General features: G+C 66.0%; 47 protein-coding genes (2 of these 47 only partly in view). 13 read left to right on the top strand and 34 right to left on the bottom strand.

The window, feature by feature from the left end:
• From carA to ABB30_RS02790, 6 genes are all read left to right on the top strand, one after another.
• On the top strand, positions 1 to 1,020 hold the 3' portion of the coding sequence (gene carA, locus ABB30_RS02815) for a glutamine-hydrolyzing carbamoyl-phosphate synthase small subunit (protein ID WP_057636783.1). 108 nt of this gene lie to the left of the window's left edge; 1,020 of the gene's 1,128 nt are visible here — the last part of the coding sequence; its start codon lies beyond the left edge, outside the window; it ends in the stop codon at positions 1,018 to 1,020.
• 112 nt (positions 1,021 to 1,132) lie between these two features.
• Positions 1,133 to 4,375, top strand: coding sequence for a carbamoyl-phosphate synthase large subunit (carB, locus tag ABB30_RS02810; protein WP_057636782.1), 3,243 nt, complete (start codon positions 1,133 to 1,135; stop codon positions 4,373 to 4,375).
• Between the two features lie 8 nt (positions 4,376 to 4,383).
• Positions 4,384 to 4,848, top strand: a complete 465-nt coding sequence (greA, locus tag ABB30_RS02805; RefSeq protein WP_211263439.1) for a transcription elongation factor GreA — start codon at positions 4,384 to 4,386, stop codon at positions 4,846 to 4,848.
• A 5-nt stretch (positions 4,849 to 4,853) separates the two neighbouring features.
• Positions 4,854 to 5,771 (top strand): hypothetical protein, encoded by a 918-nt coding sequence (locus ABB30_RS02800; protein WP_057636780.1) that lies wholly within the window; start codon positions 4,854 to 4,856, stop codon positions 5,769 to 5,771.
• The gene (recJ, locus tag ABB30_RS02795; protein WP_083489642.1) at positions 5,771 to 7,489 is read left to right on the top strand and encodes a single-stranded-DNA-specific exonuclease RecJ; all 1,719 of its coding nucleotides are present in this window, start codon (positions 5,771 to 5,773) and stop codon (positions 7,487 to 7,489) included. The genes ABB30_RS02800 and recJ overlap by 1 nt, the downstream gene beginning before the upstream one ends.
• A 135-nt stretch (positions 7,490 to 7,624) precedes the next feature.
• Positions 7,625 to 8,950 (top strand): hypothetical protein, encoded by a 1,326-nt coding sequence (locus tag ABB30_RS02790; protein ID WP_057636779.1) that lies wholly within the window; start codon positions 7,625 to 7,627, stop codon positions 8,948 to 8,950.
• A 73-nt stretch (positions 8,951 to 9,023) separates the two neighbouring features.
• On the opposite strand, the gene ABB30_RS02785 is transcribed toward ABB30_RS02790, so the two are convergent.
• A complete protein-coding gene (locus tag ABB30_RS02785; protein ID WP_152980516.1) occupies positions 9,024 to 10,163 on the bottom strand; it encodes an ABC transporter substrate-binding protein in 1,140 nt (379 codons plus the stop codon).
• A 167-nt stretch (positions 10,164 to 10,330) separates the two neighbouring features.
• Between ABB30_RS02785 and prfB the strand changes: the two genes are divergently transcribed.
• The 3 genes from prfB to ABB30_RS02770 all read left to right on the top strand — a co-directional run bounded on the left by prfB (position 10,331) and on the right by ABB30_RS02770 (position 14,335).
• Positions 10,331 to 11,456, top strand: a protein-coding gene (gene prfB / locus ABB30_RS02780) for a peptide chain release factor 2 (RefSeq protein ID WP_152980515.1) whose coding sequence is annotated in 2 segments (ribosomal slippage) — positions 10,331 to 10,405 and positions 10,407 to 11,456 — 1,125 coding nt in all. Because the reading frame shifts where the segments join, the coding sequence is not laid out codon by codon here.
• Between the two features lie 108 nt (positions 11,457 to 11,564).
• Positions 11,565 to 13,082 (top strand): lysine--tRNA ligase, encoded by a 1,518-nt coding sequence (lysS, locus tag ABB30_RS02775; RefSeq protein WP_057636778.1) that lies wholly within the window; start codon positions 11,565 to 11,567, stop codon positions 13,080 to 13,082.
• A 132-nt stretch (positions 13,083 to 13,214) separates the two neighbouring features.
• Positions 13,215 to 14,335, top strand: a protein-coding gene (locus ABB30_RS02770; RefSeq protein WP_425477367.1) for an IS3 family transposase whose coding sequence is annotated in 2 segments (ribosomal slippage) — positions 13,215 to 13,467 and positions 13,467 to 14,335 — 1,122 coding nt in all. Because the reading frame shifts where the segments join, the coding sequence is not laid out codon by codon here.
• Positions 14,336 to 14,426: 91 nt separating this feature from the next.
• On the opposite strand, the gene ABB30_RS16645 is transcribed toward ABB30_RS02770, so the two are convergent.
• From ABB30_RS16645 to ABB30_RS02750, 6 genes are all read right to left on the bottom strand, one after another.
• Complete coding sequence (locus ABB30_RS16645) at positions 14,427 to 16,619, bottom strand: XVIPCD domain-containing protein (RefSeq protein WP_211263436.1); 2,193 nt, start codon at positions 16,617 to 16,619, stop codon at positions 14,427 to 14,429.
• Between the two features lie 25 nt (positions 16,620 to 16,644).
• Positions 16,645 to 17,169, bottom strand: coding sequence for a hypothetical protein (locus ABB30_RS02760; RefSeq protein WP_057636775.1), 525 nt, complete (start codon positions 17,167 to 17,169; stop codon positions 16,645 to 16,647).
• A gap of 389 nt (positions 17,170 to 17,558) precedes the next feature.
• Positions 17,559 to 17,681, bottom strand: a complete 123-nt coding sequence (locus ABB30_RS16910; RefSeq protein WP_161808817.1) for an IS3 family transposase — start codon at positions 17,679 to 17,681, stop codon at positions 17,559 to 17,561.
• Positions 17,647 to 18,123 (bottom strand): DDE-type integrase/transposase/recombinase, encoded by a 477-nt coding sequence (locus ABB30_RS16060; RefSeq protein WP_152980513.1) that lies wholly within the window; start codon positions 18,121 to 18,123, stop codon positions 17,647 to 17,649. Before ABB30_RS16060 ends, ABB30_RS16910 begins: the two co-directional genes overlap by 35 nt.
• Positions 18,124 to 18,162: 39 nt before the next feature.
• Positions 18,163 to 18,348: a hypothetical protein gene (locus ABB30_RS16055; RefSeq protein ID WP_152980512.1), complete on the bottom strand. Its 186-nt coding sequence runs from the start codon at positions 18,346 to 18,348 to the stop codon at positions 18,163 to 18,165.
• Positions 18,349 to 18,501: 153 nt separating this feature from the next.
• Entirely contained in the window at positions 18,502 to 20,178 is a 1,677-nt protein-coding gene (locus tag ABB30_RS02750; RefSeq protein ID WP_057636774.1) for an AMP-binding protein, read from the bottom strand.
• A 155-nt stretch (positions 20,179 to 20,333) separates the two neighbouring features.
• Between ABB30_RS02750 and ABB30_RS02745 the strand changes: the two genes are divergently transcribed.
• Entirely contained in the window at positions 20,334 to 20,723 is a 390-nt protein-coding gene (locus ABB30_RS02745) for a Cif family virulence factor (RefSeq protein ID WP_161808816.1), read from the top strand.
• 361 nt (positions 20,724 to 21,084) lie between these two features.
• Here ABB30_RS02745 and acnA read toward each other — a convergent pair whose 3' ends face one another.
• Positions 21,085 to 23,847, bottom strand: coding sequence for an aconitate hydratase AcnA (acnA, locus tag ABB30_RS02740; RefSeq protein WP_057636772.1), 2,763 nt, complete (start codon positions 23,845 to 23,847; stop codon positions 21,085 to 21,087).
• Positions 23,848 to 24,053: 206 nt separating this feature from the next.
• On the opposite strand from acnA, the gene ABB30_RS02735 reads away from it, so the two are divergent.
• Genes ABB30_RS02735 through acnB form a run of 3 tightly spaced genes read left to right on the top strand, consistent with a single transcriptional unit; the run spans position 24,054 to position 27,306 of the window.
• The gene (locus ABB30_RS02735) at positions 24,054 to 24,278 is read left to right on the top strand and encodes an AbrB/MazE/SpoVT family DNA-binding domain-containing protein (protein ID WP_057636771.1); all 225 of its coding nucleotides are present in this window, start codon (positions 24,054 to 24,056) and stop codon (positions 24,276 to 24,278) included.
• Positions 24,279 to 24,280: 2 nt separating this feature from the next.
• Positions 24,281 to 24,679, top strand: coding sequence for a type II toxin-antitoxin system VapC family toxin (locus ABB30_RS02730; protein WP_057636770.1), 399 nt, complete (start codon positions 24,281 to 24,283; stop codon positions 24,677 to 24,679).
• Positions 24,680 to 24,720: 41 nt separating this feature from the next.
• A complete protein-coding gene (gene acnB / locus ABB30_RS02725) occupies positions 24,721 to 27,306 on the top strand; it encodes a bifunctional aconitate hydratase 2/2-methylisocitrate dehydratase (protein ID WP_057636769.1) in 2,586 nt (861 codons plus the stop codon).
• Positions 27,307 to 27,422: 116 nt separating this feature from the next.
• On the opposite strand, the gene ABB30_RS02720 is transcribed toward acnB, so the two are convergent.
• From ABB30_RS02720 to ABB30_RS02595, 26 genes are all read right to left on the bottom strand, one after another.
• On the bottom strand, positions 27,423 to 29,102 hold the full coding sequence (locus tag ABB30_RS02720; protein WP_057636768.1) for an AMP-binding protein: 1,680 nt from the start codon (positions 29,100 to 29,102) through the stop codon (positions 27,423 to 27,425).
• 92 nt (positions 29,103 to 29,194) lie between these two features.
• A complete protein-coding gene (locus ABB30_RS02715; protein WP_057636767.1) occupies positions 29,195 to 30,289 on the bottom strand; it encodes a protein-glutamate methylesterase/protein-glutamine glutaminase in 1,095 nt (364 codons plus the stop codon).
• Positions 30,289 to 30,885: a chemoreceptor glutamine deamidase CheD gene (gene cheD, locus ABB30_RS02710; RefSeq protein WP_057636766.1), complete on the bottom strand. Its 597-nt coding sequence runs from the start codon at positions 30,883 to 30,885 to the stop codon at positions 30,289 to 30,291. The genes ABB30_RS02715 and cheD overlap by 1 nt, the downstream gene beginning before the upstream one ends.
• Positions 30,882 to 31,739, bottom strand: a complete 858-nt coding sequence (locus ABB30_RS02705; RefSeq protein WP_057636765.1) for a CheR family methyltransferase — start codon at positions 31,737 to 31,739, stop codon at positions 30,882 to 30,884. Before ABB30_RS02705 ends, cheD begins: the two co-directional genes overlap by 4 nt.
• Positions 31,740 to 31,835: 96 nt before the next feature.
• Positions 31,836 to 34,100, bottom strand: a complete 2,265-nt coding sequence (locus tag ABB30_RS02700) for a methyl-accepting chemotaxis protein (RefSeq protein WP_057636764.1) — start codon at positions 34,098 to 34,100, stop codon at positions 31,836 to 31,838.
• A gap of 271 nt (positions 34,101 to 34,371) precedes the next feature.
• Positions 34,372 to 36,492: a methyl-accepting chemotaxis protein gene (locus ABB30_RS02695; protein WP_057636763.1), complete on the bottom strand. Its 2,121-nt coding sequence runs from the start codon at positions 36,490 to 36,492 to the stop codon at positions 34,372 to 34,374.
• A 109-nt stretch (positions 36,493 to 36,601) separates the two neighbouring features.
• Positions 36,602 to 39,028, bottom strand: a complete 2,427-nt coding sequence (locus ABB30_RS16860) for a methyl-accepting chemotaxis protein (RefSeq protein WP_057636762.1) — start codon at positions 39,026 to 39,028, stop codon at positions 36,602 to 36,604.
• Between the two features lie 63 nt (positions 39,029 to 39,091).
• Positions 39,092 to 39,466: a hypothetical protein gene (locus ABB30_RS02685; RefSeq protein WP_057636808.1), complete on the bottom strand. Its 375-nt coding sequence runs from the start codon at positions 39,464 to 39,466 to the stop codon at positions 39,092 to 39,094.
• A gap of 102 nt (positions 39,467 to 39,568) precedes the next feature.
• On the bottom strand, positions 39,569 to 40,051 hold the full coding sequence (locus ABB30_RS02680) for a chemotaxis protein CheW (RefSeq protein ID WP_057636761.1): 483 nt from the start codon (positions 40,049 to 40,051) through the stop codon (positions 39,569 to 39,571).
• A gap of 54 nt (positions 40,052 to 40,105) precedes the next feature.
• The gene (locus ABB30_RS02675) at positions 40,106 to 40,846 is read right to left on the bottom strand and encodes a flagellar brake protein (protein WP_161808815.1); all 741 of its coding nucleotides are present in this window, start codon (positions 40,844 to 40,846) and stop codon (positions 40,106 to 40,108) included.
• A 37-nt stretch (positions 40,847 to 40,883) separates the two neighbouring features.
• A complete protein-coding gene (locus ABB30_RS02670; protein ID WP_057636759.1) occupies positions 40,884 to 42,887 on the bottom strand; it encodes a chemotaxis protein CheA in 2,004 nt (667 codons plus the stop codon).
• A gap of 35 nt (positions 42,888 to 42,922) precedes the next feature.
• Positions 42,923 to 43,288: a response regulator gene (locus ABB30_RS02665; protein WP_057636758.1), complete on the bottom strand. Its 366-nt coding sequence runs from the start codon at positions 43,286 to 43,288 to the stop codon at positions 42,923 to 42,925.
• Positions 43,289 to 43,301: 13 nt separating this feature from the next.
• Positions 43,302 to 43,586 (bottom strand): STAS domain-containing protein, encoded by a 285-nt coding sequence (locus tag ABB30_RS02660; protein ID WP_057636757.1) that lies wholly within the window; start codon positions 43,584 to 43,586, stop codon positions 43,302 to 43,304.
• Positions 43,587 to 43,645: 59 nt separating this feature from the next.
• On the bottom strand, positions 43,646 to 44,896 hold the full coding sequence (locus ABB30_RS16725) for a chemotaxis protein CheW (RefSeq protein ID WP_057636756.1): 1,251 nt from the start codon (positions 44,894 to 44,896) through the stop codon (positions 43,646 to 43,648).
• Positions 44,893 to 45,675 carry a ParA family protein gene (locus ABB30_RS02650; protein ID WP_057636755.1) on the bottom strand — a complete coding sequence of 261 codons (783 nt, stop codon included), beginning with the start codon at positions 45,673 to 45,675 and terminating at the stop codon, positions 44,893 to 44,895. The genes ABB30_RS16725 and ABB30_RS02650 overlap by 4 nt, the downstream gene beginning before the upstream one ends.
• On the bottom strand, positions 45,675 to 46,682 hold the full coding sequence (gene motD / locus ABB30_RS02645) for a flagellar motor protein MotD (protein WP_211263438.1): 1,008 nt from the start codon (positions 46,680 to 46,682) through the stop codon (positions 45,675 to 45,677). The genes ABB30_RS02650 and motD overlap by 1 nt, the downstream gene beginning before the upstream one ends.
• A gap of 3 nt (positions 46,683 to 46,685) precedes the next feature.
• Entirely contained in the window at positions 46,686 to 47,426 is a 741-nt protein-coding gene (locus ABB30_RS02640) for a flagellar motor protein (protein ID WP_057636754.1), read from the bottom strand.
• Positions 47,427 to 47,466: 40 nt separating this feature from the next.
• Entirely contained in the window at positions 47,467 to 49,152 is a 1,686-nt protein-coding gene (locus ABB30_RS02635) for a chemotaxis protein CheA (protein ID WP_057636753.1), read from the bottom strand.
• A complete protein-coding gene (locus tag ABB30_RS02630; protein WP_057636752.1) occupies positions 49,149 to 49,748 on the bottom strand; it encodes a protein phosphatase CheZ in 600 nt (199 codons plus the stop codon). The genes ABB30_RS02635 and ABB30_RS02630 overlap by 4 nt, the downstream gene beginning before the upstream one ends.
• Positions 49,749 to 49,758: 10 nt before the next feature.
• Positions 49,759 to 50,151: a chemotaxis response regulator CheY gene (cheY, locus tag ABB30_RS02625; protein WP_057636751.1), complete on the bottom strand. Its 393-nt coding sequence runs from the start codon at positions 50,149 to 50,151 to the stop codon at positions 49,759 to 49,761.
• A 23-nt stretch (positions 50,152 to 50,174) separates the two neighbouring features.
• On the bottom strand, positions 50,175 to 50,918 hold the full coding sequence (locus ABB30_RS02620) for an RNA polymerase sigma factor FliA (RefSeq protein ID WP_057636750.1): 744 nt from the start codon (positions 50,916 to 50,918) through the stop codon (positions 50,175 to 50,177).
• Positions 50,915 to 51,748, bottom strand: coding sequence for a MinD/ParA family protein (locus ABB30_RS02615; RefSeq protein WP_057636749.1), 834 nt, complete (start codon positions 51,746 to 51,748; stop codon positions 50,915 to 50,917). The genes ABB30_RS02620 and ABB30_RS02615 overlap by 4 nt, the downstream gene beginning before the upstream one ends.
• Positions 51,749 to 51,788: 40 nt before the next feature.
• A complete protein-coding gene (gene flhF, locus ABB30_RS02610) occupies positions 51,789 to 53,420 on the bottom strand; it encodes a flagellar biosynthesis GTPase FlhF (protein WP_057636748.1) in 1,632 nt (543 codons plus the stop codon).
• Positions 53,421 to 53,488: 68 nt separating this feature from the next.
• Entirely contained in the window at positions 53,489 to 55,600 is a 2,112-nt protein-coding gene (flhA, locus tag ABB30_RS02605; protein WP_057636807.1) for a flagellar biosynthesis protein FlhA, read from the bottom strand.
• Between the two features lie 5 nt (positions 55,601 to 55,605).
• On the bottom strand, positions 55,606 to 56,736 hold the full coding sequence (gene flhB / locus ABB30_RS02600) for a flagellar biosynthesis protein FlhB (RefSeq protein ID WP_057636747.1): 1,131 nt from the start codon (positions 56,734 to 56,736) through the stop codon (positions 55,606 to 55,608).
• A 100-nt stretch (positions 56,737 to 56,836) separates the two neighbouring features.
• Positions 56,837 to 57,671 carry the final stretch of a putative bifunctional diguanylate cyclase/phosphodiesterase gene (locus ABB30_RS02595; RefSeq protein WP_245626400.1) on the bottom strand. Its footprint extends 1,304 nt past the window's final position, so only the last 835 of its 2,139 coding nucleotides appear in the window; its start codon lies off the right edge, out of view; the stop codon is at positions 56,837 to 56,839.

Here is a 57,671-nt window from a genome sequence, read left to right as displayed (position 1 = left end):
ACCGGCTATCAGGAAGTGCTGACCGATCCGTCCTACGCCCGTCAGATGGTCACGCTGACCTACCCGCATATCGGCAACACCGGTATGACCGACAAGGATGATGAAGCGGCCAAGGTGTGGTCGGCCGGGCTGATCGTGCGCGATGTGCCGCGCCGCCCGAGCAACTGGCGCAGCCAGGTGTCGCTGCAGGATTGGCTCAATGCGCGTGGCGTGGTTGCCATCGCCGGCATCGATACCCGTAAGCTGACCCGCATCCTGCGTGAGCGCGGCGCCCAGAATGGCGCGCTGATGGCTGGCGAGATCGACGTGGAAAAGGCGCTGGAAGCCGCCCGCAAGTTCCCGGGCCTGAAGAACATGGACCTGGCCCAGGTGGTCACCACCGAAGCGGCCTATGCCTGGAATGAAGGGTCGCTGGACCTGAACGCCGATGCCTTCGTCACCCCGGCCAAGACCTGGAAGGTCACCGCCTACGACTTCGGTGTGAAGACCAACATCCTGCGCATGCTGGCCGATCGCGGCGTCGAGCTGACCGTGGTGCCGGCCAAGACCCCGATTGCCCAGGTGCTGGCGACCAACCCGGATGGCGTGTTCCTGTCCAACGGCCCGGGCGACCCGGCACCGTGTGATTACGCCATCGAGGCGATCAAGGTGCTGATCGAGAAGAAGGTGCCGACCTTCGGCATCTGCCTGGGCCACCAGCTGCTCGGCCTGGCTGCCGGTGCGCAGACCCTGAAGATGGCCCACGGCCACCATGGCGCCAACCACCCGGTGCAGGACGTGGACAGCAAGCAGGTCATGATCACCTCGCAGAACCATGGCTTTGCCGTTGACGAGGCCAGCCTGCCGGCCAACGTGCGCGTCACCCACCGCTCGTTGTTTGACCAGACCATCCAGGGCATCGCACTGACCGACGCGCCGGCGTTCTCCTTCCAGGGGCACCCGGAAGCCTCGCCCGGTCCGCATGACGTGGCGCCGCTGTTCGACCGTTTCATCGAACTGATGGCCGCCGCCCGCGCCTGATGCCTGCCAGGCCCGCCGGAGTGATCCGGTGGGCCTTCGGTTGCTGGCGCCCTGCGCGCCGCACCGGACACCGCCTACCTGCGGATCGCCGCACACACATTCGAGTACGAAGATGCCAAAGCGCACTGACCTCAAAACCATCCTCATCATCGGCGCCGGCCCGATCGTCATCGGCCAGGCCTGCGAGTTCGACTACTCCGGCGCCCAGGCCTGCAAGGCCCTGCGAGACGAGGGTTACCGCGTGGTGCTGGTCAACTCCAACCCGGCCACCATCATGACCGACCCGGAGATGGCCGACGCCGTCTACATCGAGCCGATCAACTGGCAGACGGTCGAGAAGATCATCGCCAAGGAAAAGCCGGACGCGCTGCTGCCGACCATGGGTGGCCAGACCGCGCTGAACTGCGCCCTGGATCTGGCCGACAACGGTGTGCTGGAGAAGTACAACGTCGAGCTGATCGGTGCCAAGCGCGAAGCCATCCGCATGGCCGAAGACCGCGAGCTGTTCCGCGTGGCGATGAGCGAGATCGGCCTGGAGTGCCCGCGCGCTGCCGTGGCCCACACCCTGGAAGAAGCGCTGGAGATCCAGACCCGCGTTGGCTACCCGACCATCATCCGTCCGTCCTTCACCCTGGGTGGCAGCGGCGGCGGTATTGCCTACAACCGCGAAGAGCTGATCGAGATCGTCGGCCGCGGCCTGGAACTGTCGCCGACCACCGAAGTGCTGGTGGAAGAGTCGGTGCTGGGCTGGAAGGAATTCGAGATGGAGGTGGTGCGTGACACCGCCGACAACTGCATCATCGTCTGCTCGATCGAAAACCTCGATCCGATGGGCGTGCACACCGGTGACTCGATCACCGTGGCTCCGGCCCAGACCCTGACCGACAAGGAATACCAGCGTCTGCGCAATGCCTCGCTGGCCGTGCTGCGCAAGATCGGCGTGGACACCGGCGGTTCCAACGTGCAGTTCGGCATCAACCCGCGCGATGGCCGCGTGGTGGTGATCGAAATGAACCCGCGCGTGTCGCGTTCCTCGGCCCTGGCCTCCAAGGCCACCGGCTTCCCGATCGCCAAGGTCGCCGCCAAGCTGGCCGTGGGTTACACCCTGGACGAACTGAAGAACGAAATCACCGGCGGCCTGACCCCGGCTTCGTTCGAGCCGTCGATCGACTACGTGGTGACCAAGATCCCGCGTTTTGCCTTCGAGAAGTTCCCGGCCGCCGATGCGCGCCTGACCACCCAGATGAAGTCGGTCGGTGAAGTGATGGCCATGGGCCGTACCTTCAGCGAATCGATGCAGAAGGCCCTGCGTGGCCTGGAAACCGGCAAGGTCGGCTTTGACCCGACCGGTCTGGACCTGTCCAGCGCCGATGACATCGCCACCCTGAAGCGCGAGCTGCAGGCCCCGGGCCCGGAGCGTCTGTTCTACGTTGGCGACGCCTTCCGCGCCGGCCTGAGCGTGGAAGACATCTTCGCCCTGTCGCACATCGACCCGTGGTTCCTGGACCAGATCGAAGAGATCATCGCCCTGGAAGCCAAGGTGGCCAGCGTTGGTCTGGATGGCCTGGACAAGGATTTCCTGCGCACCCTCAAGCGCGCCGGTTTCTCCGATGCCCGCCTGGCCCAGCTGGCCAACACCACCGAATCGGCCGTACGCGCCCTGCGCCGCGCCCTGAAGGTGCGTCCGGTGTACAAGCGCGTGGACTCCTGCGCCGCCGAGTTCGCCACCTCCACCGCCTACCTGTACTCGACCTACGAGGACGAGTGCGAAGCGGCGCCGACCGATCGCAACAAGATCATGATCCTGGGTGGTGGCCCGAACCGCATCGGCCAGGGCATCGAGTTCGACTACTGCTGCGTGCACGCAGCGCTTGCCCTGCGCGAGGATGGTTTTGAAACCATCATGGTCAACTGCAACCCGGAGACCGTGTCCACCGACTACGACACCTCCGACCGTCTGTATTTCGAGCCGCTGACCCTGGAAGACGTGCTGGAAATCGTCGAGCTGGAACAGCCCAAGGGCGTGATCGTGCAGTACGGCGGGCAGACCCCGCTGAAGCTGGCCCGTGCCCTGGAAGCCAATGGCGTGCCGGTGATCGGCACCTCGCCGGACTCCATCGACCTGGCCGAAGACCGCGAGCGCTTCCAGAAGCTGGTCAATGACCTGGGTCTGCGTCAGCCGCCCAACCGCATTGCCCGCACTGAAGCCGAGGCCATGAGTCAGGCGCGCGAAATCGGCTTCCCGCTGGTGGTGCGCCCGTCCTACGTGCTGGGCGGCCGTGCGATGGAAATCGTCTACGGCGAGGCCGACCTGGCCCGTTACATGCGCGAAGCGGTGAAGGTCTCCAATGACTCGCCGGTGCTGCTGGACCACTTCCTGGATGCGGCCGTTGAAGCGGACGTGGACATCATCTGCGACAAGGACGGCAACGTCCTGATCGGCGGCGTGATGGAACACATCGAAGAAGCCGGCGTGCACTCCGGTGACTCCTCCTGCTCGCTGCCGCCGTACTCGCTGTCGCCGGCCACCCAGGCCGAACTGCGTCGCCAGGTCACCGAGCTGGCCAAGGCACTGAAGGTCGTCGGCCTGATGAACACCCAGTTCGCCATCCAGACCGATGCCGATGGCAACGATGTGGTCTTCCTGCTGGAAGTGAACCCGCGTGCCTCGCGTACCGTGCCGTTCGTGTCCAAGGCCATCGGCAAGCCGCTGGCCAAGATTGCCGCCCGTTGCATGGCCGGCAAGACCCTGGCCGAGCAGGACGCCACCACCGAAATCATCCCGTCCTACTACTCGGTCAAGGAAGCGATCTTCCCGTTCGCCAAGTTCCAGGGCGTGGACCCGATCCTCGGGCCGGAAATGCGCTCCACCGGTGAGGTGATGGGCGTGGGCCGCAGCTTCAGCGCTGCCTTCGCGCGTGCCCAGGAAGCGGCTTCGATCAAGCAGCCGCCGGTGGGCAAGGTGTTCATCTCGGTGCGTGATGGCGACAAGCCGCGCGTGCTGCCGGCCGTGCAGGGCCTGGTCGCCGCCGGTTACAGCATCGTGGCCACCCGTGGCACCGCTGCCTGGCTGGCCGAGCGTGGCATTGCCAGCGATGTGGTCAACAAGGTCGTGGAAGGCCGTCCGCACATCGTGGACATGATCAAGAACGGTGAGATCAGCTACATCGTCAACACCACCGAAGGCCGTGCGGCGATCACCGACTCGTTCTCGATCCGTCGCGAAGCGCTGCAGAACCGCATCACCTATTCCACCACCGTGGCCGGCGCCAAGGCCCTGGTACAGTCGCTGGAACATCGTGGCACCGGTCCGGTATGGTCGCTGCAGGAACTGCACAAGGAGCTGGAAGCATGAGGGCACCGATCACCCTGAAGGGCGCCCAGCGCCTGCGCGAGGAGCTGGAGCACCTGAAGTCGGTCAAGCGTCCGGAGATCATCACGGCCATCGCCGAAGCGCGTGAGCATGGTGACCTGAAGGAAAACGCCGAGTACCACGCCGCACGCGAGATGCAGGGCTTCATCGAAGGCCGCATCCAGCAGCTGGAAGGCGAGCTGTCCAACGCCGAGATCATCGACGTGGCCAAGCTCAACGTCGGCAACAAGGTGGTGTTCGGCGCCACCGTGGTGCTGGCTGACGTGGATACCGACGAGGAAAAGAAGTACCAGATCGTTGGTGACCTGGAAGCGGACATCAAGCTGGGCCTGATCGCCATCTCCTCGCCGGTGGCGCGCGCCATGATCGGCAAGCTGGAAGGCGACACCATCGTGATCGACGCCCCGGCCGGGCAGCGCGAGTACGAGATCGTCTCCGTCGCCTACCTGGACTGAGGCGCATGACCACGGCAACGTTGCTGCTGCCCGCCAGCGGGCGGTTCGAAGGCGCGGCGTTGCCGCCGGTCCTGGCCCGGGCCCTGGCCCGGGCGGACCTGCAGTTGCCCGGCGGCGATGGCCGCCGGCAGCTGCAGCGTCATTTTCCCGAAGCACTGGCTGCCGGCAGCGATTGGCCGGTGGCCGCACTGACCCGCCAGCTCGATGCCGCCGATGCGGCCGATGGCCTGTGGCTGCGCGCCGACCCGGCCCACGTGGCGGCCGACATGCAAGGTGTGCGCATGCTGGCCCATGGCCCGGCACTGGCCCTGGACGCAGACCAGGCGCAGCAGCTGGCCCAGGACCTGGTGCCGGTGTTTGCCGGACACGGCATGCAGCTGTCCACCCCGTCGCCGGAACGCTGGTACCTGCGCCTGCCGGCCGGGCTGGCATTGCCTGACTTCGTCGATATCGACCAGGTGCTTGGCGATGACCTGTTCGACCACCTGCCCGAGGGCGAGCCGGGGCGCGTGTGGCGCAGCCTGCTCAGCGATACCCAGGTGCTGTTGCATCAGCACCCGGTCAACGGCCAGCGTGCTGCCCAGGGCAAGGCCGCGGTCAATTCCTTGTGGTTCTGGGGCCTGGGCCGGATGCCGGCCGGCGTGGCCTGCCGTTTCGGCCAGGTGCGCAGCCCGGACCCGCTGCTGCAGGCCATTGCGGCGCAGACCGCTGGCGGTGACGCTGCCGCCCAACTGGTGGACCTGCGCCATCTGCGCAGCGCCCAGGTGGTGATGGAGCAGGCCTTGCTGCCGCTGCTGGCAGCCCTGGACAAGGGCGAGCTGGACGGCCTGGAACTGGATTTTGCCGACGGCCTGGTCTATCGCCTGCGCCGTGGCCAACGCTGGCGCCTGTGGCGCCGTGCGCAGGCCGGCGTGGTGCGCTGATGGCGCGCATGCAGATCGTGCGGCGTGCCCCGGCGGCAGCCGGGCAGTGGCCGGCACAGGTGCCGGCCTTGCTGCAGCGTGTGTATGAAGCCCGCGGTGCGCTGGATCTGGACAGCGCCCAGCCGCGTCTGGCGCAGTTGCTGGAGCCTGCCCGGCTGCAGGGCATGGACGCGGCGGTACAGCTGCTGGCCACTGCCATTGCCCAGCACAAGCGCATCCTGGTGGTGGGCGACTTCGACTGTGACGGTGCCACCGCTACTGCCCTGGCCGTACGTGGCCTGCGCATGCTCGGTGCCGGCAATGTGGTGCATGCCGTGCCCAACCGGATCGAACACGGTTACGGGCTGTCGGTAGGCCTGGTGGCCGAGCTGGCCGCATTGCAGCCGGACCTGTTGGTTACCGTGGATCACGGCATCGCCTGCCTGCCCGGGGTCACTGCGGCCAAGGCGCTGGGCTGGCAGGTGCTGGTCACCGACCACCATCTGGCCGGGGCGCAACTGCCGCCGGCCGATGCCATCGTCAATCCGAACCAGCCCGGCTGTGGCTTCCCGAGCAAGGTGTTGGCCGGGGTCGGGGTGATGTTCTACGTGTTGCTGGCCCTGCGTGCGCACCTGCGCGCGGCCGGTGCCTTTGCCGATGGCAAGGGGCCGGACCTGGGCGTGCTGCTGGACCTGGTGGCGGTGGGTACGGTGGCCGATCTGGTGCCGCTGGATGCCAACAACCGCGCCCTGGTGGCCGCCGGCCTGCGCCGGCTGCGGGCCGGGCAGGGCTGTGTCGGCCTGCAGGCGCTGATTGCGACCAGCCGGCGCGAGGCGCACAAGCTCTCTGCCAGTGACATCGGCTTTGCCCTGGGCCCGCGCATCAATGCGGCCGGGCGGCTGGAAGACATGGCGCTGGGCATCGAGCTGCTGCTCAGCGACGATCCACGCCAGGCGCAGGACATCGCGCAGACGCTGGAAGAGATCAACAGCGAACGCCGGGCCGTGCAGCAACAGATGACCGACGAGGCCGAGAGCGCGGTTGCCAAGGCGCAGCTGGGCACCGCCGAGGTGCCGATGGCGGCCTGCCTGTTCGATGCCGACTGGCATCCGGGCGTGGTCGGCCTGGTGGCCTCGAAGATGAAGGACCGGTTGTACCGGCCGGTGATCGCCTTTGCCCCGGCCGAGCCCGGCAGCACCATGCTGCGCGGTTCGGCCCGTTCGATTGCCGGCTTCCATATCCGTGATGCGCTGGCCGCGGTCAATGCGGCCCAGCCGCGGCTGATGGAAAAATTCGGTGGTCATGCCATGGCGGCCGGCCTGAGCCTGCCGCTGGAGCACCTGGCCGCGTTCACCGCCGCCTTCCAGGCCGAGGCGGCGCGGACCCTGCAGCCGCACCAGTTGCAGGCCCAGCTGCTCAGTGACGGTGAGCTGGCAGAGGGCGAGTACAGCGCCGGCCATGCGCGTGCCCTGCGTGCGGCCGGGCCGTGGGGGCAGGGCTTCGAGGAGCCGCTGTTTGATGGCTGTTTTGTCGTGGCGCAGTGGAAGGTGCTCAAGGAGCGCCACCTGAAGCTGGTCCTGCGCACGCCGGGTGGGGCAAGCTTGAATGCGATCTGGTTCGGTGGCTGGCAGGGCAATGCACCGTCCGAACGCATGCGTATTGCCTATCGTCTGGCCGAGGATGATTTCCGCGGTGGCGATGCCATCCAGCTGATGGTCGAGTACGCCGAACCAGCCTGATTGTGCTGTGCAGCACGGTTTCGGCCCGCTCGGACCTGCGTTGCAGCCTGTCGGTGCTTGGGCCTTGCAATCGATATGGTCAATAATGGCGCGTGGATGGGCCAGTACGGCCTGTCATCAGCAAGGGATTGTCCTATGAGCAAGAACCTGGGTACCTGGGCCGTCGGTCTGGGCGTATTGCTGGCCGTGCAGCCGGCCCTGGCCAACCGTCCGTTGTCGCTGGCCATTGGCCAGCAGGTGCGAGGCGAGATCACCAGCGCCAGCCCGGTCAATGTCAGTGATGGCACGCGCAGCCAGCAGTACCAGCTGGAACTGGGCGCCAACCAGGCCGTGCGTTTCGAGGTCGGTGGTGCATTGGATGCCACTGTCACCGTGCTGCGCGATGGCGAGCTGGTGGCGCGCAGCGGCGAGCGCGGCAACGGCAATGTGCTGACCGTGCGCGCGGCCGACAAGGGCCGTTACCTGGTGGCGGTCAGCGGCAAGGATGCCCGTTCCTTCGGTCCTTTCACCCTCAATTCCAGCGAGATCCAGGCCTACAACGGTGGTCCGTTGCGGGTGGGTGACAGCATCAGCGACGTCACCGACAAGGCGCGTGAGCTGACCCTGCAGGTCGAGCAGGCCGGGCTGTATGTGATCCGCATGGCTTCCACCGACTTTGACACCGTGCTGTCACTGCAGGGCGAGGGCGTGGATGCCAGCAACGACGACAGCAATGGCACCGATTCGATGATCACCAGCTATCTGCAGCCGGGCCAGTACCAGCTGCGTGCCGATGGCTTCAGTGGCCAGATGGGTGGCCAGTACACCCTGGATGTGGCCAGCCGTCCGGTGCCGGCAGGCGTCGAGGTGGCCACCGGCGGTGCGCTGGCCGTGGGCCAGGAGCAGCGCCTGCTCTATACCGGCCAGCCGGTGAACTACCAGATCGACGTGCCGGCCGGGCAGATGCTGCGCGTGGACATGGGCAGCAGCGAGTTCGACAGCCTGTTGCAGCTGACCGGCAATGGCGTGGACATCACCGATGATGATGGTGGTGACCGCCTCAATGCCCGCCTGAGTGCGGTGGTTCCGGCCGGTCAGTACCAGTTGCAGGCCCGCTCGGCCGACAACGGCACCGGTGTGTTCACCCTGAAGGCCGAACTGGGTGCGGTGCCGGCCGATGCCGGTGGTGGCCGCCTGAGCGTGGGTCAGACCCGCAGCGCCCGTTCCTACGGTGGTGTGGATGAGTACCAGGTGCAGATCGATCGCGCCGGCACCTATGTCATCGACATGCGTTCGGAGGACATGGACAGTGGCCTGGAGCTGCTGCACCAGGGCGCCAGCCTGGCCGAGGATGATGACGGCGGTGATGGCCTGAACTCGCGCATCACCGAGCAGCTGCAGCCGGGTGCGTACACCATCCGGGCCAAGGCCATGTACGGCAATGGCAGCGGCCGCTACCAGATCTCGGTCAACCGCCGCTGATACCGGCATTGGCTGAAACAACAACGGGGCGCCTTGGCGCCCCGTTGTTGTTTGCTGCGGTAGCCGGCAGGGCTCAGTCTGCCGATGCGGCAGCCGCCTCGATGGCATCGGCCGCGGTGGAGCGGTTGAGGTTGCCATTGGCCGCGCTGGCCTGCAGGGTGAAGCTGCCGCTGTTGCCGCCCAGGCTGCGCACATCCACGGTGTAGGTACCCGGGGCCAGGTTCAGGTCCAGACGCGAGTTGGTGCCGTTGCCGCCGTCATCGTCCTCGGCATTGACGCCGTTGCCGGACACTTCCAGCACGGTGTCAAAGTCGCTGGAGCGGGCATCGAAGCTGACCCGGCTGTGCTGGCTCAGGACCAGGTTGAAGCTGCGGCTGCCGCCGCTGCCGAGCAGGCCGTTGACGCGCTGGTTCAGCGGCAGCTCGGTGCCATCGCGCACCACGGTGCCGGCTTCCAGGGTGGAGTTGGCAATGGCCAGCTTGAACGAGCCTCGGGTGTCGGCCAGCGAACGCACGTTGGCGGTGTATTCGCCCGGCTCCAGATACATCTGCAGGCGCGAATTCAGGCCGTTGCCGCCGTCATCGTTTTCCTCTTCCACGCCGTTGCCGCTGACCTTGAGCACGGTGTCGAAGTTGGCCGATTCGGCGGTGATCACGTACAGGCCGGCGTTGGCGATGGTGAACTTGTAGTCCTGCGACTCGCTGATCAGCCAGTCGATGGCATTGCCACCCGGGGTCAGCGGCTTGCCGTCATAGGCCACGATGGGCTTGGCGGTCAGCACATAGGGGCCGTAGGCGCTGGCCTGGGCGCCGTTGACGGCTACCGTGTACTCGCCCGCTTCGGTGCTGCGGAAGGCCAGGCTGGTGGCGCTGGCCTGGCTGCCGTCCTCGCCCATGCCCTGGGTGTTGGCGGTGCTGGCTACCAGCAACGGGCCCTTGTACACGGCCAGGCTGCCGTTGAGCGCGCCGCCCAATTGCAGCTCGATGGCCTGGTTGGCTTCCAGGCGCAGGGTGTAGATCTGGTGGCGGCTGCCGTCGTTGTAGTTGACGCCACTGCTGGAGGTCAGTTCGCCACGGGCCTCCTTGTCCAGTTTCAGGCTGTTGCCGCCACCGCCGGTGGCCTGCTTGATGCCCGGCAAGGGCAGTTTGTCGCAGCCGGACAGGGCCAGGGTGGCAATCACGGCGAGGGACAGGGTGGAGGATCGGATATTCAAGGGTGCTTCCTTCACATTGATGAAAAAATCCGGACGACGTCGCCCGGTACTGGCGAGCAGATCATCTGAGGCGAAGCGTAACCGCTGCGTGGTGGTTTGGATATCGGCACAACGGGGCAGGGCGCAACTTGGTAGAATCGCGGGATTGACCAACCAATTGGCCGGACATGATCGAACTGAATCCGATCCGCCAGCGAATCACCGATCTGACCGATCGTGTGGTCTCGCTGAGGGGGTATCTTTGACTACGATGTCAAGAAAGAACGCCTGGAAGAAGTAACCCGCGAGCTGGAAAGCCCGGATATCTGGAACAACCCCGAATACGCACAGCAGCTGGGCCGTGAGCGCTCGATGCTGGAAAAGACCGTGGGCGGCATTGCCAACGTGCTTGATGGCCTGGAAGCGGCCACCGAGCTGCTGGAACTGGCCGACATGGAGGACGACGAGGAAATCGCGCTGGCCGTGGCTGCCGACCTCGACGGCTACCAGTCCCACGTGGAGAAGCTGGAATTCCAGCGCATGTTCTCCGGCAAGATGGACACCTGCAACGCCTTCGTCGACATCCAGGCCGGCGCCGGTGGCACCGAAGCCCAGGACTGGGCCGAAATCATGCTGCGCATGTACCTGCGCTGGTGCGAAAGCCGCGGTTGGAAGACCGAGCTGATGGAAGCGTCCGGTGGCGATGTGGCCGGCATCAAGTCGGCCACCCTGCGCGTGGAAGGTGACTTTGCCTATGGCTGGCTGAAGACCGAGACCGGTGTGCACCGCCTGGTGCGCAAGAGCCCGTTCGACTCGGACAACCGCCGCCACACCAGCTTCACCTCGGTGTTCGTGTCCCCGGAAGTGGATGACAACATCGAGGTCAACATCAACCCGGCCGACCTGCGCACCGACGTGTACCGCTCTTCCGGTGCCGGTGGTCAGCACGTCAACAAGACCGAGTCGGCGGTGCGTATCACCCACATCCCGACCAATATCGTGGTTGCCTGCCAGACCGGCCGCAGCCAGCACCAGAACCGCGACAACGCGATGAAGATGCTGGCCGCCAAGCTGTACGAGCTGGAGATCCAGAAGCGCAACGCCGAGCGTGATGCGGTGGAAGCGACCAAGTCGGACATCGGCTGGGGCTCCCAGATCCGCAACTACGTGCTGGACCAGAGCCGGATCAAGGACCTGCGCACCGGCATTGAACGTTCGGACACCCAGAAGGTGCTGGACGGTGACCTGGACGAGTTCGTCGAGGCCAGCCTGAAGGCCGGTCTGGAAGTCGGCGCCAAGCGTTCCGATGCCTGACCACAGGGCAGGGCCACCGGCAACGGTGGCCTTGCCACTTGCGGCGCTCACCGCCGCCCCCACCGCGCCAGCGGTGCAACATCCCCACACTACCTGTACGACAACGCCATGACTGACCAAACCCCTGCGCCTGCCCCCACCGTCGACGAGAACAGCCTCATCGCCGAGCGCCGCGGCAAACTCAAAGCGTTGCGCGAACAGGGCATTGCCTACCCCAATGATTTCCGCCGCGAGCAGCTGGCCGGCGCCCTGCAGGCCGAGTACGCCGATGCGGAAAGCTTCAGTGCCGAGGCCCTGGAGGCCACCGGGCGCAGCGTGCGCATGGCCGGCCGCCTGATGGCCAAGCGGGTCATGGGCAAGGCCAGCTTTGCCCAGATCCAGGACGAATCCGGCCGCATCCAGCTGTTTTTGCAGTCCAACACGCTGGGCGACAGCTACGCCGCGTTCAAGGGCTGGGACATCGGCGACATCATCGCCGTGGAAGGTGGCCTGACCCGCACCAAGACCGGTGAGCTGTCGGTCAAGGCCGCCAGCATCCGCCTGCTGGTCAAGTCGCTGCGCCCGCTCCCCGACAAGTTCCACGGCCTGGCCGATGTGGAACAGCGCTACCGCCAGCGCTATGTCGACCTGATCGTGACCCCGGAATCGCGCGATGTGTTCATCAAGCGCTCCAAGATCATCCGCGCCATGCGCGCCTGGCTGGACAACCGCGACTTCCTGGAAGTCGAGACCCCGATGATGCATTACATCCCGGGCGGCGCCACGGCCAAGCCGTTCACCACCCACCACAATGCGCTGGACCTGGACCTGTACCTGCGCGTGGCTCCGGAGCTGTACCTCAAGCGCCTGGTCGTTGGTGGCCTGGAGCGGGTGTATGAAATCAACCGCAACTTCCGCAACGAAGGTGTGTCCACCCGCCACAACCCGGAATTCACCATGATGGAGCTGTACGAGGCCTATGCCACGTACACCGAAGTGATGGACCTGACCGAAGGCGTGATCCGTGACGTGGCTGCCCAGGTCATGGGCACCACCACCGTGGAATGGGACGGTGCCACCATCGACCTGGCCCCGGCCTTCCGCCGCTGGCGCATGGACGAGGCGGTGCGTCACTACAACCCGGAAATCTCGGCCGAAGACTGCACCAACCGTGATGCCCTGCTGGCCCACTGCGAGCGCCTGAAGATCCGCGTCAAGCCGGGTTACGGCTGGGGCAAGCTGCTGCTGGAAATCTTCGAGGCCACCGTGGAAGCCAAGCTGATCCAGCCGACCTTCATCACTGCCCACCCGGTGGAAGTCTCGCCGCTGGCACGTGGCAGCGACAACGATCCGGGCTATACCGACCGTTTCGAGCTGTTCGTCAACGGCAAGGAACTGGCCAACGGCTTCTCCGAGTTGAACGACCCGGAAGACCAGGCCGCGCGCTTTGCTGCCCAGGTCGCAGCCAAGGACAGCGGCGACGACGAGGCGATGCACTTTGACGCCGACTACATCCGCGCCCTGGAATACGGCATGGCCCCGACCGGTGGCCTGGGCATCGGCATCGACCGCCTGGTGATGCTGCTGACCGGCCGCAGCTCGATCCGTGACGTGCTGCTGTTCCCGTACATGCGCCCGGAAGCCTGATTCCAGGCCTGATGTGAGCTGACGAAAACCGGACGTGGCCAACACGTCCGGTTTTTTTATGGGCGCGGCATGGGGCTGCCCCGATTTCACGGACACTTACAAGAAGGCCGATTCAGGCCATGAGGAGAGTTCGTGTCAAAGCGTCGCAAGTTCTGCGCTGAGTTCAAGCGTGGTGCAGTGAAACAAGCCAGTCGGCCAGGTGTCAGCTGCGCCCAGGTGGCCCGTGAGCTAGGCATCCGTGACAGCTTGCTGACCCGCTGGAAGCGGGAGGCGGAGACGACTGGGAAAGCAGCCTTTGGTGGCACCGGGAGCCCGCGTGACGGGGAGGTTGCCCGGATCAAGCGCGAGTTGGCCCGGCTCACCAAGGAGCGGGATTCTTTGCGTGAAGCGGCGACGTTCTTTGCCAAGGGATCATCCTGAGGTATCAGGTGATCGAGCATTGCCGCGATAAGTTTCCGATTCGTCTGATGTGCCGCTGCCTGCGGGTGTCGACCAGCGGCTACTACGAATGGAGCAAGCGTTTGCCCAGTGCTCGACAGCGCGACAACGAGCACTTGCTGGGTCGTATCCATGCGCTGCATCAGGACAGCAGGGGTACGCTGGGTGCCGGCCGCATGCACGAAGATCTGGTCGAGGAAGGGCTGATGGTCTGCCCAAATCGGGTTGCTCGATTGAGGGCTGTCGCCGGCCTGCAAGGCTGGCCTAGCCCGAAACGGCGTGGTCATCGCGCACAACCGGTACTGACACCGCCGGGCGTTCGCAATACCGAGATCAAGACCCAGCAGGCCAAGCTGTATTTGTACGTCGTGCTGGACCTGTTTGATCAGCGCATTGTGGGCTGGTCGATGCATCATCGGCAGGACCGGCAGATGGTGATCAGAGCAGTGCAGATGGCGGTTTGGCAACGGCAGGAGCGGCATCCACTGATCCTGCACTCGGACCGCGGCAGCCAATTTCGTAGCGGTGACTACCAGGATTACCTGGCCGCCAATGACCTGCTCTGCTCGATGAGTGCGGTGGGTCACTGCGGCGACAACGCCGCCTGCGAGGGGGTCTTTGGCCTGCTCAAACGCGAACGGATCTACCGCACAACGTATCCCACACTCGATGCCGCCAGGTCCGATGTATTCGAATACATCGCGCGCTGCCACAATCCCTGGGTGCGACGGCGCCGGGTCAAGCAGGACCAGAAGTTTTCAGCTCTTTTCAAACAGTCCGTGATTTCGGGGGTAGAACCCGTATCCGGAATTTAGTGTGGGAAGCAGTTAGCAATGGGCTGGAGCCTTGGCACTTGCCTATGTGGAGCCGCCTGAGTTGGAAGCTACTGCCTGATGTGGAATCTCATCAGCCCATGCTGATGCTTCGGGCCTGCCCCTGAACACGCTCCTGTTCCTGCTGCTGGGCTTGGGCCAACTGCTGCTGGCACTCCTGGTTCTGCGAATCATTGACGGAAACTGATTGCATCAGCGACGGAACAGGCGCCGTGACGTCGGCCGAACCGCGAAAGCCGGGAATGGTGCCGGTGACATGCAGGCTATTGCCGAACATTGCCACGCTATCGATGCGGCTGGCGTCATGGATGCCGTTGCTCTTGGCCTCGGTCATCGCGTGTGCCACGGTGTCGTCTCCGATATGCGCGGGGGTTTTGCCGCGAATGGCGCTGAACATGGCTTGGTCGGCAAGGTTGAGTTTGGACAGTGCGAGCCACTGTTCTTCGGTACGGACCACAGCCGGTTGATCGACGCTATAGTGCGGGCTACGCGCATCCAGCCAGCGCGCCGAGCTCTGTGCCATGCTCTGGCTCATGGCTTCGCTGGCATTGACACTGAAGCATCGCCCTTCGTCGAAGGCGTAGTGCCGCTCGATGACCTTGATCTGGCCGTCATGCCCCATCTCGACGTGGGTGATGCCCTGCTTGCGCTCGGCGGCTTCCGCGGTGAGCCGCGCAGCGAGAATTTCGGTGTGCTCGCCGGAAGCGATGCCTTGCTTTGCTTCCATCTGCCTCACGGCATCCAATGCATTGGCATAGGCCGCATGCCCGGGTTGGTCGGGATCGCGGAGGTCATGCTTGATGCGTAGTGCAGGCGCGAAGCCTACTGGAAGCGCGGACGGTGTACTGCTGACATGCCGATAACCTTGTTGCTGGATCGCCGAAGGCTCCGGCATGGGTGTCTGTGGTGTTACCTCACCTGGTGGCGTGGTGGCTGGCGATCCCAGGGCAGGCGCATCGATCGGCACATGCTGATTTTTGTTTGGTCCATCGTAAGTGTGATCGAACCGACTAACAGTGGACGGTGTTGTGCTGGTATCGTGGTAAACCTGCGACGCGGTCGACCCGGAGGAAATGTAGATACCGTTTTCTTCCAGCAGTGTTTCATTTACGCCCAGGCGCTGCAGATTGAGATGCATCTGCGAAGAATTCCCATGCTTTGGTATGCCTATGTTGCGCTCAGCCCAGATGGCGCGGCCTACGATCTCTGCACCATAAAAGTTGGCATAGTCTGAATGTCCGTAAGGACCAAGATTAGCAGTATCCTGCGCCGGGATCCCTGGGGTCCCTGCCGGTGGCTGATCGAAGTAATACCGCCCCATGGTAGCGACGTTGGCAGGTGTCGACGACAAGGTGCCATCTGTATTGAATGAGATTCCAGGCTTGGCCACAGCATTGTTGCCGGGGTCCAGCCCGAGGAAATCGACGACACGGCCGCGGCTCGCGTTATTCCACATCTCCTGCAGGCCTGCATTCGGGTTACCGCTACGCTGTCTCTCGTAGCTCAGCATCGCATTCCATCCCGCTATATGCGCCTCGGCTTCATTATCACGATGAACTTGCATCATCCTGACACTCGGCGTCGTGTAGTCATTAACTGGATTGCTATCGGATGCGATTGCTCTCACCTGCGCATCGAAGGCTGTTCTCGCCTGTTCTACCCCCGCGCGATTGAATCCATGCTCCATCTCATGACCTAGAACGAAGCTCATGTTGTATTGATCGAAAGTGCCTGGCGTGAGTGAAGCAGGAACTAGATTCATGGCTCGTGTTGTGGGGTTGTAGCTACCTCCGGCAACTCCTTGCGTATGCAAATCGAAGCTTCTCAGGTGTCGCGCATTTGTTTGGTCGCTGCGCACTGCGTCCTTGAACTGATCGACCAGCGCGGGAGAATCATTGATCGTTCGCTGAAGATTGTCGTGCATAACTGGCGTGACACCCGGGAGTTGCGAGAAGCGCAGGCTCATATCCTGGAGTCGGAGAGTAGCTCGCATATCGGAATTGGCAGACGTACCGCCGGTGAAAACGTCTGGCGGAAGAATCATTGTTCCGGTCGTTACGTCATACCGTCCGATGGATGGGGTTCCAGGCGGTGCGAGACTGAATCCTTTGAGATACCCCTGAGAGGCATCTGCATTCAAATTGCTTAGAATGGAGGGGTTTCCGACAATCGCCGCACGAAGCTCGGCGACTTGTTGTGGCGTGACGCCGGGTTCATTAGCGAATTGGTTCAGAGCAGCCCGTAGCTGCGGATTGGGTGCTGCCATGACCGCTCACTTTTATCTGTGGTGACTAGATTGATCGGATTTCAATCTTCAGGATGCAAGCGTCTTGGGGGCCATCAGTCGGCGCGACGGCGCGCTGAGAAAGGATGTCCACCACAACATTGCTACGAGTGAATGTGTGGCTAAGCGCGCCATGTCGCTCGTACTCGCGGCCGTCAGGCATTGACGGGCCCTCTTCGAACCCCATGGCCATCAGCTCTGACCGATAACTTCCAAAGTTCATGCTGCAGATGGGCGTCAGATCCGCACTCAATGCATCGGAATGCAGGTGGTGATGGTCAAGCCAGTACTCGATTACGTTTTTTCCAGGTGCGGGACTTGAGAAGCTTAGCGACTGCGTCCAGTCCGTTCCAGGGACGACTTCCGTCAATTCCATTTCATCATCGGCAACACCTTGATCATTCAAGGAAAACAATTTTATCAACTGCTCAACTGCAAGCTTCCCCGGCGGCTTGGCCTCATCTAGCACCTTCAAAATTTGCTTCTCGACGATCTCTGGTCGAGGAAGGGTGGTTTCTATGGTTTCAGACATGGCAACCTCAGGCTGTGTTGAATTTTCTCTCGGGGCTGCGCGGTGAGATTTCGACGCGGCACATGCGCAGAAAAACAAGAGAAACAGGGATATGACTACTCGATAACCAGTAATGACCATCTTGACCCCTTTGTACTCCTTCTAACCATTCCAGGCGGCCATTGCCATATATCCCTTCTAATATTCAAGCGAGGCATGACGGCTCGGTGGTCCAACCCGCCGTACAAGAAGGGAAGAAAAAACGCCCGTCCTCGGGAGAGCGGCGCCGCGCCAATAGAGTGGCTTGGTTATTTCCATCGTAAATTTCATTTAACTTTGTATGTGGGTGACTTCCTTCGAAAAAGTGGGGCGCCTGTTGGTTGGGCGTATGCACGCTCAAGCTGGACGCGTCACTGGTAGTTCAGTGCCGAGTGTAGGCGTTGGTGGTTGTGAAAATCCACATAGCTACGCACCGCGGCACACAGTTCTTGGTCGGTATCAAACGCATACCGGTGGTAGAGGTCTGATTTCATTATTTTGTTCCAGGATTCCATGTGCGCGTTGTCGGTCATCCTCTGGGGGGCGATTGGCCGATTGCACAAGGCCAGCATGCCGTAAGCGGAACTTGAAATCGTCACCGATGAACTCGATGCCGCGATCGCTATGGAAGACGGTTTTTACCCCGAGGCGACGAGTGCGCAACGCCGCCGCCAGAGCCTTGCGGGTCAGCGACGTTGTCCTTTTCTTGCCCAATGCCCACCCCAGCAGGCGAGGTGAGCAGCGATCCATCACTGTTGCCACGTAGCGCCAGCTCCCGGCCACCTTCAGGTAGGTGACATCGGCTACCCACACCTTGTTCGGGCGGTCATTCTCGACCAAGTGTGCGCGACTTGGCACGCTGGCCAGGAAGCGTTTCAAGCCCGGGCGCTGGCGATACAGACGTGCCGACCAGGTCCGTACCTGGTGTTGACGCATCAGGCGCTCCACGCGACGCCGGCCGGCTTTCTCGCCCTGCTACTTCAGCGCCGCATGCACAGGTGGGCTGCCATCGGTCTGTCGACTCTGTGCATGCGCACGGCAGATGCGTTCCAGCAATCCGGCATCATCCTTGGAACGCTGGCTCGGCGGCCGCTTCTGCCAGGCGTACAGGCCGTAGGGCTTACCCCGAACAGGCGGCACATCGCCCAGCGCGGCAATCATCTTCCGATCCAGCATGACATCACCCTTGCGCCCTGAAATCAGGCCTCAAGCGTAAGTGCAACCGGGAAAAGCTCCGCGCTGATCTGCGATGAAGCAAACAAAAACCCCTTCCTCGCGGAAGGGGTTTTTGGTGCAACAACCGCTCAAATGCAATCAGGCCGCAGGCTTGTCACGCAGCTCGCGGCGCAGGATCTTGCCGACGTTGGTCTTGGGCAGTTCGTCGCGGAACTCGACGATGCGCGGGTGCTTGTAACCGGTCAGGTTGGCACGGGCGAAGTCCTTGACCTGCTCGGCGGTGAGGTTGGGGTCCTTCTTGACGATGACCACCTTGACCGCTTCACCGGACTTCTCGCTGGGCACACCCACCGCGGCCACTTCCAGCACGCCGGGCATCATCGCGATCACGTCCTCGATCTCGTTGGGATACACGTTGAAGCCGGAGACCAGGATCATGTCCTTCTTGCGGTCCACGATGTAGAACAGGCCCTTGTCGTCCATGCGCGCCATGTCGCCGGTGTGCAGCCAGCCATCGGCATCGATGGTCTTGGCAGTGTCCTCGTCACGGCGCCAGTAGCCGCGCATCACCTGCGGGCCACGCACGCACAACTCGCCCACTTCGCCCATGGCCAGGATCGCACCGTCCTCGCCCTTGACGCAGCAGTCGGTGGAGGACAGCGGCTGGCCGATCGCACCGCTGTATTCCGGTGCCTTGATCGGGTTGACGCAGACCACCGGCGAGGTTTCGGTCAGGCCGTAACCTTCGATCAGGGTGTTGTTGGTGACCTGGTGCCAGCGTTCGGCCACGGCGCGCTGTACCGCCATGCCGCCGCCGATGGACAGCTTCAGGGCGGAGAAGTCGACACCTTCAAAGCCCTTGGTGTTGAGCAGGCCGTTGAACAGGGTGTTGACGCCGGTGATGATGCTGATCTTCTTGTCGCCGATTTCCTTGATGAAACCGGCCATGTCACGCGGGTTGGTGATCAGGATGCTCTTGACCCCGAGCTTGGTGAACACCAGGCCGTTAACGGTCAGCGAGAAGATGTGGTACAGCGGCAGCGCGGTGACGCCGATCTCCTTGCCCGGCACCAGGCCGGCCGGGGTGATCCAGGCGCTGATCTGCTGCATGTTGGCAATCAGGTTGCGGTGGGTCAGCACCGCGCCCTTGGCCACGCCGGTGGTGCCACCGGTGTACTGCAGGAAGGCGATGTCCTCGTGGTCGCACTGCACGGCCGGGCGCTGGTGGCGTGCACCGAGCTTGAGCGCGGCCTTGAAGCGCACCGCACCGGGCAGGCGGTAATCGGGCACCATCTTCTTGACGTACTTGAGCACGAAATTGACGATGCAGCCCTTGGTGCCGAGCATGTCGCCCAGGCCGGTGGTGATGATGTGCTTGACCGGCAGCTCGTGGATGACCTGCTGCACGGTATCGCCGAAGTTGTCGATCACCAGCAAAGCGGTGGCATCGGCGTCGCACAGCTGGTGCTTGAGCTCGCGTGCGGTGTACAGCGGGTTGACGTTGACCACGGTCAGGCCGGCGCGCAGCGCGGCGAAAATGGCGATCGGGTACTGGATGCAGTTGGGCATCATCACCGCCAGGCGGTCACCCTTCTTCAGCTTCAGCTCGCACTGCAGGTAGGCGGCAAACTGCTCGACCAGGGTATCCAGCTGGCCGAAGCTGATTTCCTTGCCGAAGCTGGACAGGGCCGGGCGATCGGCAAACTGCTTGACCGAGGTGTCGAACACGTCGGAGATGGAAGCGTACTGTTCCAGGTCGATTTCGGCCGGAACGCCAGCCGGATAGTTGTCCAGCCAGGTGCGTTGATGGGTCATTTCCCCCTCCAGAGAAATTTGCGGATGATCGGGGGCCGGGCATGGGTGGTTCCGGCACAAGCTGTCAGGATAACGTTACGAACGGATAAAGGAGAAGGGGGCAAATGCGGCCAATTCCTGTCAACTGGACGCTTGGTGCTGTGTTGTTGCTGGTTTTGGCTGCTTGCAGCCGCAGCACGCCGGAGCAGGCACTGCGCACACGGATCACCCAGATGCAGCAGGGGGTGGAGCAGCGTGAGCCGGCCCGGGTGATTACGCCGCTGGCCGGGGATTTCCTCGGCAACGGTGGCATGGACCGGCAGGCGCTGGAGCGCCTGCTGCGTGCGCAACTGCTGCTCAACCAGCGCATCGAGGTGGTGTTGGGCCCGCTGGATGTGCGCATTGATGGACAGAGCGCCCAGGCAGATTTCACTGTGGTGCTGGCCGGTGGCAATGGCCGCCTGTTCGAGCGCGGCCGCATCCATCAGGTCAGCACCCACTGGCGCGAGCAGGACGGGCAGTGGCAGCTCTACCGCGCGCAATGGGGTGATGGCCAGCAGCCTTGAGCGGTAATGGCTGCGGGGGCTGGTGAGGGCTGATCTTCCTGACCAGGCTGCCACCGCCGGCTGGCGCAGCGACAATGGCAGCAGGTCAATCGGGAGGAAGGGCGGGGCGCGTGTCCGGCATCGCCTAGCGCCCCGCCGAATGCCCCGCATGATGCCCCACGTGCGAGCGCGGGGCCGGGCTTGCGCCTGCATCCGGTAGCCGAGGGCGTCAGTCGCGTGCGGCCAACTGGCGCAGCAAGTACTGCAGCAGGCCACCGTGGTGGGTGAGGCAGGGCGATTGCGAGGCATGCCTCGCGCCCTGCCGAACGCCCCGCGTGCGTGCGCGGGGCTGGGCTTGCGCCTGCATCCGGTAGCCGAGGAGTCAGTCGCGTGCGGCCAACTGGCGCAGCACGTACTGCAGCAGGCCACCGTGGCGGAAGTACTCCACTTCCTTGGGGGTCAACAGCAGCACATCGACCTGGAAATGCTGCTGGCTGCCGTCACTGCGGGTGGCGGTGACCGTGGCCTGGCGGGCATTGCCGTTGTCCAGCCCGGTGATGCTGAAACGCTCGCTGCCATCCAGGCCGAGGCTGGCAATGCCCTGGCCATCAACAAAGCGCAGCGGCAGCACGCCCATGCCGACCAGGTTGGAACGGTGGATGCGCTCGAAACTGCTGGCGATCACCGCCTTGACCCCGAGCAGGTTGGTGCCCTTGGCCGCCCAATCGCGCGAGGAACCAGTGCCGTACTCGGCGCCGGCCAGGACCACCAGCGGCACACCATCGTCCTTGTAGCGCAGCGCGGCATCGTAGATGGCCAGCTTCTCCGGTGCCGCATTGCCGGGCCCGTAGTACAGCGTGTTGCCGCCTTCCTCACCGCCGAGCATCAGGTTCTTGATGCGGATGTTGGCGAAGGTGCCACGCACCATCACATCGTCATTGCCGCGCCGGCTGCCGTAGGAGTTGAACTGCAGCGGGGCCACCCCGCGTGATTGCAGGAAACGGCCGGCCGGTGAATCGGCCTTGATGTTGCCGGCCGGGGAGATGTGGTCGGTGGTGATCGAGTCGCCGAACAGGCCGAGCACGCGGGCATCGTGGATGTCCTCGACCCGGCCCACGTCCATGGTCATGCCCTGGAAGTAGGGCGGGTTCTTGATGTAGGTGGAGGCGCTGTCCCAGACAAAGCGCTGGCTGGTGGGCGCGGCAATGGCATTCCAGCGCGCATCGCCGGCGAACACGTCGGCGTAGTTGCGGGCGAACATTTCCGGGCTCAGGGTGCTGGCGATCAGGTCGCCGATCTCCTGGTTGGAGGGCCAGATGTCGCGCAGGTAGACCGGTTCGCCATCGCTGCCGGTGCCCAGCGGGTCATTGCTCAGGTCCACTTCCAGCGAGCCGGCGATGGCATAGGCCACCACCAGCGGCGGGCTGGCCAGGTAGTTGAGCTTGACCTCCGGATGGATGCGGCCTTCGAAGTTGCGGTTGCCCGACAGCACCGAGGCCACCACCAGGTCGTCATGGCGGATGGCTGCGCTGACATCGTCCGGCAGCGGGCCGGAGTTGCCGATGCAGGTGGTGCAGCCGTAGCCCACTACATTGAAGCCGAGCTGCTCGAGCGGCTCGAGCAGGTTGGCCCGCTCCAGGTAATCGGTGACCACGCGCGAGCCCGGGCCCAGCGAGGTCTTCACCCATGGCGCACTGGTCAGGCCGCGGGCCACCGCGTTGCGCGCCAGCAGGCCGGCGCCGAGCATCACCGCCGGGTTGGAGGTGTTGGTGCAGGAGGTGATCGCGGCGATCACCACCGCACCGTCATGCAGCTGCCAGGCGGCACCGGAATCGGGCGAGGATTCGCGCGCCGCTTCGCGAGCGCCGACCGCAGCGCCGCCGCCGCCCTCATCCTTGAGCCGCTCGGTTTCCTCGACCAAGGGGATGCGCTTGCGCCGGGCCAGCGAGAACGGTTCCAGCGCGCTGTGGTAGTTGGCCCGCACCTGACCGAGCAGGACGCGGTCCTGCGGGCGCTTGGGCCCGGCCAGTGACGGCACCACCGTGGCCATGTCCAGCTGCAGCACCGAAGAGTAGCTGGCCTCGGCCGCGCCCGGCTCGTGCCACAGGCCCTGGGCACGGGCATAGGCCTGGACCAGGGCAATCTGCGCCTCGCTGCGCCCGGACAGACGCAGGTAGTTCAGTGCTTCGGCATCGATGGGGAAGATGCCGCAGGTGGCGCCGTATTCCGGGGCCATGTTGCCGATGGTGGCGCGGTCGGCCAGCGGCAGGTGCTGCAGGCCGTCGCCGAAGAACTCGACAAACTTGCCCACCACGCCATGGGCGCGCAGCATCTGGGTCACGGTGAGCACCAGGTCGGTGGCGGTGGTGCCTTCGGGCAGCTTGCCGGTCAGGCGGAAACCCACCACCTGCGGGATCAGCATCGAGGAGGGCTGGCCGAGCATGGCCGCCTCGGCCTCGATCCCGCCCACGCCCCAGCCGAGTACACCGATGCCATTGATCATGGTGGTGTGCGAATCGGTGCCGAACACGGTATCCGGATACAGCAGGGCCTGGCCGTCGCGTTCGGCGGCCATCACCACCCGGGCCAGATGCTCCAGGTTGACCTGGTGGACGATGCCGGTGTTGGGCGGCACCACCTTGAAGTTGTCAAAGGCGTTCTGGCCCCAGCGCAGGAAGCTGTAACGCTCGCCGTTGCGTTCGAACTCGATGCGGCCATTGATGTCCAGCGCATCCTCGCTGCCGAATTCATCCACCTGTACCGAGTGGTCGATCACCAGTTCGGAAGGGATCAGCGGGTTGATCTGCTCCGGCCGGCCGCCCAGGGCAACCACCGCATCGCGCATCGCGGCCAGGTCGACCACGCAGGGCACGCCGGTGAAGTCCTGCAGCACCACGCGGGCGGGCATGAAGGCAATTTCCACCGACGGTTCGGCGGCTGGATCCCACTGGGTCAGGGCCTTGATGTGGCCGGCGTCCACCGTCTGCCCGCCATCTTCATGGCGCAGCAGGTTTTCCAGCAGGATCTTCAGGCTGTAGGGCAGGTGGTCGATCGGGTGTTGGGCTGCCAGCCGTGGCAGGGAGTAATAGATGTAGTCCTGGCCGTTGACCGACAGGGTGTCACGGGTGGAGAAACTGTCATGCATGGCTGGCATCCTGGATGGCGAAGGCTCCGGCCACTGTAGAAAGGCGGATGTAAGGGCAGCGTGGTCACAAGCCTGAACGGATCACGCAATGGCAACCGTCATTTGCTCGGCAGTAGTCCTGGATCGGGCAGCGGGGGTAGGGGTATGCAGCTCTGGGTATGTATAATCTGTGCATACTTTGAGTCTCTGACCGACCAGGAGCGCCCATGGAAGCCACTGTTGCCGAACGCGGACAGATCACCCTGCCCAAGGCGGTGCGCGATGCGCTGGGCCTGAGCAAGGGCACCTTGCTCAAGGTCGAGCTGGAAGGCAGCCGGATCATCCTGCGCAAGAGCGTGGATGACGCCATCTCGCGGGCCCGCGGCAAGTTCGCCCTGGACGGCTTTGACTCGGCCGAAGCCGCCGTGGCCGTGGTCCGCGACGAGGGTTGAGCATGATCGCCGTTGATTCCCCGGTCCTGATCGAGCTGCTCAGCAACGGTGAGCGTGCCGATGCGGTGGAAGCCTGCCTGCGCCAGGCCTTGGTCAGCGGCCGCGTGGTGGTCTGCGGTACCACCCTGGCCGAGATCTGCGCGTCCCTGCGCGGCGGTGCCGAGGTGCTGGAGGCGCTGGAGGAAATGGGCGTGCTGTTCTCCGCGCTGGAGGCCAAGTCGGCCCTGCGCGCCGGCGAGATGCACCGCCGCCACCGCCAGCGTGCCGGCGACAGCCGCCGGATCGACGACTTCATGGTCGGCGCCCATGCACTGCTGCAGTGCGACGGCCTGATCACCTGGAACGACAAATTTTTTCGCGACTACTTCAAGGGCCTGAAGCTGATCGTGCCGCAAGCCTGAGCCCACCTTATTTCTTTATCCGTACCCTTCGGGAGTTGTCCATGTTGGAAGCCTACCGCCACCACGTCGCCGAGCGCGCTGCTCTCGGCATCCCGCCGCTGCCGCTGTCTGCCCAGCAGACCGCTGATGTCATCGAACTGCTGAAGAACCCGCCGGCTGGCGAGGCCGAGTTCCTGGTCGACCTGATCACCAACCGCGTGCCGGCCGGTGTCGATGATGCCGCCAAGGTCAAGGCCTCTTACCTGGCCGCCATTGCCTTTGGCAGCGAAAAGAACGAACTGATCAGCCGCGAGCGCGCCACCGAACTGCTGGGCACCATGCTCGGCGGTTACAACGTCGCCCCGCTGATCGAGCTGCTGGACGACGCCGTTGTCGGCACCATTGCCGCTGATGGCCTGAAGAAGACCCTGCTCGTGTTTGATGCCTTCCACGACGTGGAAGCCAAGGCCAAGGGTGGCAACGCCAATGCCCAGGCCGTGATGCAGAGCTGGGCCGATGCCGAGTGGTTCACCTCCAACCCGGAAGTACCGTCCAGCCTGACCGTCACCGTGTTCAAGGTGCCGGGCGAAACCAACACCGACGACCTGTCGCCGGCACCGGACGCCACCACCCGCCCGGACATCCCGATGCACGCCCTGGCGATGCTGAAGAACAAGCGTCCGGACGCACCGTTCACCCCGGAAGAAGACGGCAAGCGCGGCCCGATCCAGCAGATCCTGGACCTGAAGGACAAGGGCAACCTGGTCGCCTACGTCGGTGACGTGGTCGGTACCGGTTCCTCGCGCAAGTCGGCCACCAACTCCGTGCTGTGGTGGACTGGCGATGACATCCCGTTCATCCCGAACAAGCGCGCCGGCGGCGTCTGCCTGGGCGGCAAGATCGCTCCGATCTTCTACAACACCATGGAAGATGCCGGCGCCCTGCCGATCGAGCTGGACGTGTCGCAGATGAACCACGGCGACGTGGTCGAGCTGCGCCCGTACGAAGGCAAGGCCATCAAGAACGGCGAAGTCATCGCCGAATTCGCGGTCAAGAGCGATGTGCTGTTTGACGAAGTGCGCGCCGGCGGCCGCATCCCGCTGATCATCGGCCGTGGCCTGACCGCCAAGGCCCGTGAGTCGCTGGGCCTGCCGGCCACCGACCTGTTCCGCCTGCCGGTGCAGCCGGCCGACAACGGCCGTGGCTTCTCGCTGGCACAGAAGATGGTCGGCCGCGCCTGCGGTCTGCCGGAAGGCAAGGGCATGCGCCCGGGCACCTACTGCGAACCGAAGATGACCTCGGTCGGCTCGCAGGACACCACCGGCCCGATGACCCGTGACGAGCTGAAGGACCTGGCCTGCCTGGGCTTCTCGGCCGACCTGGTGATGCAATCGTTCTGCCACACCGCTGCCTACCCGAAGCCGGTGGACGTCAAGACCCACCACACCCTGCCGGAATTCATCTCCACCCGTGGCGGTGTTTCCCTGCGTCCGGGCGACGGCGTGATCCACTCCTGGCTCAACCGCATGCTGCTGCCGGACACCGTCGGTACCGGTGGTGACTCGCACACCCGTTTCCCGGTGGGCATCTCCTTCCCGGCCGGTTCGGGCCTGGTCGCCTTCGCTGCTGCCACCGGCGTCATGCCGCTGGACATGCCGGAGTCGGTGCTGGTGCGCTTCAAGGGCGAAATGCAGCCGGGCGTCACCCTGCGTGACCTGGTCAACGCCATCCCGCTGTACGCCATCAAGTCGGGTCTGCTGACCGTGGCCAAGGCTGGCAAGAAGAACATCTTCTCCGGCCGCATCCTGGAAATCGAAGGTCTGCCGAACCTGAAGGTCGAGCAGGCGTTCGAACTGTCCGATGCCTCGGCCGAGCGTTCGGCTGCCGGCTGCTCGGTGCGCCTGAACAAGGAGCCGATCATCGAGTACCTGACCAGCAACATCACCCTGCTGAAGTGGATGATTGCCGAAGGTTACGCCGATGCCCGCACCCTGGCCCGTCGTATCGAGAAGATGGAAGCCTGGCTGGCCAAGCCGGAGCTGCTGGAGCCGGATGCCGACGCCGAATACGCTGCCGTCATCGAAATCGACCTGGCCGACATCCACGAGCCGATCGTGGCCTGCCCGAACGACCCGGACGACGTGAAGACCCTGTCGGATGTGGCCGGTGCCCAGATCGATGAAGTGTTCATCGGTTCGTGCATGACCAACATCGGTCACTTCCGCGCCGCTGCCAAGCTGCTGGAAGGCAAGCGCGACATCCCGACCCGTCTGTGGGTGGCCCCGCCGACCAAGATGGATGCCTCCGAGCTGACCAAGGAAGGCCACTACTCGACCCTGGGTGGTGCAGGCGCACGCATGGAAATGCCGGGCTGCTCGCTGTGCATGGGCAACCAGGCACAGATCCGCGAAGGCTCCACCGCGATGTCGACCTCGACCCGCAACTTCCCCAACCGTCTGGGCCGCAACACCAACGTGTACCTGGGTTCGGCCGAACTGGCCGCCATCTGTGCACGTCTGGGCCGCATCCCGACCAAGGCCGAGTACATGGAAGCGGCTGGCGTACTGGCCGGTGCCGGTGAGTCGATCTACCGCTACATGAACTTCGACCAGATTGCTGATTACCAGGACGTGGCCGCTACGGTCTGATCCTGATACCGCAAGGTTGAGGTGACAAAAAACCCCCGGCGCAAGCCGGGGGTTTTTATTTGGGCATCAGTGGCTGGGAACGTGTCGCGCAGGGATAGCCTCGCGCGGCCATCAGGTCACTTGTTGGCCGGGTCCTGGTCACGCAGTTCGCGGCGCAGGATCTTGCCGACGTTGGTCTTGGGCAGTTCGTTGCGGAACTCGACAAAGCGCGGCAGCTTGTAGCCGGTGAGCTGGGTGCGGGCGTAGTCCTTGACCTGGGCTTCGGTCAACGACGGGTCCTTGCGCACGATCACCACCTTGACCGCTTCGCCGGACTTGTCGTCGGCCACGCCGTAGGCGGCCACTTCCAGCACGCCGGGCATGGCGGCAAGCACGTCCTCGATCTCGTTGGGATACACGTTGAAGCCGGAGACCAGGATCATGTCCTTCTTGCGGTCCACGATGTAGACAAAGCCGTTGGCGTCCATCCGGGCCATGTCGCCGGTGGCCAGCCAGCCATCGGCGTCGATGGCCTTGGCCGTTTCCTCCGGGCGCTTCCAGTAGCCGGCCATCACCTGCGGGCCACGGATGCACAGCTCGCCGACCTCGTCGATGCCCAGCACCTGGCCTTCCTCGCCGCGGATCATCGCATCGGTGGAGGGTACCGGCAGGCCGATGGAGCCGTTGTAGGCGGCCAGGTCCATCGGGTTGATGCAGGCGGCCGGGCTGGTTTCGGTCAGGCCGTAGGCCTCGACCAGGGTGACCCCGGTGACCTGCTTCCAGCGCTCGGCCACGGCGCGCTGCACCGCCATGCCGCCACCGAGGGTGAGCTTGAGGCGGGAGAAATCGAGCTGGTCAAAGCCAGGTGTGTTGAGCAGGCCGTTGAACAGGGTGTTGACCCCGGTGATGGCGGTGAACGGCACCTTGCCCAGTTCCTTGACGAAGCCGGGCATGTCGCGCGGGTTGGTGATCAGGTGGTTGCGCGCGCCGAACTTCATGAAGACCAGGCAGTTCGCGGTCAAGGCGAAGATGTGGTACAGCGGCAGCGCGGTGATGATCACCTCGTGGCCGTGGTTGACGTTGGTGCCGACCCAGGCGGCGGCCTGCTGCATGTTGGCCACCATGTTGCGGTGGGTGAGCATGGCGCCCTTGGCCACCCCGGTGGTGCCGCCGGTGTACTGCAGGAAGGCGATGTCATCCAGGCCGATGTCCACCGCCGGCAGGCTGTGCCCGGCGCCCTGCTTGAGGACGTGGTTGAAGCGCACCGCGCCGGTGATGTGGTAGTCGGGCACCATCTTCTTGACGTGCTTGAGCACGAAGTTGATCAGCATGCCCTTGGCCCCGCCGAGCATGTCGCCCAGGCCGGTGGTGATGACGTGGCGCAGCTGGGTCTGGGCGATCACTTCCTGGACCACCGCACCGAAGTTGTCCAGCACCAGCATGGCCACTGCGCCCGAATCCACCAGCTGGTGGCGCAGCTCGCGCGGGGTGTACATCGGGTTGGTGTTGACCACGGTCAGGCCGGCACGCAGGGCACCGAACACCGCCACCGGGTACTGCAGGCAGTTGGGCATCATGATCGCGATGCGGTCACCCTTCTTCAGCTTGAGCTCGCCCAGCAGGTAGGCGGCAAACTGCTGGCTCAGGGTGTCCAGGCGGGCGTAGTCCAGCTCGCGCCCCATGTGGGTGAAGGCCGGGCGGTCGCGGTACTTGCCCACACTTTCCTGCATGACGGAAATTATCGAGGTGTACGGCGCCAGGTCGATCTGGTGCGGTACGCCGGCAGGATAGTGGGCCAGCCACGGGCGCTCGAGCATGGTGTTTCTCCCTGAAGATAAATTGAAGCTGAATTCACAGGGATTGGAACACGCCTGCGTACGCAGGCGCATGCTGCATTGCAGCGTGCCGCTCAGGCGCTGGCGCGGGCCAGGCTGAGCAGGCGTTCGGCGATGCGCTGCAGGGGCAGCACTTCTTCGGCCGCACCGAGCTTGTGGGCCGCGCCCGGCATGCCCCAGACCACGCTGGAAGCCTCGTCCTGGATCAGGGTGCGGGCACCGGCCTGGCGCATGGCCAGCAGGCCGCGGGCGCCGTCATCACCCATGCCGGTGAGGATCGCGCCGATCGCATTGGCTCCCACGGTCTGCGCCACCGAGTGGAACAGCACGTCCACCGCCGGCTTGTGGCGGTTGACCGGCGGGCCGTCGTCGAGCTTGCAACGCCAGCGCGCACCGTCACCGACCACGCGCAGGTGCAGGCCGCCCTTGGGAATGTAGGCATGGCCGGGCAGGATGGCCTCGCCATCGCTGGCCTCGCGCACGGCTATGGCCGAGTGGCGGTCCAGGCGCTCGGCAAAGGCGGCACTGAAGCTGCCCGGCAGGTGCTGGGTGATGACCACGGCCGGGGCGTCGGCCGGCATGGCTTCCAGCACCACGCGCAGCGCTTCGGTGCCACCGGCCGAAGCGCCCAGGGCGATCAGGCGGTCGGTGGTGCGGAAGCGGGCGCGGCTGGCCAAGGCGGCCATGGTCCCAGCGCTGCCGGCCGGCGCATTGACGCTGGGCGGTGCGCTGACCGGCGGTCGATCAGGTACCCGGACCCGGGCCCGGGCGGCCATCTTGACCTTGGCGGTGATCTCTTCGGCGAAGGCGCGCAGGCCGCGCTGCACATCCAGGGTCGGCTTGCTGACAAAATCCACCGCGCCCAGGGCCAGGGCCTGCAGCGTGGTATCGGCACCGCGCTGGGTCAGCGAGGAGATCATCACCACCGGGATCGGGTGCAGGCGCATCAGGTTGTGCAGGAACATCAACCCGTCCATGCGCGGCATTTCCACGTCCAGGGTGAGCACGTCCGGGTTCAGGCGCTTGATCTTCTCGCGTGCCAGATAGGGGTCGGCGGCGGTGCCGACCACCTCGATGTCCGGGTCGCCATCCAGGATCTCGGTCAACAACTGGCGCACCACGGCCGAGTCGTCGACGATCAGCACCTTGCAGGCACGTTGCAGGCTCATCAGAACAACTCCACGCCGCCGGTGACCGGGGCTCGGGACAGGCGGGCACGCACGGCCGATTCGGCGGCCGCCACTTCGGCCTGGTGCGCGTGCGGGAGGCGGTTGACCATCACCTTGCCCGTGTTGGGGAAAAACCAGACCCGGCGCGGATGGATGCCGCACAGGTCCTCGGCCAGGATCGGGATCTGCTCGCTGGCCAGGTAGCTGCGCACGAACTCGGCATTGCGCGTGCCCACCGGGTTGGAGGTGAAGCCCTTGAGCACGTTGGCGCCGCCGAACACCTTGGCTTCCAGCCGTTTGCGGCTGGCACCGCGCTTGAGCAGGTCGTTGATCAGCAGCTCCATCGCATAGCTGCCGTAGCGCGCCGGCGCACCATCACCGCTGTGGCCGTCGGGCAACAGGAAATGGTTCATGCCACCGATGCCCAGCAGCGGGTCGCGGATGCAGGCGGCCACGCAGCTGCCCAGGGTGGTGGTCAGGGCGGTGTCGTCATCCACCACCAGGTATTGGGTGGGCAGCAGTTTGGCGGTCAGGGTGCCGAAGCGCGCATCGTGGTAGCGCATCACCTCATCGGCGGCCAGGGTGGCTGCGCTCATGCGCCCACCTTGCCGGTGCGCCGGTACAGCGTGCGCCCGCAGGGGGTGATCAGGTCAGCGGCGTGCAGGTAGTTTTCCGAGTGCCCGGTGTAGAGCAGGCTGTCGGCATCCATGTGGGTGACCAGACGGCCGAGGATGTCGCGCTGGGTCGGCTTGTCGAAGTAGATCATCACGTTGCGGCAGAACAGGCCGTGGAACGGGCCGCCCACGTCATAGCGGCTGTTGAGCAGGTTCAACTGCTGGAACTGGACCAGCTTGCGCAGTGCCGGCAGGACCCGGCACTTGCCGGCATTGGGCCCGGTGCCGCGCTGGAAATAGCGCTTCTTGATCTGCTCGTCGAGCCCGGCGATGCGGTCCAGCCCGTACACGCCACGGGAGGCGGTGGCCAGCACCTGGGTGTCCACGTCGGTGGCGATGATCTGCACCGGCGGGGTCAGGCTGCCATAGGCCTCGCAGGCGGTGATGGCCATCGAATAGGGCTCCTCGCCGGTGGAGGCCGCACACGACCACAACTGCACCGTGCCGCCACGCACACGCTGCTGCTTGAGCTCCTCGGCCAGGCGCTGGAAATGGTGCGGCTCGCGGAAGAAGGCGGTCAGGTTGGTGGTCAGGGCATTGGTGAAGGCCTGCCATTCCTCGCCATCCTGGTTTTCCAGCAGGTCCAGGTACTGCTGGAAGCTGCTCAGGCCCAGCGCCCGCAGGCGGCGCGAGAGGCGGCCATAGACCATGTCGCGCTTGGCCGGAGCCAGGGCGATGCCGGCGCGCTGGTGGATCAATTCGCAGACGCGGCGGAAGTCACGGTCGGCAAACTCGAATTCGCGGGTTTCGGTGAAGGCGGAGGCGGCGGCAGACATGGCAGTTGGATCCGGGACGTCAGTAAGGTTATCGGCCGCTGTGATGCGGAATTGATGGTGCGCCCGGTCTGGACGCACCATCGTGCCGGCTGGGGTTCAGAACTCGTGCCAGTCATCGGCCGAACCGGCCTGGATGGCTTCACTGACGAAGGCGGGCAGGACGTTGCCGGCAGCGTGCTCGCGGCCACGGGCCGGCTTGCCGGCCACCCGCGATGCTGACTTGTCGCTGTGGCGGGCAGGGCTGCTGGCAGCCAGCGGCTGTGCGGCCAGACGGAAGGCGGACACAGCCTGGGCCAGCTGCATGGCCTGTTCCTCCATGCTGCGCGCCGCGGCGGTGGTCTCCTCCACCAAGGCGGCATTTTGCTGGGTGGTCTGGTCCATCTGGGTCACGGTCTGGCTGACCTGCTCGATGCCGCTGCTCTGCTCCTGCGAGGCGGCACTGATCTCGGCCACGATGTCCGACACCCGCTGCACGCTGCCGACAATCTCGGCCATGGTCGAGCCGGCCTGGTTGACCAGGGCCGAACCGTCGGCCACGCGTGCCACCGAGTCATCGATCAGGCTCTTGATGTCCTTGGCCGCATCGGCCGAGCGCTGGGCCAGGGTGCGCACCTCGCTGGCAACCACGGCAAAACCGCGGCCCTGTTCGCCGGCCCGCGCCGCTTCCACCGCCGCGTTCAAGGCCAGGATGTTGGTCTGGAAAGCCAGCGAGTCGATCACCGAGATGATGTCGGCAATGCGCCGCGAGGACTGCTCGATCGCGCCCATCGTGGTGATCACCTTTTCCACCACCTGGCCGCCTTCGGTGGCCACGCCGGCCGCGCCGATGGTGAGCTGGTTGGCCTGGCGGGCATGGTCGGCGTTCTGGCGCACGGTGGAGGTCAGTTCCTCCATCGAGGCCGCGGTTTCCTCCAGGTTGGCCGCCTGCTGCTCGGTGCGCTGGGACAGGTCGGCATTGCCGTTGGCGATCTCGCTGGCCGCGGTGGTGATGCTGCTGCTGGCCTGCTGGATGCGGCCGACGATGGAGGTCAGGTTGGCCACCGTGGTGTTGGCGTCATCGCGCATCTGCGCAAACACGCCGTTGAACTGGCCCTGCATGGTCTGGGTGAGGTCGCCGCCGGCAATGGCGCGCAGCAGCTGCGACAGCTGGCCCAGGTTGCCTTCGCAGGTGGCCATCAGCTGGTTCAGGCTGATCACCATCTGGCGGAAGTCGTGCTCGTAGCGGTCCTGCTCGCCGCGCTGGCTGAAATCACCGGCAGCGGCGGCGGCGGCCAGGCGCTTGATCTCCTGGTTGATCGCCGACAGGCTGGCCTTGGTCGCATCCATGGCCTGGGTGATCACCACCTTCTCGCCGGGCAGGCGGTCCATGTCCACCGACAGGTCGCCGATGGCGTAGCGGCGCATCACTTCCACCACCCGCATCTTGACCCCGATGTGCTGGGCCACGCAGGCATTGACCACCTCGGCCATGGTGCGGAACTGGCCGGGGAAGGCGGCCTCGTCGATGCGGTGGCTGATGGTGCCGATATCGTGCTGGTGGGCCAGTTCCTGCTGCGAGGCAATCACCGCGCGCAGCTGCAGCTGCATCTGCGCCATGCTGCGCAGCAACTGGCCACTCTCATCGGCCGCGGTGCTGTGGATGGCGTCATCCAGCCTGCCCTGGGCGATGTTGTGGGCCACCGCATTGGCCTGCTGCAGCGGGCCGGCGATGCTGCGGGAAATGGCCAAGGCCAGGCCGATGGCCGCCAGCATCAGCACCGCCAGCGCCACCAGCATCGTGTTGCGGGTGGCGTGGTAGCTGTTGCTGGTGGCCTGGACCTGCTCACCGAGGTTGCGCACGTTGTAGTCCACCAGGTCCTTGACGCTGACAAACAGCTCGGAGCGGGCACTGCGCGAATCGGTCTCGCTGATCTTCCAGGCGCTGTCCACGTCTCCGGCGGCCAGGGCTGACTCGATCCGGCGGTGAGCGTCGAAGTACACCTTGTAGCCTTCGGTGACACGGGCATACAGGGCCTTCTGGTGGTCGGACATCTCCCCGGGCAGGGCGTTGTAGGCCGCTTCGGCGGCGGTGATGGCGGCCTGGGCCTGGGCCAGCTGCGGCAACAGGGCATCGGCAGCGGCCGGATCGCCGGCCAGCTTGAGCCGGGTCATCTCGAAGATGCGGTACTCGCCCAGCATCGAGCGCATCTCGCCCAGCTGCTGTACCGCCGGGACCCAGGTCGAGCCGATCTGCTCGAGCTGCTTGTTGATCGATGACAGCCGGGTCAGGGCAAGGGCGCCCAGGGCCACTGACATCAGGGTGGTGATGATGAAGGCAACCGCCAACTTGCGGGCGATCGGTAGATCGGTAAACCACTGCATGACGAACTCCTTGGGGCGATCGTGGACGGCGTGGCGTGTTGCTGCCTGTTCCGTGATAGCGGCCACATTCGCGCCCGGCTTGATAGCGAAGTTGTCGTCAGTTTGTGAAGATTACCTGTTGAATCAATGTGTTAAAACGGTGTGATGCGACGCTTGCAGCCGCGGGCGGGCGCCGGCCGCAGCGGTGCCGAAGCTGCCCTGCGGTGCTGCCACAACGCACAACGCCCGGCAGGGCCGGGCGTTGTGCGCAGTGCTTGATGTTGCGATGGCCTCAGTGGCTGGCCAGACGGAAGGCGGCCACTGCCGCCAGCAGATCGCGTGACTGGCCCTGCATGGCATGGGCTGCGGCACTGGCTTCCTCGACCATGGCCGCGTTCTGCTGGGTGCCCTGGTCCATCTGCATGATGGTCTGGCTGACCTGGGCGATGCCGCTGCCCTGTTCGCTGGAGGCCTGGCTGATCTGGGTCATCAGGCCATTGACCTCCTGCACGCTGTCCACTACCCGGGTCATGGTCTGGCCAGCACGGTTGACCTGTTCCACGCCCAGGTCGACCTGCTGTACCGAATCATCGATCAGCCCCTTGATCTCGCGCGCGGCGGTGGCGCTGCGCTGGGCCAGGGTGCGCACCTCGCCGGCGACCACGGCAAAACCGCGCCCCTGTTCGCCGGCACGGGCCGCTTCCACGGCGGCATTGAGGGCCAGGATGTTGGTCTGGAAGGCGATGCCGTCGATCACCGAGATGATCTCGGCAATCCGGCGCGAGGCCTGGGCGATCTGGGACATGGTGTGCACGGCCTGACCGACCTGCTGCCCGGCCTCGGCGGCCACCCCGGCGGCCTGGCCGGCCAGACGGTCGGCCTGCTGGGCATGGCCGGCATTGAGCTGCACGGTGGCGGTGAGCTCTTCCATCGAGGCCGCGGTTTCCTCCAGATTGGCCGCCTGCTGCTCGGTGCGGCGCGACAGTTCGCTGTTGCCGCCGGAGATCTCGTTGGCGGCCTGCTCGATGTGCACGCTGGCCTGGTGGATGCGGCCGACGATGCCGGCCAGGTTGTCCACGGTCAGGTTGGCATCGGCCTGCATGCGGGCGAACACGCCATTGAAGCGCCCGGCCATGGTCTGGGTCAGGTCGCCGTCGGCAATGGCGCGCAGCAGCTGCGACAGGGCGGCCAGGCCCTGGTCGGTGGTGACCATCAGGGTGTTGAGGCGATCAACCATGTCGGCAAAGCCCCAGGCAAAGCGGCTGCTGTCCTGGCGCACGCTGAAATCACCGGCCACTGCTGCGCTGGACAGGCTGGTGATCGCTTCGCTGATGGCCAGCAGGTTGCTCTTGACCGCGGCCATGGCCTGGCTCAGTGCCGCCTGCTCGCCGGGCAGGGCCGGCATGTCCTGGCGCAGGTCACCTTGCGCATAGGCCTGGGCCAGCACGGCCAGGGTCTGTGCGGTGTGCACATGGTGGGCGACCAGGGCATTGACCTCATCGGCCATCAACGCGTATTCGCCCGGCAGCACACTGCTGTCGATGCGCTGGCTGACCATGCCCTGCTGGTGCTGGCCGGCCAACTGGCGGGTGGCCTGGATCACGCCATGCAGCTGCTCCTGCATCCGGCCCATGCTGGTCAGCAGCTGGCCGGTCTCGTCGCGCGCACCGGTGCGGGTGTCATTGTCCAGCTGGCCACCGGCGATGTTGTTGGCCACCCGGGTGGCCCGCTGCAGCGGCACGATGATGCTGTTGCCGATGAACCAGGACAGGGCCAGTACGATCAGCACCAGGGCGCCGCCGGCCACGGTCATCACCGCGGTGAAGGCCAGTGCCTGCTGTTGCACGTCATTGACGTAGGCACCGGTGCTCACCGCCCAGTGCCAGGGGGCGAAGGGGATGGCATGGGCAACGCGCTGCACCGGGGCCTTGTCGGCGGACTGGCGCGACAGGTAGGTGACCTGCCCGCCGCCCTCGCGTGCGGCCTGGGACAGCAGGCTGTTGTAGGCCACGCCGGCTTCGTCGGTGTAATCGGCCAGTGCGGTGCCGGCCCGTTCGCGCCGGAACGGGTGCATCACGATGGTGTCGCTGCGGGTGTCCAGCAGGGTGTAGTACATCCCGCTGGATTCGGCCCGCATGCTGGCCAGGGTCTCGATGGCCTGTGCCTGGGCCTGCTCGAGGCTGAGCTGGCCACTGTCGGCCAGGCCTGCGTAATGGGCCAGCACGCTGTTGCCGGCTTCGGTATGGGCATGCACGGTCGCCAGGCGGGTGGCATACAGATCCAGGTACTGGATGCGTGCGGCCACCACCGACAGGCTGATCACGCCCAGCGCGATCAATACGGTGAGCAGGTTGAGCTTGCGGCGTACTGAAATGCCGGTGATGTAGTTGGACCAGATACGTTTGATGTTCATGGTGCGCCGGTGTCCGGGAGCATGGTGCGGCCGTCACCGGCAGCGCAGCAGGCTGCGTACCGGGCGGCAGGAAGGCGAGGGCCCCGGTCAGACCGGGGCCCGGGCAGGATCAGAATTCCTGCCAGTCATCGTCATTGGCAAAGGCCGGCTCGCGCACGCTGGCCGCTGCCACTGGTTTGGCCTTGGCTTTGGCCGTGGCGCGCTTGCCTGCTGCCGGTGCCGCTGCGGCCACGCTGGCTGCCGCTTGCGCGGTCTGGCGGGCGGGCGGGGCTGCCACAGCCACGCTGGCGGCCGGGTGCTGGTCCAGCTTGAACATGGCCACGGCCTGGCTGAGCTGGGTTGCCTGCTCCTCCATCGCGCGCGCCGCCGCGGTGGCTTCCTCCACCAGGGCAGCGTTCTGCTGGGTGGTCTGGTCCATCTGGGCCACGGTCTGACCGACCTGCTCGATACCGGCGCTCTGCTCCTGCGAGGCGGCGCTGATCTCGGCCATGATGTCGGTCACGCGTTGCACCGAGGTGACGATGTCGGTCATCGTTGCGCCGGCCTGGGAAACCAGGGCCGAGCCATCGGCCACCTTGCCCACCGAGTCGTCGATCAGGGTCTTGATCTCCTTGGCTGCCGCCGCGCTGCGCTGGGCCAGGGTACGCACTTCGGCGGCGACCACGGCAAAGCCACGGCCCTGTTCGCCGGCACGTGCCGCTTCCACCGCCGCATTGAGGGCCAGGATGTTGGTCTGGAAGGCGATGCCGTCGATCACACTGATGATGTCGCCGATCTTGCGCGAGGACTGCTCGATCCCGCTCATGGTGCTGACCATGGACTGGGTCACCTGGCCGCCCTTGGCCGCCACATCGGCCGCGCCCACGGCCAGCTGGTTGGCCTGGCGGGCATGCTCGGCGTTCTGGCGCACGGTGGAGGTCAGTTCCTCCATCGAGGCGGCGGTCTCTTCCAGGTTGGCCGCCTGCTGCTCGGTACGCTGGGACAGGTCCTGGTTGCCGCTGGCGATCTCGCTGGCGGCCAGGGTGATCTGGCCGGCGGCATGCTGGATGCGGCCGACGATGTCGGCCAGCTGGCTGGCAGTGGCGTTGGCGTTGTCACGCATCTGCGCGAACACACCGTGGAACTGGCCTTCCATGCGTGCGGTGAGGTCGCCTTCGGCCAGCGCCACCAGCAAGGTGGACAGCTCGCCGATGGCCAGTGCGTTGGCATCCAGCAGGCGGTTCATGTTCACCGCCATGGTCAGGTGGAAGCCGTCCTTGCCATCGGTGGCAATGCGGCGGTCCAGGCGGCCTTCGGCTGCTGCGGAGATCACATCGCCGAGCTCGTCTTCCACCTGCACGTCGTCGGTGCGGTCATTCCATTCGACAAAGAAGCCCAGCAGTGCGCCACCGGCGTCGGTGATCGAGCTGATGTTCTGGCTGATGTGGCAGACGCTGCCATCGTTGCCCGGGAAGCTGAGCTGGCGCTGCACGAAACCGCTGCGAGTCAGCTGCGCGACTACCTGCTGGTCCACGGTCTGGCCCGGTTCGAGCAGGGCCACATTCTGGCCGAGCAGCTGTTCCACCTCGCTGCCTGCCGGCAGTTGCTTGTGGAAGAACGCATGGCGCTGGCCCAGCAGCTTGCTCAGGGCCGGGTTGCAGAACACGATCTGCAGGTCGGCATTGGCCAGGTACACCGGCGTGCTGGAGGCTTCCAGCGCGTTGCGGATGCGCAGGTTTTCCGCAGCGATGCGCGCGTCGTTGTCGATGCGCTCGCGCAGGTCGTTCTGCATCCGGGCCATGCTGCGCAGCAGCTCGGCCACTTCGTCCTGGCCTTCGGCGCGGATGTTGCCGTTGAGGTTGCCGTTGGCCACATCGGTGGTGATCTGCAGCGCATAGCGCATGCGTGCCACCAGCGAGCGCACGAACAGCAGCACCAGCACCGAGCCCAGAGCCAGACTCAGCAGCAGCGACACGCCCAGACCGATCAGGGAGCGGTTGTAGGCGCTCTGCGCATCCGCCTGTGCTTGCAAGGCATTGCTGGCTTCCAGCGCTGCCAGTTCTTCCAGGGTGTCGCGTGCGGTCACATGCTTCAGGCGGGTATCGGTGACAAAGACATCGATGGCGTCATCGCCCAGGTCCAGATCGACCAGCTCGCGCACGTCCTGATAGGACTTGCGGGCCTCCTGCCATTGGACGACGAACTGTTTGAACTTGGCTTCCTCATTGCTGCCAGCCATCTGCTTGGCCAGCAATGCGGTGTTGTCTTCCACGGCCTTGGCACGGCGCAATGCGAACTGCGTGCCTGCCTGCTTGATCTCGTCACTAGCCCGGACCAGGGTCTGGTAGACGTTGCTGCGGTACTCGCTCAGGTCGGCACGCATCGCACCGATGAGCTGCATACGGACCATGTTCTTTTCGGCCAGATTGGTGCTGGCCTGGTTGATGCGGGCCATGCCGTTCCAGGAAATGGCGGCCTGGACCAGCATCAGGGCAATGATGATGGCGAAGGTCAGCAGCAGGCGTGGGCCGAGCTTGAGCGTGTTGAACCACTGCATCGGGTGTCTCCGAAGGGATCAATGAAAGGCTGCCCCGATCAGCAGACCGGGGCAGCAGGGGGCTTACTTGATGGTGGCCAGCTTGATGGCCGACGGCGAACGCACTTCGATTTCGGCGCGCGAGGCGTCACGTGCGATCCGGCCGCTGACGCAGATGGTCTTGCCCTGCAGCGATTCGGGAGCGAAATCGAAGCTGCCGCGGGCACTGCCCGGGATGCGGGCGGAGAAGGTGTGGCGGGGGAAGGCACCGCCCATGTGCAGGAAGGTCGGCTGACCTTCCGAGCCTTCGGCATAACGGCCGCGTTCGACCAGGCCGCAGACCAGACCGTCCTTGCCGACATGGCGGACAGCGGTTTCCGGGGGGATCATTTCCGAGGCGGAGGCCGGCAGTACAGCCAGCAGGCCGGCAAGGCCTGCGGTCTTCAACAGCGGATGCATCATGGCGTTTGGGTCCGATAGGGATGTGGTCAGGGGCGGTGGGAGCGCCCCTGCATTTCTATCGGCCTGGTGAAGGCCATCTTTACATCGCTAAATCAATTTTTACGCCGCGTCTACACGGCGGGTGTCAACCAGCTCGGCGGTATCGAGCAGGGTTTCGATGTCCAGCAGGATCAGCATGCGCTCGTCCTGGGTACCGATGCCGTTGATGAATCGGGTATCCACCGCCGCACCGAATTCCGGGGTCGGCCGGATCTGCTCGGCATTCAGGGCAATCACGTCGGACACGCTGTCCACCACGATGCCGACCACGCGCTGCTCCACGTTGAGCACGATCATCACGGTGAAGGCGTCATAACGGGCGTTTTCCAGGCGCAGTTTCAGGCGCAGGTCGATCACCGGCACGATGGTGCCGCGCAGGTTGATCACGCCCTTGATGTAATCCGGTGCGTCCGGCACCCGGGTCACCTGGTCATAGCCACGGATTTCCTGCACCTTGAGGATATCCACGCCGTACTGCTCGTTGCCCAGGGTAAAGGAGAGGTATTCACCGGCATTGGCGGTGCTGGGGCTGCTCTGGCTCATGTCGTTCTCGTGGTGTGGCCGATGCCCGGATATCGGCAGGGCTGGGGCAAAGCTTTAGGTGTTGCCCTGGCGGCGCGCGTTGCGCATCCGGTCCAGCGCAAAGATGTAGCGCGACAGGTGGTTCTGGGTGCTGTGGGCCAGGTTGTCGAAGGCAACCCCGGTACGGCGCAGGGTGCGGCCGTCATTGCCGGTGATGGGCCGGTCGTTGCAGATGCGGATGTCGATGCTCAGCGTCGGCCCGTCCGGCAGCTGCAGCAGGCACTGCTGCAGGTTCTGGCCGATGCCCAGGTGCTGGGGTGCCAGGTCGTGGATCAGGGCCATGCCGCCGGGGCCGATGTCGGCCACACGCAGGCTGACCTGGCGTTCGCCCTCGTCGGCCAGGGTGATCCGGCATTCGGGCCAGCGGCTGAGCGGGGTGCTCAGGCGGTACAGCTCGCGTCGCTGCATGTGCAGCAAGCGGGCCGGGAAGGCCGCACTGAAGCTGTTGTCCTGGTCCAGACGCGAGGCATCCAGGCCGGACAGGATGAAGCGCACATCGACCTTGTCCAGCTGCGCATGCACGTGCACGGCCATGCCGCGCGCCAGGCAGGCATTGACGGCCTGGGCGGCACTGGCATCCAGTTGCAGCCGTTGCGTGGGCAGGTCCACCGCCAGCACGGTGCTGGCGCTGTACAGGTCACTGTTGTCCAGACGCAGGCTGATCGGCACCTGCCGCCGGCACAGCTCCTGCAGCAGGCTGCCGATCTGTTCCGGTTCGGTGAGGTGGCAGTGGTCGAGCTGTTGGAGGTTGTCCACGTGGTCGGCGTACATGCGGGCAGGTGGGAGGTGGGAGTCAGGCAGCCTGGGGCAGGCGCTGACGGCGGACCAGGCCGCCGATGTCGACAATCAGCGCAACCCGGCCATCGCCCAGGATGGTAGCGCCGGACACGCCATCGATACGACGGTAGTTGTGCTCGATGTTCTTGACCACCACCTGCTGCTGGCCGACCAGTTCGTCCACTTCCAGGGCCAGCTTCTGGCCATCGGATTCGACCACCACCACCAGCGGCTTGTTGTGTGCCGCCTGCTGCTGGTCAAAGCCATAGATCTCGCGCAGCGAGATCACCGGCAGGTATTCACCGCGCACCCGCAGCACCCGGCCATCGCCGGCCACGGTGTTGATGTCGGCATCCTGCGGCTGCAGTGCCTCGATCACGTAGGCCAGCGGCAGGATCAGGGTCTGGTCGGCGCTGGCCACGGTCATGCCGTCCAGGATGGCCAGGGTCAACGGCAGCCGGATCAGGGTACGGGTGCCGCGGCCGGCATGGCTGTCGATCTGCACCTCGCCACCCAGTGACTGGATGTTGCGGCGGACCACGTCCATGCCCACGCCGCGCCCGGACAGGTCGGTCACCGCATCGGCGGTGGAAAAGCCGGGCTGGAAGATCAGGTCCCAGACCTGGCTGTCGGTGGGCGCGTCGGGCACGGCCAGGCCACGCTCACGGGCCTTGGCCAGGATGCGCTCGCGGTCCAGGCCGCGGCCGTCATCGCTGACCTCGATCACGATGTGCCCGCCCTGGTGCGATGCAGCCAGGGTCAGGGTGCCGGCGGCGGACTTGCCGGCGGCAGTGCGTACCTCGGGCAGCTCCAGGCCGTGGTCGATGGAGTTGCGCACCAGGTGCACCAAGGGATCGGCGATCTTCTCGATCAGGCCCTTGTCCAGTTCGGTGCCTTCGCCCAGGGTGCGCAGGGTGACCTGCTTGCCCAGGCGGCTGGACAGGTCACGCACCAGACGCGGGAAGCGGCGGAACACCGCATCCACCGGCAGCATGCGCACGCTGATCACTGCTTCCTGCAGGTCACGGGTGTTGCGCTCGAGCAGGTCCAGCCCGGCCAGCAGCTTCTCGGCATGCACCGCATCGATGCTGGTGGAGACCTGCTTGATCATGGCCTGGGTGATGACCAGCTCGCCGACCAGGTTGATCAGGGCATCGACCTTGTCGGTGCTGACCCGGATCGAGCTTTCCGCTTCGGCATGGGCCGCGGCCGGGGCGGCAGCGGCGGCGACTGGCGCTGGCGTGGCCGCAGCTGCCATCGGCGCGTTGGCGGCAGCAGGCGCCGGCGTGCCGGCGTCGTTGGCAGGGGCGGCGGTCTGCTGGCGTGGGCTGATGCGCAGGTCGCACTCGTCCTCCACCCAGGAGAACACTTCGGCCACGGCAGCCTGCGGGCAGGCGGCATCCAGCTGGATGTCCCAGCCGATATGGGCGTTGAGCGGGTCCAGCCCGGCCAGCGGCGGCAGCGTGTCCAGGCGGGCGCTGACCTGCAGCGGGCCCAGCTCGGCCAGCTCGCGCAGGATGCGCAGCGGGTCATTGCCGCTCAGGAACAGGCCGGGCCCGGGCTGGAAGTGGATGTCCCAGCCACTGGCGCTGGCCTGGGCCGTTGCCGTCGTGGTCGCAGTGCACGCGTTGCCATGGTCAAGCACCGCGCGCAGGCGGCCGAGGATGGCCTGCACCTGGGCCGGGTCGGCAGCCAGGCCATGTTCGGCCTCGCCGAGCAGGGCGCGCAGCACGTCCACCGAGCCGAGCATGGCTTCGGTGGCATCGGCGCTGAGGGCGCGCTGGCCGGCACGCAGTTCGTCCAGCAGGGTTTCCAGTACATGGGTGACATCGGCGATGGTCTGGAAGCCGAAGGTGGCCGCACCGCCCTTGATCGAGTGGGCGGCACGGAACACCGAGTGGATGGTCTCGCCATCCTGGCGCCCGGCTTCCAGGGCCAGCAGCCCGTCTTCCATCGCATCCAGCCCCTCACGGCTCTCGGCGAAGAAGGTGGCATGGAAACGCTGCATGTCGATATTCATCGTGGCCTCGGATCGGCTGGGCGTGGGGCGGGCAATCAGCCCAGGACTTTCTGCACGGTGGCCACCAGCTGTTCGGGATTGAACGGCTTGACCAGCCAGCCGGTGGCACCGGCGGCCTTGCCTTCGGCCTTCTTGTCGGCCGCCGATTCGGTGGTCAGCATCAACAGCGGGGTGAAGCGGTAGTCGGCCAGGCCGCGCAGTTCGCGGATCAGGCTGATGCCGTCCATATTGGGCATGTTGACGTCGGTGACCACGGCGTTGAAGCGGCTGCCGCGGGCCTTGTCCAGGGCAACCTGGCCGTCTTCGGCCTCGGTTACGGCGAAGCCGGCGCTGGACAGGGCAAAGGCGACCATCTGTCGCATCGAGGCCGAATCATCAACAACAAGAATATGAGCGCTCATCTGGGTTTCTCAATCAATGCACGGAGGTGGTTGTCGCATCGTCCAGCAGCGCATCCAGGCCGAGCAGGCCCAGGGCCTGGGTCAGTGTCTGGCTGGCGGTGATACGGGTCGGGCGGTTGCCCTGGCTGCGCGCCATCACGAAGGCGGCCAGCAATTGCAGGCTGGCGCAGTGCAGGCGGCTGACGGCCAGGCCATCAAGCTGGACCTCGGCATCAACGTGGACGGCAGGCAGCAGCAGTTGCTTCAGGTCAGTGGCAGATTCAATGCCCAGGTCGGCGGGCAGCGCAACGATGGTCATGGCGGCAGATTCAAGCGGGTCTGCAAGCGATAGCGGCCGCAAATGCGGCCGCTTTAGGGTCAGTTGAGCAGGGCATTGGCATCGAGCAGGATGATCGGTGGCCCGGACAGGCGTGCCACCCCGCGGAACAGGTGGTTGCTGAAACGGCACAGGCGTGCGGTATCGGGCGGTTCGATCTGCGATTCGCTCAGGCTGGCCACATCATCCACCGCGCTGACGCGCAGGCCCAGGCTCTGGCCCTCGCTTTCCAGTACCACGATGCGGGTGGCCGCGCTGGTCTGCACCGCTTCGCTGCCCAGGTACAGGCCCAGGTCCATGACCGGGACCACCTGGCCGCGCAGGTTCATGATGCCCAGCATGTGCGGTGCGGTGCCGCGCAGCGAGAGCAGGGGTGCCAGCAGCACCACTTCCTGCACCTTGAGCAGCTCCAGGGCATAGGGTTGCTGGCCGCAGCGCAGGCGCAGCCAACGGCTGCTGCGCTCGCTGGCACGGCGGCGCTGGCCCGGCACCTGTGGCGCCGGGGCGGCGGCGCCGGCGGCCTGCCATACCGGCTGTGCGGTACTGGTGTTCATGGCCAGCACCGGCGGGCCCGACGGTGCCGGTGGGATGCGGCCACGGGCCGGCGCGGCGGCCGGCCGCACCTGCTGGCTCTGTTCGTACTGGCCACGGGCCTGGTCAAAGGCGGCATCCAGCTCGGCCAGCAGGGCATCGCCACTGTCGGCAGCCGGGGCACTGGCCTGGGCCTGTTCGTACTGGCCACGGGCCTGGTCGAAGGCGGCATCCAGCTCGGCCAGCAGGGCATCGCCACTGTCGGCGGCCGGGGCGATGGACTGGGCCTGTTCGTACTGGCCACGGGCCTGGTCAAAGGCGGCATCCAGCTCGGCCAGCAGGGCATCGCCGCTGTCGGCGGCCGGGGCGCTGGCCTGGGCCTGTTCGTACTGGCCACGGGCCTGGTCAAAAGCCGCATCCAGCTCAGCCAGCAGGGCATCGCCGCTGTCGGCGGCCGGAGCACTGGTCTGGGCCTGTTCGTACTGGCCACGGGCCTGGTCAAAGGCCGCATCCAGCTCGGCCAGCAGGGCATCGCCGCTGTCGGCGGCCGGGGCGCTGGCCTGGGCCTGTTCGTACTGGCCACGGGCCTGGTCAAAGGCCGCATCCAGCTCGGCCAGCAGGGCATCGCCGGGTTGGCCGGGCAGGGCCGTCTGTGCGGGCGGCGTGCTGGCCGATGCCGCGGCCACATCGCCCGGCACTGCCGTTTCGGTGGCCTGGCCGATCAGGGCCTGCAGGTAATCGTCGATGGGGTCATCGGTCATGGCAGGGCACCGCAATGTTCGAACTCACTGGCCAGGATCCACTCCAGCACCCGACGGTAGGCCGACAGGCCGCGTCCGGGATAGGCATCGGAACTGGCCGGCTGGGTCAGCAGGGCCGGGCTGCTGAGCTTGGTATCCAGGGCCACGGCGTCTTCCCAGACCAGGGCGCCATGGCGCTTCTGCATGGTGTGCAGGCTTTCCATGCCGGCACGGGTGCGGCGGTCATGCAGTGTCGGCACGATGGACACCGGCAGCGGGCGGCTGCGTGATTTCTCCACCATGGCCGCGGTGCGCACCATCCCTTCCAGGCCGTGCAGGGCCAGCGGCTCGGTCTGGGTCGGGATCACCACGCGGTCGGCCGCGGCCAGGGCATTGATCATCAGCAGGCCCAGCTGCGGGGCACAGTCCATCAGCACGTGGTCATAGCCCAGGGCCGGGTCCTTGAGCGCCTTCTGCAGGGCCAGGCCCAGGCCCGGCGCGCTGGCACTGCGGCGTTCCAGGGTGGCCAGTGCCGGCTGCGCACAGACGTAGTGCAGGCCGGGCAGCTGGCTGTGGCGGGCCAGGGCATGCAGGGCGGCCGGGGTGTCGGCAAACAGCTCCATCACCCCGCTCGGTGGCGGGAATTCATCCACACCGAAGGCGCGGGTCAGCGAGGCGTGCGGATCCAGGTCGATCAGCAGCACCCGCTTGTTGCGCAGGCACAGTGCCCGGCCCAGGGCCAGGGTGGTGGTGGTCTTGCCGACGCCACCTTTCTGGTTGGCCACTGCCCAGATCTGCATCACAGTGCTCCCAGCTTGCCCAGGCTGACCGGTTGGGCCTGGCGGGTGGAAGGGTCATGGCCCAGCGCCGGCATGACGTGGGCGTTGTCGTGCCGGGCCGCCAGTGCTGCGGCATCGTCCTGCGCGGCTGCTTCTGCCGGTAGCGGTGCGGGCGTCTGCTGGCTGAGCAACTGCTCGCCCAGTGCATCGATCGGGCTCTGCGAGTCGGCCAGGATCACCACCATCACCCGACGGTTGCGGTTGCGCCCGTCACTGTCGGTGTTGTCCTCGCGTGGGCGGAACTCGCCATAGCCAACCATGGCCAGACGGGTCGGGGCGATGCCCTGGCGCGCGAACAGATGGACCACGCTGGCCGCACGTGCGGCCGACAGTTCCCAGTTGGAGGGGAACTGCGCGGTGGCAATGGGCATGGAATCGGTATGGCCTTCCACGCGCAAGCCGTTGGGTACATCGGCCAGCACATCGGCCAGGGTGCCCAGGGTGTCCTGGGCGACAGGATCCAGGCGCGCCGATGCCGGCGGGAACAGGATGTCCGAGTTGATCTCCACCTCGATCCACAGCTCGGTGCGGCGCACGGTGATCATGCCCTTGTCGATCAGCGGTGCCAGGGCACGGTTGATGCGCTCGGAAATGGTCTGCAGCTGACGCGCGGCCGATTCCAGGCTGGCGGTATCGCGGAAGGAGATGGGCTGGCGCATGGCCGACAGCTGGGCCGTGTCCTTGGCGCGGTTGCCGGCCACGGTCGGTGCGGTGATGGCCGAGGCGTTGTCACTGGCCGCGCCCTGCAGCTGGGTGTTGCCCACCTGGACCTGGGTGATGGTGCGCGGGGTGCCGCCGAAGGCGGTCACCATCGCATCGGCCATGACCCGGTACTTGCCGGCATCGCGGGAGGAAATGGCATACATGACCACAAAGAAGGCCAGCAGCAGCGTCAGCAAATCGGCATAGGGGATGGCCCATGCTTCATGGTTGGCGTGTTCTTCGTGTTTCTTCTTGCGGCCCATCAGCACTCAATCCAGGTAGCCGGACAGTTGGGTTTCGATGTTGCGCGGGTTCTCGCCCTGGGCGATGGCGATCAGGCCTTCGATCAGCATTTCGCGGTCACGGCTGTTCTGGCCGATCACGCTCTTGAGCTTGTTGGCCATCGGCAGCAGCACCAGGTTGGCCGCGCCGATGCCATAGATGGTGGCGGTGAAGGCAGCCGAGATGCCGTGGCCGAGCTTGGACGGGTCATCCAGGTTCTTCATCACCGCGATCAGGCCGAGCACCGCGCCGACAATGCCCATGGTCGGCGAATAAATGCCCATGCCCTCGTAGACCTTGGCTGCCGCCAGGTCACGGTCTTCCTGGCCGCTCAGGTCGATTTCCAGCATGTGGCGGATGCTGTCCGGCTCCACGCCGTCGACCAGCAGTTGCAGGCCCTTGCGTGCAAACGGATCGCTCTGCTGGTCCACCATGGTCTCCAGGCCGAGCAGGCCGGAGCGGCGGGCCAGGTTGGACCATTCCACGATCTCTTCCAGCAGCTGCTGGCGGTTGGAGACCGGCGGGTGGATCACCCAGCTGGCAATCTTCAGCGCGCGCTTGAACACCGCCGGTGCGGTGTGCACCAGGATGCAGGCGGCAGTGCCGACGAAGACGATGACGAAGGCGGCCGGCGACCACAGGGCGGCAAGGCCGGCACCCTTGAGGATGCTGCCACCCACCAGCGAGGCCAGGGCGAGGAAAAGTCCAATGATGCTGAGTCTGTCCATGGGGCTGGTATCGGCACGAATGAGGGGTTTCTTGAGGGTTTCAGGCCGCGCTGCTGCGCATGCCGTCCACATCCAGGATCAGGGCCATGCGCCCATCACCGATCAGGGTGGCGCCGGCATAGCCGGGCAGGCCGCGCAGGACCTTGGGCAGGGGCTTGATCACCACTTCCTCGCGGCCGATCACCTGGTCCACGACCAGGCCGAAGCGCGCCTCGCCGGCCTGCAGCAGGACCACGGTGAGCAGGGCGCCATCCTCGGGCGTGATGCCCAGCCAGCGGCGCAGGTCCACCAGCGGCAGGGTGGTGTGGCGGCGGTCCAGGATCAGGCGGCCATCGAACCAGCGCAGGGTCGCTGCCGGGGCATGCAGCACCTCCACCACGCGGGCCAGCGGCAGGGCGTACACATCCTCGCCGGCGGCAATCAGCAGGGTCGGCAGGATGGCCAGGGTCAGCGGTACGCGGATCAAGAAGCGGCTGCCACGGCCCAGTTCGCTCTGGATCTGGATCTGTCCGGACAGCTCGCGGATGCGCGACTGGACCACGTCCATGCCCACGCCGCGGCCGGAAATGTCGGTGACTGCCTGCTTGGTCGAAAAGCCGGGCAGGAAGATCAGCTGCAGGCATTCCTCGCTGCTCAGGCGGGCAGCGGCCTCGGCCTCGATCAGGCCCTTCTCGCGGGCCTTGGTGCGCAGCCGTTCCGGGTCGATGCCGGCCCCGTCGTCATTGACTTCGATGCTGACAAAGTCGCCTTCCTGCTGTGCCGACAGGCGCACGTTGCCACTGCGCGGCTTGCCGGTGGCTTCGCGCAGCTCGGGGGTTTCCACCCCGTGGTCGATGGCATTGCGCACCAGGTGCACCAGCGGGTCGGCCAGGGCCTCGACCAGGTTGCGGTCCAGTTCGGTGTCGGCACCGATGATCTCCAGCTCCACTTCCTTGGACAGCGAGCGGGCCACATCGCGGGCCAGCTTGTTGAAGCGCGAGAACACCTTGCCCACCGGCTGCATGCGGGTGCGCATCACCGCGCTTTGCAGGCGGGCGGTGGCCAGGTCCAGGCTGGACACGGCGCGCTCGAATTCTTCGTCCTTCAGCCGCGTGCGCAGGTTCTTCAGGCGGTTGCGGGCCAGCACCAGCTCGCCGGTCAGGTTGACGATGGCATCCAGGCGCTTGGTGTCCACGCGCACGGTGTGCTCGGCCTCGCTGTTGTTGCGTGGCGCGGCCGCCTTGGGGCTGGCGGCCGGTGCCGGGCTGGCCGGCACGGCGCTGCTGGCCGCAGCCGGCGTGCTGTTGCCTGCCTGCGGTGCAGGCGTTGCCGGCGGCGCCACGGCAGCCGGTGCGGCGGCCGGCGGCGCATCGCTCATGTCAAAGCGGGCGATCAGCTCCGGCGGTGCGGGCTGGGCCGGCTGGCCGGCCGAGACCGCGTCGAGCATGGCCTGCAGCCAGTCCAGCGATTGCTGGGCCGCATCGAAGTGACGCGCCTGCAGGCTGGCCTGGCCGGAACGGGCCAGACCCAGCGCTTCTTCGGCCGCGTGGCACAGCTCGACCATGGCGGTGATGGCCAGAAAACCAGCACCGCCCTTGAGGGTGTGGAAGCCGCGGAACACGGCATTGAGTTGTTCGGTGTTCGCCGGTGCCTGTTCCAGGTCAACCAGCTGCTCACCGAGGCGGTCCAGGATTTCCTGTGCCTCGATGATGAAATCGGCGGCGATATCGTCGTTGACCATGCTCACAGGCCCAGGTCGGAAAGAAGGTCGTCAGCATCGACCTGGCTGACGGCGTGGTTGTCCAGCCCGGCCAGGGCCGGGCCGGCCAGCGCATCGGCGGCCGGGGCAGGGGCCTGGGCCGGCAGCAGGTCCAGTTCGGCCAGACCCTCGTGCACGCTGCGCACGATGCCGGCGACACGGCGGATGATCTGCCCGGTGATGTCCTGGTAGCTCTGGGTCAGGGCAATTTCGGTGAGGTTGTGGCGGATCACATCCAGCACATCGCTCTGGCTGTCCACCAGGCCGGAGGACTGCATGCCGCTGACCAGGCCGCGGCACTGCTCGGCCAGGTCCAGGGTGCGGTGGGTGGCCTGTTCGGTCATCTCCACCACGTGGTCCAGACGCGCGCAGGCATCATCCAGCTCGCCGGCCTGGCTGGGCACGGTGGGCAGTTCGCCCAGGGCCTGGCCCAGTTCGCGGGCCAGGCGGGACAGGCTCTGCAGCAGTGCCCCGTTGTGTTCCTGACTGACCGCCTGCAGGTGCTGCCTGCAGTGCGCCTCATCGCCGGCTTCCAGGGCAGCCAGCGCTTCACTGAGGTGGGCGATGAGTTCGCTGCGATCCATCACGGCCTCCTCAGGCGCTCGTGGCCAGACGTTCGAAGATCTTGCCCAGCTTCTCTTCCAGGGTCTGTGCGGTGAACGGCTTGATGATGTAGCCGTTGACCCCGCTCTGGGCGGCCTCGATGATCTGCTCGCGCTTGGCTTCGGCAGTGACCATCAGCACCGGCAGGTGCTTGAGCTTGTCATCGGCACGGATCGCCTTGAGCAGCTCGATGCCGGTCATCACCGGCATGTTCCAGTCGGTGACCACGAAGTCGAAGGCCTCGTTGCGCAGCATGTTCAACGCACCGCTGCCATCTTCGGCCTCGGCGGTGTTGGTGAACCCGAGGTCGGCCAGCAGGTTCTTGACGATGCGGCGCATCGTCGAGAAATCATCGACGATCAGGATTCGGATGTTCTTGTCCACGTAGGTGTTCCTCGAAAATTACGTCAGTTTTCCAAGCCGGCGTCAGCCGCTTCGAAGGTCTTCAGGCGGCCGCGCAGGCGGACCACGGCCTGGCCATGGATCTGGCACACGCGTGATTCGCTGACGCCCAGCACAGCGCCAATTTCTTTCAGGTTCATTTCCTGCTCGTAGTACAGCGAGAGCACCAGCTGCTCGCGCTCGGGCAGGCCACTGATGGCACGCGCCAGCTCGCGGCCGAACTCGCCGCGCTCGAACACCTGCACCGGGGTCGGCCCGCCGTTGACCGGCGTATCCAGCTCGCCCTGGTCCTCGATGCGCGACTCCAGGCTCAGTACCTGGCCACGGGCGGCGTCTTCCATCACCCGCAGGTAGTCGGTCAGCGGCATGTCCATGGCCGCGGCCACTTCGGTGGCGCTGGCCGCCCGGCCACTGCCCTGTTCCAGTTTGCGGATGATGCCGGCGGCCTCGCGGGCACGGCGGTGGACCGAGCGCGGCACCCAGTCACCACGGCGGATCTCGTCGATCATCGAGCCGCGGATGCGGATGGAGGCATAGGTCTCGAACGAGGCGCCCTGGTCGGCGTCGTAGCTGCGCGAGGCCTCGATCAGCCCCATCATCCCGGCCTGGACCAGGTCATCGACCTCGACGCTGGCCGGCAGGCGTGCGGCCAGGTGATGGGCAATGCGCCGGACCAGGTCGGCATGGGTGGTAACGCACTCAGCAGCAGACGGGCGTTGCACCTGACGATACTGCGCGACGGCGTTCATGCAGGCACCCCCCGGGTGAGCAGACGTTCAAAGAAGAATTCGACCCCGCCACGGCCGGCGATGGGGGCCTGCCAGCGCGCGGTCTGGGCGGCGATCTCGCTGATCGCACGTGCCGACGGGCTGGCCGGATAGGCCTTGACCACCGGTTGCTGGCGCTGCACGGCCAGGCGCAGCCAGTCATCGTGCGGAATCGAGCCGAGGTGGTTGAGCGAGATGTCGGCCAAAAAGCGCTCGCACACCCGCACCAGCTTGTTGTACAGGCTGCGGCCTTCGTTGCCGTCGCGCACCATGTTGGCCACCACGTGCACGCGGGCCACGCCGCGTTCGCGCGCCAGCACCTTGATCAGGGCATAGGCATCGGTGATCGAGGCCGGCTCGTCGCACACCACCAGCACCACTTCCTGGCTGGCCTGGCAGAAGGTCAGCACGCTGTCATTCAAGCCGGCGGCGGTGTCCACCACCAGCACGTCCAGCGCGTTCTCCAGCGAGGACACCACGTTGACCAGGCCGATGTGTTCGGCGGTGCTCAGCTGGGCCATGCTGCGCCGGCCCGAGGCGGCAGGTACCACCAGGATGCCGTCGGGGCCTTCGATCAGGATGTCCTCGATGCCACAACGGCCGGCAATCAGTTCGGCCAGGGTGGCGCGCGGCTGCAGGCCGAGCAGCACATCCACATTGGCCAGGCCCAGGTCGGCGTCCAGCAGCAGGGTGCGCTGGCCCAGCCCGCCCAGGGCCACGGCCAGGTTCACCGCCAGGGTGGACTTGCCCACGCCGCCCTTGCCACCGGTGATGGCAATGGTGCGCACCGGGCCCGGACGTGCTGCCGGCATGCGCGCAGGCGCAGGCGTACGCGCAGCGGGTTTGTAGGGATCACGCAATGGCATGTTCGGGCTCCTGGGCAGGGGGCATATCGGCCGCGCGGCGCAGATCTTCAAGGCGCAGCACCAGGTTGGCGGCGCTGGCGCGCTGCAGGTCGCAGGGCACTTCCTGGCCATCGGCCACCCAGGTGATCGGCAGCTGGTGATCCACCGCCACCGACAGGGCGGCACCGAAGCGGCCGGTTTCATCCAGCTTGGTCAGCACCAGGCCTTCCGGACGCGCCGGGGCGAAGCGGCGCACCACCTCGTCCATGTCCTGGAAGCCCAGGTTGGCCGGCAGGGTGAGCAGGGTGCGGATCTGTCCGGCCGCGCGCAGCCACTGCAACTGGGCCACCAGGCCACGGTCGCGCTGGCCCAGGCCGGCGGTGTCGATCAGCACCAGCTTGTAATCGGACAGGCGCTGCAGCAGCTGGCTCAGGTCCGAACCGTTCTCGGCCTCGTGCACGGCGATGCCGAGCTGGCGGCCGAAGCCGTACAGCTGTTCGCGCGCGCCGATGCGGCGGGTGTCGGTGGTGACCAGGGCGATGTCACGCGCGGCGTGCTCGCTGGCAAAGCGGGCGGCCAGCTTGGCGATGGTGGTGGTCTTGCCGGCGCCGGTGGGGCCGACCAGGGCAATCACCCCGCCATTGCGGATCGGGTCTTCGGTGGCGATCGGCAGCTTGCGCGAGATCAGCCCCAGCATCAGCCCACGCGCACGCGCCGGATCGGTATCGCCGGGAATCTGGCTGGCCACATCGCGGGCCAGGCCGGCATCCAGGCCGTATTCGTCCATCAGGTCCAGAGCCTTGGCCCGGACCGGGTTGCCACGCAGGCGTTCATCGGTGAAGCGGGCCATCTCGCGTTCGATCAGCAGGCGCATGCCGGCCATCTCCTCGCGCAGGGCACTGAGCTGAGGGGTGTCGGCGGCAACACCGCCTTCCACCAGGCTCAGGCTCGGGGTGGTCGATGCCGGCGTGGCGGCCACGCTGGCCACCGCAGCCGGTGCGGCCACGGTCATGACCTCGTCGCTGATGGCGGCCTGTGCGGCTGCACGGGCGGGTGCGAAGGCCACCTCCGGGGCCGGCGCCGGGTCGCTCCAGGTCACCGGCTGGGCCGGGCTGAAGCCACGCATCGGCAGGGTTTCGTCCTCGCTCAGCGGCGGGTCGATACGGAACTGGGCACGCGCCACCGGGGCCGGGCGCGGGGTGGCCGTTACGGCCGGCGCGCTGACCGGCATGGCCGGATCGACCACTACCGGAGCGTTGTGCAGGAAGGCCGGCATGGCCGCTTCCGGGATGCTCGGCGGCGGCAGGTCGCGGCCGCTGGCACCGACTGCCGCACGTGCAATGGCGGCCACGCTGGAGGTGGTCATCGGCACTTCCGGCTTGGCCGCTTCCGGCTTGCGGCGGCGGGTGATCGCGGCGATCACCGCTTCGGCGGCGCTGCGCGGCTTGCTCGGCGCGGCCGGCTGGCTGGCCTGCAGCGCCTGCTGCACGGCCGATTCGTCGTAGTTGGCGGCGGCAACGATCTCCACCCCGTTCTCGACGCGGCGGTTGGAAAGGATGACCGCTTCCGGACCATGCTCCCGGCGCACCAGGTTCATGGCGCTGCGCATATCCGCTGCGACGAAACGTTTGATCTTCATGTCTAGGTACCAGGATGGATGTGGAGGGGTGTCAGGTTTCCGACGCACCGCGCCGGTGGGGTGTCACATCAGCTGATCGAACCGACCAGCTTCAGGCGTTTGTCTTCGGGTACTTCGTTGTAGGCCAGCACGGAAAGCTGCGGCACGCTGTGGCGGACCATGCGGGCCAGGGCCTGGCGTACCGGTGCCGGTACCAGCAGTACCGACGGCTCGTTGCGCGCTTCCTGCTTGGCCACTGCATCGGCCAGGCTCTGGTGCAGACGCTCTGCCAGGCCGGGTTCCAGCGCAGCGCCGTTGCCCTGCATGGAGTCCTGCAAGACGCGTTCCAATTGCGGGTTGAGCGTGTAGACCGGCAGCTCCGGCGTATTGCCGGCGATTTCCTGCACGATGAAACGGCCCAGTGCGGTGCGCACGGCGGCGGTGAGCAGGGCCGGGTCCTGGGTGTGCGGGGCGTTTTCCACCAGCGATTCGACGATCTTGCGCAGCTGGCGCAGGGCGATGCGTTCGCCCAGCAGGTTCTGCAGCACGCGCGCCACCACCGGCAGGGACAGCGACTTGGGGGTGAGGTCTTCCACCAGCTTGGGCGCGGACTTGGCCAGGGTGGCCAGCAGCTGCTGCACTTCCTCGTGGCCGAGCAGTTCCGGGGCGTGTTCGGCGATCAGGTGCGACAGGTGGGTGGCCACTACGGTGGCCGGATCGACCACGGTGTAGCCCAACGCTTCGGCCTGGGCGCGGGCGCCGGGCAGGATCCAGGTGGCATCCAGGCCGAAGGCCGGGTCCTTGCCGGCCAGGCCGTCGATCGGGCCCAGCGCGCCGCCCGGATCCAGGGCCAGTTCGCGGTCCGGATGGATGTCGGCACCGGCCACGGCCACGCCGTGGACCAGCAGACGGTAGGCGTTGGGGGCCAGCTCCAGGTTGTCGCGGATGTGCACCGGCGGCACCAGGAAACCCAGGTCCTGGGTCAGCTTGCGGCGCACGCCCTTGATGCGGGCCATCAGCTCGCCGCTCTGGTTCTTGTCCACCAGCGGGATCAGGCGGTAGCCCACTTCCAGGCCGAGCGGATCGACCGGGCGCAGCTCGTCCCAGCTCAGTTCGGCCGTGGGCGAGGGGCGGCCGTCATTTTCCAGCAGTGCGCTCGGGCTGCCGCCGGCCACGCCGACATCGCCGATGTGGTGGTCACCGCCCTGCGCCGTTTCCAGGCTGCGCTTGTACATCAGCCAGGCCAGGCCGCCGAGGATGGCGGCAATGGTCAAAAAGGCCAGGTTGGGCATGCCCGGGATCAGGCCGACCAGGCCCATGATGCCGGCCGCCACGGCCAGGGCGCGGTGCTGGCCGAAGACCTGGCCGACCATCGACTTGCCCATGTCCTGGGCACGCGAGGCACGGGTGACCAGCATGGCCACTGCGGCGGAGACCAGCAGCGCCGGCAGCTGGCTGACCAGACCGTCACCGATGGTCAGCAGGGTGTAGGTGGCGGCGGCCTGGCCGACCGGCATGCCGTGCACCATCACGCCGATGGCCAGGCCACCGACCAGGTTGATGAACAGGATCAGGATGGCGGCGATGGCGTCGCCGCGGATGAACTTGTTGGCACCGTCCATCGCACCGTAGAAGTCGGCTTCCTCGCGCACTTCCTCGCGCCGGGCCTTGGCTTCCTCGCGGGTCAGCAGGCCGGCATTGAGGTCGGCATCGATGGCCATCTGCTTGCCGGGCATCGCATCGAGGATGAAGCGTGCCGACACTTCGGAGACGCGGCCGGCACCCTTGGTGATGACCACGAAGTTGATGATGGTCAGGATCGCGAACACCACGATGCCCACCGCGTAGTCGCCGCCGATGACGAACTCGCCGAAGGCGGCGATCACCTTGCCGGCGGCCTCGTGGCCGTCCTGGCCGTTCATCAGGATCACGCGGGTGGAGGCCACGTTCAGGGCCAGGCGCAGCATCGTGGTGATCAGCAGCACGATCGGGAAGATGGTGAAGTCCAGCGGACGTTTGACGTTGACCACGGCCAGCAGGACCATCAGCGAGATGGCGATGTTGAAGGTGAAAAGGGCATCGAGCACCGGTGCCGGCAGCGGCACCACCACCATCGCCAGCAGGGCCAGCACGATCAGCGGTGCGCCAAGGCCATGGCGCAGCAGGTCGAAAACCCGACGCGCGGCCGGCGGCATGGTCATGGCGGTCATGCCTTGGCCTCCGGGTCGAATTCGGCTACCTGCAGGGCCGGCAACACCGGCGCGGGGCCTTGGCGCCAGTCATTGAGCTGGTAGACGTAGGACAGCACCTGGGCAACGGCCGAATACAGTCTCACGGGTATTTCCTTTCCGAGTTGCCCTTCCCGATACAAGGCGCGTGCCAAAGGCGGTGCGGCGACCACCGCAACCCGGTGCTGCTGGGCCAGGGCGCGGATGCGCAGGGCCACTTCGTCCACCCCGCGCGCCACCACCACCGGGGCATTCATCTTTTCGCCCTGGTACTTCAGGGCCACCGCGTAGTGGGTGGGGTTGACCACGATGACGTCGGCGGTCGGCACGTCCTGCATCATCCGGCGCTGGCTTGCCTGCATCTGCATCTGCCGGATGCGGCCCTTGACCTCGGGGTTGCCCTCGCTTTCCTTCATTTCCCGCTTCAGCTCCTCGCGGGTCATCTTCAACTTGCGCAGCCAGTTCCAGCGCTGGTAGGGCGCATCCAGCGCGGCGAGCAGGAAGAAGGCCATCGCCGTGGCCAGCATCAGGCGCAGGGCAAAGCCCAGGCCATCGGCCATCGCCGTCTCCAGCGGTTTGTGCAGCAGGCCGCGCAGCAGGGGCATCGAACTGGCCATCATCAGCCCGCCGGCGACGCCGACAAACAGCACCCGCAGCAGCGACTTGGCGAATTCGGCCACGGCTTCGGGCCCGTACAGGCGCTTGATCCCGGCAATCGGGTTCATGCGGTCGAACTTGGGCATCAGGCTCTTGTTGGTCCACTGCAGGCCGCCCATCAGCACCGGGCTGATGAACGAGGCCAGCAGTCCCACGGCCAGCAACGGGCTGATCACCAGCATGCCGGCCAGCAGCAGGCTGCCGACATGGCCGAATATTTCCTGGGGATGCTGCAGCAGGCGCAGGTCAGGTTGCAGGGCCTGCTTCATCCACTGCATGCCGCCACGGGCGAGCAGGCCGGAAAAGGCCATCATCGCCACCACGCACGCGCCGTACACCGCCGCGGTGGACAGCTCGCGCGAGCGCGGGATGTTGCCGTCCTGGCGGGCGTCGTTGAGCCGTTTCGGGGTGGGCTGTTCGGTCTTCTCGCCGGATTGGTCGTTCTCGCTCATTGTCACGGATCAGGCGGGTAGTGCCTGACCAGTGCAATTAACGTGCCAGCGTTGCGCAGGCGGTGTTGCCGCGCCCGGCCACAGCGGGCCGGGGCTGGCCTCAGGAAGTGGCGGGCGGCAGGTTGCGTGCGCCGGTCATGCTGTCGCCGTCCAGGCTGCTCAGGCGCCGTGGTGCGTGCAGCTGCTCGAAGCGGGCCGGGGCCACGGCCACCCCGATCAGGTGGCCGAGCAGGTAATCACAGCCCATGCGTTCCAGGCGCAGGCGCTGCTCGCGGGTGGTGATGCCATTGGCCACCACCGCCATGTCCAGACCGTGGCCCAGGGCGATCAGGGCGGCCAGGATGGTCACCCCGTTGCTGCCCGGTTCCAGCTCCTGGATGAAGCTGGGCCCGAGTTTGAGCTCGGTGGCGGTGAGCTGCTTGAGGTTGAGCAGGCTGGCATGGCCGCTGCCGAAATCATTGATGGCAATGCCCACCCCCAGCGCCGACAGCGAGTTGAGCAGGGCCAGGGCGGCCTGGGCGTCGCGCATCACCGTGGTCTCGGTGATCTCCAGGATCAACTGGCGTGCCGGCAGCTGGTGCCGGGCCAGGCAGTCCTGCACATGGGCCAGCAGATGTGGATCCTGCAGCTGCAACGGTGACAGGGTCACCGACATGCTCCAGTCGCGGTAACCGGCCCGGTGCCATTGCTGCAGCTGGGCGCAGGTCTGGTCGAGCACCCAGTTGCCCAGCTGCTGGCACAGCCCACCGCGTTCGGCCAGGCGGGTGACGCGCTCGCTGGGGATGCTGCCCAGTTGCGGATGGTCCCAGCGCAGCAGGGCCACTGCTCCGGCGATGCTGCCATCCAGCGCGCGCACCTTGGGTTGGTAGTGCAGGCTGATCTGCTCACTGCCGATGGCCTGGCGCAGGTCGGCCAGCAGGCGGAACTGTTCCTGG

It is taken from the genome of Stenotrophomonas ginsengisoli (assembly GCF_001431485.1).
GTDB classification, from domain to species: Bacteria; Pseudomonadota; Gammaproteobacteria; order Xanthomonadales; family Xanthomonadaceae; genus Stenotrophomonas; species Stenotrophomonas ginsengisoli.
Note: the sequence above shows the minus strand (reverse complement) of the source record. Positions and strands in the feature narration are given on the sequence as shown.

Coding starts and splice junctions, on each gene's coding strand:
- carB (WP_057636782.1), top strand. CDS start 1,133: ATGCCAAAGCGCACTGACCTCAAAACCATCCTCATCATCGGCGCCGGC.
- ABB30_RS02800 (WP_057636780.1), top strand. CDS start 4,854: ATGACCACGGCAACGTTGCTGCTGCCCGCCAGCGGGCGGTTCGAAGGC.
- recJ (WP_083489642.1), top strand. CDS start 5,771: ATGGCGCGCATGCAGATCGTGCGGCGTGCCCCGGCGGCAGCCGGGCAG.
- ABB30_RS02790 (WP_057636779.1), top strand. CDS start 7,625: ATGAGCAAGAACCTGGGTACCTGGGCCGTCGGTCTGGGCGTATTGCTG.
- lysS (WP_057636778.1), top strand. CDS start 11,565: ATGACTGACCAAACCCCTGCGCCTGCCCCCACCGTCGACGAGAACAGC.
- ABB30_RS16645 (WP_211263436.1), bottom strand. CDS start 16,619: ATGGCAGCACCCAATCCGCAGCTACGGGCTGCTCTGAACCAATTCGCT.
- ABB30_RS02760 (WP_057636775.1), bottom strand. CDS start 17,169: ATGTCTGAAACCATAGAAACCACCCTTCCTCGACCAGAGATCGTCGAG.
- ABB30_RS16910 (WP_161808817.1), bottom strand. CDS start 17,681: ATGAAATCAGACCTCTACCACCGGTATGCGTTTGATACCGACCAAGAA.
- ABB30_RS16060 (WP_152980513.1), bottom strand. CDS start 18,123: ATGCGTCAACACCAGGTACGGACCTGGTCGGCACGTCTGTATCGCCAG.
- ABB30_RS16055 (WP_152980512.1), bottom strand. CDS start 18,348: ATGATTGCCGCGCTGGGCGATGTGCCGCCTGTTCGGGGTAAGCCCTAC.
- ABB30_RS02750 (WP_057636774.1), bottom strand. CDS start 20,178: ATGACCCATCAACGCACCTGGCTGGACAACTATCCGGCTGGCGTTCCG.
- acnA (WP_057636772.1), bottom strand. CDS start 23,847: ATGCATGACAGTTTCTCCACCCGTGACACCCTGTCGGTCAACGGCCAG.
- ABB30_RS02735 (WP_057636771.1), top strand. CDS start 24,054: ATGGAAGCCACTGTTGCCGAACGCGGACAGATCACCCTGCCCAAGGCG.
- ABB30_RS02730 (WP_057636770.1), top strand. CDS start 24,281: ATGATCGCCGTTGATTCCCCGGTCCTGATCGAGCTGCTCAGCAACGGT.
- acnB (WP_057636769.1), top strand. CDS start 24,721: ATGTTGGAAGCCTACCGCCACCACGTCGCCGAGCGCGCTGCTCTCGGC.
- ABB30_RS02720 (WP_057636768.1), bottom strand. CDS start 29,102: ATGCTCGAGCGCCCGTGGCTGGCCCACTATCCTGCCGGCGTACCGCAC.
- ABB30_RS02715 (WP_057636767.1), bottom strand. CDS start 30,289: ATGAGCCTGCAACGTGCCTGCAAGGTGCTGATCGTCGACGACTCGGCC.
- cheD (WP_057636766.1), bottom strand. CDS start 30,885: ATGAGCGCAGCCACCCTGGCCGCCGATGAGGTGATGCGCTACCACGAT.
- ABB30_RS02705 (WP_057636765.1), bottom strand. CDS start 31,739: ATGTCTGCCGCCGCCTCCGCCTTCACCGAAACCCGCGAATTCGAGTTT.
- ABB30_RS02700 (WP_057636764.1), bottom strand. CDS start 34,100: ATGCAGTGGTTTACCGATCTACCGATCGCCCGCAAGTTGGCGGTTGCC.
- ABB30_RS02695 (WP_057636763.1), bottom strand. CDS start 36,492: ATGAACATCAAACGTATCTGGTCCAACTACATCACCGGCATTTCAGTA.
- ABB30_RS16860 (WP_057636762.1), bottom strand. CDS start 39,028: ATGCAGTGGTTCAACACGCTCAAGCTCGGCCCACGCCTGCTGCTGACC.
- ABB30_RS02685 (WP_057636808.1), bottom strand. CDS start 39,466: ATGCATCCGCTGTTGAAGACCGCAGGCCTTGCCGGCCTGCTGGCTGTA.
- ABB30_RS02680 (WP_057636761.1), bottom strand. CDS start 40,051: ATGAGCCAGAGCAGCCCCAGCACCGCCAATGCCGGTGAATACCTCTCC.
- ABB30_RS02670 (WP_057636759.1), bottom strand. CDS start 42,887: ATGAATATCGACATGCAGCGTTTCCATGCCACCTTCTTCGCCGAGAGC.
- ABB30_RS02665 (WP_057636758.1), bottom strand. CDS start 43,288: ATGAGCGCTCATATTCTTGTTGTTGATGATTCGGCCTCGATGCGACAG.
- ABB30_RS02660 (WP_057636757.1), bottom strand. CDS start 43,586: ATGACCATCGTTGCGCTGCCCGCCGACCTGGGCATTGAATCTGCCACT.
- ABB30_RS16725 (WP_057636756.1), bottom strand. CDS start 44,896: ATGACCGATGACCCCATCGACGATTACCTGCAGGCCCTGATCGGCCAG.
- ABB30_RS02650 (WP_057636755.1), bottom strand. CDS start 45,675: ATGCAGATCTGGGCAGTGGCCAACCAGAAAGGTGGCGTCGGCAAGACC.
- ABB30_RS02640 (WP_057636754.1), bottom strand. CDS start 47,426: ATGGACAGACTCAGCATCATTGGACTTTTCCTCGCCCTGGCCTCGCTG.
- ABB30_RS02630 (WP_057636752.1), bottom strand. CDS start 49,748: ATGGATCGCAGCGAACTCATCGCCCACCTCAGTGAAGCGCTGGCTGCC.
- ABB30_RS02620 (WP_057636750.1), bottom strand. CDS start 50,918: ATGAACGCCGTCGCGCAGTATCGTCAGGTGCAACGCCCGTCTGCTGCT.
- ABB30_RS02615 (WP_057636749.1), bottom strand. CDS start 51,748: ATGCCGGCAGCACGTCCGGGCCCGGTGCGCACCATTGCCATCACCGGT.
- flhF (WP_057636748.1), bottom strand. CDS start 53,420: ATGAAGATCAAACGTTTCGTCGCAGCGGATATGCGCAGCGCCATGAAC.
- flhA (WP_057636807.1), bottom strand. CDS start 55,600: ATGACCATGCCGCCGGCCGCGCGTCGGGTTTTCGACCTGCTGCGCCAT.
- flhB (WP_057636747.1), bottom strand. CDS start 56,736: ATGAGCGAGAACGACCAATCCGGCGAGAAGACCGAACAGCCCACCCCG.